Source organism: Paraburkholderia rhynchosiae (assembly GCF_002879865.1).
In the GTDB taxonomy this organism is placed as follows: Bacteria; Pseudomonadota; Gammaproteobacteria; order Burkholderiales; family Burkholderiaceae; genus Paraburkholderia; species Paraburkholderia rhynchosiae.
The window spans coordinates 342,598-399,488 of the sequence record NZ_PNXY01000004.1 but is presented as its reverse complement, the minus strand read 5'-3'; the positions used below and the strand labels follow the sequence as shown (position 1 = coordinate 399,488).

General features: G+C 62.0%; 50 protein-coding genes and 2 pseudogenes (1 of these 52 running past the window's edge). 26 read left to right on the top strand and 26 right to left on the bottom strand.

Annotated features, from left to right (window positions below):
• Positions 1-212: 212 nt before the first annotated feature.
• Positions 213-611, bottom strand: a complete 399-nt coding sequence (copM, locus tag C0Z16_RS08340) for a CopM family metallochaperone (RefSeq protein WP_102631686.1) — start codon at positions 609-611, stop codon at positions 213-215.
• Between the two features lie 44 nt (positions 612-655).
• Positions 656-853 carry a heavy-metal-associated domain-containing protein gene (locus tag C0Z16_RS08335; RefSeq protein WP_102631685.1) on the bottom strand — a complete coding sequence of 66 codons (198 nt, stop codon included), beginning with the start codon at positions 851-853 and terminating at the stop codon, positions 656-658.
• A 245-nt stretch (positions 854-1,098) separates the two neighbouring features.
• Here C0Z16_RS08335 and C0Z16_RS08330 point away from each other — a divergent pair, with 245 nt between their 5' ends.
• From C0Z16_RS08330 to C0Z16_RS08320, 3 genes are all read left to right on the top strand, one after another.
• The gene (locus C0Z16_RS08330) at positions 1,099-2,676 is read left to right on the top strand and encodes a tetratricopeptide repeat protein (RefSeq protein WP_102631684.1); all 1,578 of its coding nucleotides are present in this window, start codon (positions 1,099-1,101) and stop codon (positions 2,674-2,676) included.
• A 134-nt stretch (positions 2,677-2,810) separates the two neighbouring features.
• Positions 2,811-3,770: an O-fucosyltransferase family protein gene (locus C0Z16_RS08325; RefSeq protein ID WP_102631683.1), complete on the top strand. Its 960-nt coding sequence runs from the start codon at positions 2,811-2,813 to the stop codon at positions 3,768-3,770.
• 120 nt (positions 3,771-3,890) lie between these two features.
• Positions 3,891-4,898 carry a zinc-dependent alcohol dehydrogenase family protein gene (locus C0Z16_RS08320; RefSeq protein ID WP_102631682.1) on the top strand — a complete coding sequence of 336 codons (1,008 nt, stop codon included), beginning with the start codon at positions 3,891-3,893 and terminating at the stop codon, positions 4,896-4,898.
• A 37-nt stretch (positions 4,899-4,935) separates the two neighbouring features.
• On the opposite strand, the gene C0Z16_RS08315 is transcribed toward C0Z16_RS08320, so the two are convergent.
• Entirely contained in the window at positions 4,936-5,559 is a 624-nt protein-coding gene (locus tag C0Z16_RS08315) for an ABC transporter ATP-binding protein (RefSeq protein WP_102631681.1), read from the bottom strand.
• Positions 5,560-6,082: 523 nt separating this feature from the next.
• On the opposite strand from C0Z16_RS08315, the gene C0Z16_RS08310 reads away from it, so the two are divergent.
• Positions 6,083-7,987: an AAA family ATPase gene (locus C0Z16_RS08310; RefSeq protein ID WP_102631680.1), complete on the top strand. Its 1,905-nt coding sequence runs from the start codon at positions 6,083-6,085 to the stop codon at positions 7,985-7,987.
• A gap of 34 nt (positions 7,988-8,021) precedes the next feature.
• Here the strand turns inward: C0Z16_RS08310 and C0Z16_RS08305 are convergent, their stop codons facing one another.
• Together C0Z16_RS08305 and C0Z16_RS08300 are read right to left on the bottom strand one after the other, a co-directional pair.
• Entirely contained in the window at positions 8,022-8,279 is a 258-nt protein-coding gene (locus C0Z16_RS08305; protein WP_102631710.1) for a hypothetical protein, read from the bottom strand.
• 28 nt (positions 8,280-8,307) lie between these two features.
• Positions 8,308-9,543, bottom strand: a complete 1,236-nt coding sequence (locus C0Z16_RS08300) for an acyltransferase family protein (protein WP_102631709.1) — start codon at positions 9,541-9,543, stop codon at positions 8,308-8,310.
• Between the two features lie 538 nt (positions 9,544-10,081).
• Here C0Z16_RS08300 and C0Z16_RS08295 point away from each other — a divergent pair.
• Together C0Z16_RS08295 and C0Z16_RS08290 are read left to right on the top strand one after the other, a co-directional pair.
• Positions 10,082-11,188 (top strand): OpgC domain-containing protein, encoded by a 1,107-nt coding sequence (locus C0Z16_RS08295; protein ID WP_102631679.1) that lies wholly within the window; start codon positions 10,082-10,084, stop codon positions 11,186-11,188.
• On the top strand, positions 11,185-12,870 hold the full coding sequence (locus C0Z16_RS08290; protein WP_102631678.1) for a tannase/feruloyl esterase family alpha/beta hydrolase: 1,686 nt from the start codon (positions 11,185-11,187) through the stop codon (positions 12,868-12,870). The genes C0Z16_RS08295 and C0Z16_RS08290 overlap by 4 nt, the downstream gene beginning before the upstream one ends.
• A 167-nt stretch (positions 12,871-13,037) precedes the next feature.
• Here the strand turns inward: C0Z16_RS08290 and C0Z16_RS08285 are convergent, their stop codons facing one another.
• Positions 13,038-13,433: a hypothetical protein gene (locus tag C0Z16_RS08285; RefSeq protein ID WP_102631677.1), complete on the bottom strand. Its 396-nt coding sequence runs from the start codon at positions 13,431-13,433 to the stop codon at positions 13,038-13,040.
• A gap of 414 nt (positions 13,434-13,847) precedes the next feature.
• Here C0Z16_RS08285 and C0Z16_RS08280 point away from each other — a divergent pair, with 414 nt between their 5' ends.
• Both C0Z16_RS08280 and C0Z16_RS08275 read left to right on the top strand, forming a co-directional pair.
• Positions 13,848-14,774 (top strand): ABC transporter ATP-binding protein, encoded by a 927-nt coding sequence (locus C0Z16_RS08280; RefSeq protein ID WP_102631708.1) that lies wholly within the window; start codon positions 13,848-13,850, stop codon positions 14,772-14,774.
• Positions 14,771-15,532, top strand: a complete 762-nt coding sequence (locus tag C0Z16_RS08275) for an ABC transporter permease (protein WP_027800918.1) — start codon at positions 14,771-14,773, stop codon at positions 15,530-15,532. The genes C0Z16_RS08280 and C0Z16_RS08275 overlap by 4 nt, the downstream gene beginning before the upstream one ends.
• Before the next feature lie 75 nt (positions 15,533-15,607).
• Here the strand turns inward: C0Z16_RS08275 and C0Z16_RS08270 are convergent, their stop codons facing one another.
• Positions 15,608-16,606: a helix-turn-helix transcriptional regulator gene (locus C0Z16_RS08270; protein ID WP_102631676.1), complete on the bottom strand. Its 999-nt coding sequence runs from the start codon at positions 16,604-16,606 to the stop codon at positions 15,608-15,610.
• A gap of 176 nt (positions 16,607-16,782) precedes the next feature.
• Between C0Z16_RS08270 and C0Z16_RS08265 the strand changes: the two genes are divergently transcribed.
• The 3 genes from C0Z16_RS08265 (at position 16,783) to C0Z16_RS08255 (ending at position 21,920) form a co-directional block, all read left to right on the top strand.
• Positions 16,783-17,706, top strand: coding sequence for a helix-turn-helix domain-containing protein (locus C0Z16_RS08265; RefSeq protein ID WP_175130657.1), 924 nt, complete (start codon positions 16,783-16,785; stop codon positions 17,704-17,706).
• A 489-nt stretch (positions 17,707-18,195) separates the two neighbouring features.
• Positions 18,196-18,621 (top strand): DUF3830 family protein, encoded by a 426-nt coding sequence (locus C0Z16_RS08260; RefSeq protein WP_102631675.1) that lies wholly within the window; start codon positions 18,196-18,198, stop codon positions 18,619-18,621.
• A gap of 422 nt (positions 18,622-19,043) precedes the next feature.
• Positions 19,044-21,920, top strand: a complete 2,877-nt coding sequence (locus tag C0Z16_RS08255) for a YadA-like family protein (protein ID WP_102631674.1) — start codon at positions 19,044-19,046, stop codon at positions 21,918-21,920.
• A 96-nt stretch (positions 21,921-22,016) separates the two neighbouring features.
• Here C0Z16_RS08255 and C0Z16_RS08250 read toward each other — a convergent pair whose 3' ends face one another.
• The 3 genes from C0Z16_RS08250 to shiA all read right to left on the bottom strand — a co-directional run bounded on the left by C0Z16_RS08250 (position 22,017) and on the right by shiA (position 25,257).
• Positions 22,017-22,145, bottom strand: coding sequence for an MFS transporter small subunit (locus C0Z16_RS08250; protein WP_102631673.1), 129 nt, complete (start codon positions 22,143-22,145; stop codon positions 22,017-22,019).
• A 10-nt stretch (positions 22,146-22,155) separates the two neighbouring features.
• The gene (locus C0Z16_RS08245; protein ID WP_102631672.1) at positions 22,156-23,559 is read right to left on the bottom strand and encodes an L-lactate MFS transporter; all 1,404 of its coding nucleotides are present in this window, start codon (positions 23,557-23,559) and stop codon (positions 22,156-22,158) included.
• 381 nt (positions 23,560-23,940) lie between these two features.
• Positions 23,941-25,257 carry a shikimate transporter gene (shiA, locus tag C0Z16_RS08240; RefSeq protein WP_102631671.1) on the bottom strand — a complete coding sequence of 439 codons (1,317 nt, stop codon included), beginning with the start codon at positions 25,255-25,257 and terminating at the stop codon, positions 23,941-23,943.
• Between the two features lie 365 nt (positions 25,258-25,622).
• Here shiA and C0Z16_RS08235 point away from each other — a divergent pair, with 365 nt between their 5' ends.
• The 7 genes from C0Z16_RS08235 to C0Z16_RS08205 all read left to right on the top strand — a co-directional run bounded on the left by C0Z16_RS08235 (position 25,623) and on the right by C0Z16_RS08205 (position 34,136).
• A complete protein-coding gene (locus C0Z16_RS08235; protein ID WP_102631670.1) occupies positions 25,623-25,841 on the top strand; it encodes a hypothetical protein in 219 nt (72 codons plus the stop codon).
• Positions 25,819-26,538: a GntR family transcriptional regulator gene (locus C0Z16_RS08230; protein WP_102631669.1), complete on the top strand. Its 720-nt coding sequence runs from the start codon at positions 25,819-25,821 to the stop codon at positions 26,536-26,538. The genes C0Z16_RS08235 and C0Z16_RS08230 overlap by 23 nt, the downstream gene beginning before the upstream one ends.
• A 548-nt stretch (positions 26,539-27,086) precedes the next feature.
• Entirely contained in the window at positions 27,087-28,850 is a 1,764-nt protein-coding gene (locus C0Z16_RS08225; protein ID WP_102631668.1) for a thiamine pyrophosphate-binding protein, read from the top strand.
• A gap of 24 nt (positions 28,851-28,874) precedes the next feature.
• On the top strand, positions 28,875-30,122 hold the full coding sequence (gene frc, locus C0Z16_RS08220) for a formyl-CoA transferase (RefSeq protein ID WP_102631667.1): 1,248 nt from the start codon (positions 28,875-28,877) through the stop codon (positions 30,120-30,122).
• A gap of 101 nt (positions 30,123-30,223) precedes the next feature.
• Positions 30,224-32,419, top strand: coding sequence for an acetate--CoA ligase family protein (locus C0Z16_RS08215; protein WP_102631666.1), 2,196 nt, complete (start codon positions 30,224-30,226; stop codon positions 32,417-32,419).
• A gap of 112 nt (positions 32,420-32,531) precedes the next feature.
• The gene (locus tag C0Z16_RS08210; protein WP_102631665.1) at positions 32,532-33,335 is read left to right on the top strand and encodes a fumarylacetoacetate hydrolase family protein; all 804 of its coding nucleotides are present in this window, start codon (positions 32,532-32,534) and stop codon (positions 33,333-33,335) included.
• A 78-nt stretch (positions 33,336-33,413) separates the two neighbouring features.
• Entirely contained in the window at positions 33,414-34,136 is a 723-nt protein-coding gene (locus C0Z16_RS08205) for an NAD(P)(+) transhydrogenase (Re/Si-specific) subunit beta (protein ID WP_102631664.1), read from the top strand.
• A gap of 77 nt (positions 34,137-34,213) precedes the next feature.
• Here the strand turns inward: C0Z16_RS08205 and C0Z16_RS08200 are convergent, their stop codons facing one another.
• On the bottom strand, positions 34,214-34,519 hold the full coding sequence (locus C0Z16_RS08200; protein ID WP_102631663.1) for an HAD family hydrolase: 306 nt from the start codon (positions 34,517-34,519) through the stop codon (positions 34,214-34,216).
• A gap of 96 nt (positions 34,520-34,615) precedes the next feature.
• On the bottom strand, positions 34,616-35,563 hold the full coding sequence (locus tag C0Z16_RS08195; RefSeq protein WP_102631662.1) for a LysR family transcriptional regulator: 948 nt from the start codon (positions 35,561-35,563) through the stop codon (positions 34,616-34,618).
• 366 nt (positions 35,564-35,929) lie between these two features.
• Here C0Z16_RS08195 and oxlT point away from each other — a divergent pair, with 366 nt between their 5' ends.
• From oxlT to C0Z16_RS08180, 3 genes are all read left to right on the top strand, one after another.
• Positions 35,930-37,276, top strand: coding sequence for an oxalate/formate MFS antiporter (gene oxlT, locus C0Z16_RS08190; RefSeq protein WP_102631661.1), 1,347 nt, complete (start codon positions 35,930-35,932; stop codon positions 37,274-37,276).
• 29 nt (positions 37,277-37,305) lie between these two features.
• A complete protein-coding gene (locus tag C0Z16_RS08185) occupies positions 37,306-38,310 on the top strand; it encodes a LysR family transcriptional regulator (protein WP_102631660.1) in 1,005 nt (334 codons plus the stop codon).
• 90 nt (positions 38,311-38,400) lie between these two features.
• Positions 38,401-39,852, top strand: a complete 1,452-nt coding sequence (locus tag C0Z16_RS08180; protein WP_102631659.1) for an aldehyde dehydrogenase family protein — start codon at positions 38,401-38,403, stop codon at positions 39,850-39,852.
• A gap of 106 nt (positions 39,853-39,958) precedes the next feature.
• Here the strand turns inward: C0Z16_RS08180 and C0Z16_RS08175 are convergent, their stop codons facing one another.
• The 5 genes and pseudogenes from C0Z16_RS08175 to C0Z16_RS38685 form a co-directional block, all read right to left on the bottom strand.
• Positions 39,959-40,936 (bottom strand): 2-dehydropantoate 2-reductase, encoded by a 978-nt coding sequence (locus C0Z16_RS08175; protein WP_102631658.1) that lies wholly within the window; start codon positions 40,934-40,936, stop codon positions 39,959-39,961.
• A gap of 176 nt (positions 40,937-41,112) precedes the next feature.
• Positions 41,113-41,733 carry a LysE family translocator gene (locus tag C0Z16_RS08170; RefSeq protein WP_102631657.1) on the bottom strand — a complete coding sequence of 207 codons (621 nt, stop codon included), beginning with the start codon at positions 41,731-41,733 and terminating at the stop codon, positions 41,113-41,115.
• Positions 41,734-41,895: 162 nt separating this feature from the next.
• Positions 41,896-42,435, bottom strand: coding sequence for a hypothetical protein (locus C0Z16_RS08165; RefSeq protein WP_102631656.1), 540 nt, complete (start codon positions 42,433-42,435; stop codon positions 41,896-41,898).
• A 257-nt stretch (positions 42,436-42,692) separates the two neighbouring features.
• Positions 42,693-43,274 carry an IMPACT family protein gene (locus C0Z16_RS08160; RefSeq protein ID WP_102631655.1) on the bottom strand — a complete coding sequence of 194 codons (582 nt, stop codon included), beginning with the start codon at positions 43,272-43,274 and terminating at the stop codon, positions 42,693-42,695.
• A gap of 137 nt (positions 43,275-43,411) precedes the next feature.
• Positions 43,412-43,567, bottom strand: a pseudogene (locus tag C0Z16_RS38685) (epoxide hydrolase); the annotation flags it as partial.
• 479 nt (positions 43,568-44,046) lie between these two features.
• Here C0Z16_RS38685 and C0Z16_RS08150 point away from each other — a divergent pair.
• Positions 44,047-44,673, top strand: coding sequence for a LysE family translocator (locus C0Z16_RS08150; RefSeq protein WP_102631654.1), 627 nt, complete (start codon positions 44,047-44,049; stop codon positions 44,671-44,673).
• A 19-nt stretch (positions 44,674-44,692) separates the two neighbouring features.
• On the opposite strand, the gene C0Z16_RS08145 is transcribed toward C0Z16_RS08150, so the two are convergent.
• Entirely contained in the window at positions 44,693-44,944 is a 252-nt protein-coding gene (locus C0Z16_RS08145) for a hypothetical protein (protein ID WP_244201200.1), read from the bottom strand.
• A gap of 101 nt (positions 44,945-45,045) precedes the next feature.
• Here C0Z16_RS08145 and C0Z16_RS08140 point away from each other — a divergent pair, with 101 nt between their 5' ends.
• The gene (locus tag C0Z16_RS08140) at positions 45,046-45,678 is read left to right on the top strand and encodes a 2-hydroxychromene-2-carboxylate isomerase (protein WP_102631653.1); all 633 of its coding nucleotides are present in this window, start codon (positions 45,046-45,048) and stop codon (positions 45,676-45,678) included.
• Here the strand turns inward: C0Z16_RS08140 and C0Z16_RS08135 are convergent.
• From C0Z16_RS08135 to C0Z16_RS08125, 3 genes are all read right to left on the bottom strand, one after another.
• The gene (locus tag C0Z16_RS08135; protein ID WP_102631652.1) at positions 45,660-45,917 is read right to left on the bottom strand and encodes a DUF2866 domain-containing protein; all 258 of its coding nucleotides are present in this window, start codon (positions 45,915-45,917) and stop codon (positions 45,660-45,662) included. The two genes, C0Z16_RS08140 and C0Z16_RS08135, sit on opposite strands and share 19 nt — an antisense overlap.
• 198 nt (positions 45,918-46,115) lie before the next feature.
• Positions 46,116-47,888: a peptidoglycan D,D-transpeptidase FtsI family protein gene (locus tag C0Z16_RS08130; RefSeq protein ID WP_102631651.1), complete on the bottom strand. Its 1,773-nt coding sequence runs from the start codon at positions 47,886-47,888 to the stop codon at positions 46,116-46,118.
• Between the two features lie 271 nt (positions 47,889-48,159).
• Positions 48,160-49,701, bottom strand: a complete 1,542-nt coding sequence (locus C0Z16_RS08125) for a methyl-accepting chemotaxis protein (protein WP_102631650.1) — start codon at positions 49,699-49,701, stop codon at positions 48,160-48,162.
• Positions 49,702-50,266: 565 nt separating this feature from the next.
• Between C0Z16_RS08125 and aepX the strand changes: the two genes are divergently transcribed.
• Genes aepX through C0Z16_RS08110 form a run of 3 tightly spaced genes read left to right on the top strand, consistent with a single transcriptional unit; the run spans position 50,267 to position 54,275 of the window.
• Positions 50,267-52,006, top strand: a complete 1,740-nt coding sequence (gene aepX, locus C0Z16_RS08120; protein WP_102631649.1) for a phosphoenolpyruvate mutase — start codon at positions 50,267-50,269, stop codon at positions 52,004-52,006.
• Complete coding sequence (gene aepY / locus C0Z16_RS08115) at positions 52,003-53,175, top strand: phosphonopyruvate decarboxylase (protein ID WP_102631648.1); 1,173 nt, start codon at positions 52,003-52,005, stop codon at positions 53,173-53,175. The genes aepX and aepY overlap by 4 nt, the downstream gene beginning before the upstream one ends.
• A gap of 32 nt (positions 53,176-53,207) precedes the next feature.
• Positions 53,208-54,275, top strand: coding sequence for a 2-aminoethylphosphonate aminotransferase (locus C0Z16_RS08110; protein WP_102631647.1), 1,068 nt, complete (start codon positions 53,208-53,210; stop codon positions 54,273-54,275).
• Positions 54,276-54,315: 40 nt separating this feature from the next.
• On the opposite strand, the gene C0Z16_RS38125 is transcribed toward C0Z16_RS08110, so the two are convergent.
• The 5 genes and pseudogenes from C0Z16_RS38125 to C0Z16_RS08090 form a co-directional block, all read right to left on the bottom strand.
• Positions 54,316-54,468: a hypothetical protein gene (locus tag C0Z16_RS38125; protein WP_164701897.1), complete on the bottom strand. Its 153-nt coding sequence runs from the start codon at positions 54,466-54,468 to the stop codon at positions 54,316-54,318.
• A gap of 89 nt (positions 54,469-54,557) precedes the next feature.
• A complete protein-coding gene (locus C0Z16_RS08105; RefSeq protein WP_102631646.1) occupies positions 54,558-55,262 on the bottom strand; it encodes a PIG-L deacetylase family protein in 705 nt (234 codons plus the stop codon).
• A gap of 218 nt (positions 55,263-55,480) precedes the next feature.
• Positions 55,481-55,692 (bottom strand): annotated as a pseudogene (locus tag C0Z16_RS39545) (uracil-DNA glycosylase); the annotation flags it as partial.
• Between the two features lie 166 nt (positions 55,693-55,858).
• Positions 55,859-56,446, bottom strand: coding sequence for a nucleotidyltransferase family protein (locus C0Z16_RS08095; protein ID WP_102631645.1), 588 nt, complete (start codon positions 56,444-56,446; stop codon positions 55,859-55,861).
• Between the two features lie 87 nt (positions 56,447-56,533).
• Positions 56,534-56,891, bottom strand: the 3' portion of a protein-coding gene (locus C0Z16_RS08090; RefSeq protein WP_102631644.1) for a xanthine dehydrogenase family protein molybdopterin-binding subunit. 1,865 nt of this gene lie beyond the right edge of the window; only the last 358 of its 2,223 coding nucleotides appear in the window; its start codon lies beyond the right edge, outside the window; the stop codon is at positions 56,534-56,536.

Here is a 56,891-nt window from a genome sequence, read left to right as displayed (position 1 = left end):
GGAGCGGCAGGCATGGACGAAGCGTCGAGTGACGACATGGAAGCCGGTCCGGGACCGGGCGTCACTCAACACTAGTCGCACGCGTCATCGAGTAGTCAGCTAGCGAAGGCCGCAGTTTCCCGTTTGTCAGCTGTTTGTCATGCCGTTCATCAGTCATTTCAAGCGGGCGAACTGCGGCCACGCCACGCCACCAGTCGTGGTCCGCCCGCGCGTCACTTGGCCCCGTGCTTCGCCTGCCAGCGCTGCATGAAGCCGATTTCGTCGTGCTGCGCCTTGATGATGTTTTTGGCGAGGCGCTTCAACTCGGGGTCCTTGCCGTACTTGAGTTCGACCTGCGCCATGTCGATTGCGCCCTGGTGATGCGGGATCATATGCGCGACGAAGTCCTTGTCCGCATCGCCGGTGTAGGTCGGCGCGCTCATGTTTTTCATCATTTTGTCGTCTGCGGCTTTGAATGCCTGCGTCGAGTCGCCCGAGCCCGCATCGGCTGAAGCGGACATGTCCATGCCGGGCATGGACGCCGTGTGCTGCGCGTGAACCGGCGTGGCCCCGACGGCAAATGCCACGCCGCTGAATACGCAAAGTGCACGAAAGACGCGAAGATTCTTCATAGTCAATTCCCGTTAAAAAGTTGTTTTAAGTGACGTCCAGGCCATCAGTTTCTCACCGACGGATGGAAGCCCGCCGCCTCGATCGCCTCGATCAACCGCGTCGGCGGCAGCGTCGACGCTATTTTCACGATCTTGATGGACACATCGATGTCGAGCGTCGCAACGGGATCGAGACCGGCGACCGCGCGAGCGATTGCATTGGCGCATCCACCGCAAGTCATATCCGGAACGACTAATTCCATTTGCTATCTCCTGAGACAAATCTCAAGTGAATCCTGGACCTTCCCACGGCGGTAAGGTCAAGTCTGTACGCGAGTGTTTTTACTTTTACTGCTGACGTCAATGTGCGTCCGCGATTCGGAACGGTCCTACATAAGTGCCCGCGCACGCCATTGATAATCGACGCGCAATAACGCGCGGGACGGCATGCTCAGCCTGCGCCGACCCAAACCCCACGGTTCATCAACGCAGAGTCATTCCCGCGATCATGCAAAGCCAATCCCCGGTGTCATCCCAGGCCATTTCGCTCTGGTTCAACGAGGCGGAAGAGGCACGCCTGGCAGGGCGCTTCGACACGGCCCAGGCGCTCCTCGATCGAATCATTGTCCATGATTCGGCTCACGCGGGCGCGCTGTACTCGCGCGGGTTGGTGGCGCTCGCGTCGGGCCAACTGCCACTGGCGCAACGCTGGATTGAGCGAGCCATCGAAGTTCAACCGCAGCCGCCGTTCTTCGACATGCTGTGCTTCATCCAGGTCAAGCTGCGCACGTTTGCCAGCGTTGTGCAGACTGCCAGGGCGGGGCTCGTGCATCAGCCTGATTCGCTTGCGCTTCACTATTACTTTGGCGTAGCGCTGCAATTGCAAGGGCGCGCCGACGAGGCGGCGGCCGTTTATCGCCGGTTGATCGAACTCAAGCCGGATTATGCGCAGGCGCACGCGAACCTGGGAGTCGTCGTGAAAGGCCTGGGCTCGTTGAGCGAAGCCGAGCAGCATCTCAGGCAAGCCATGGCGCTCGACCCGTCGAATCGCGGCGCGCGCGCGAGTCTCAGTCAGGTTCTGCTGGCAGCGGGCTGCTATGAAGAAGCGTGGCCGTACTTTGAAGACCGCTGGGCCAATTTCGTCGATGCGAACGGGCAGCCGGCATCGGAGCGGCCGCAACTAGCATTGCCGCAATGGAAGGGCGAGCGTCCGGACGTGGTGGGCGGCGCGCATGGCGTGCCCGAACGCGGCGCGCGTCTGCTGGTTCTGCCAGAGCAGGGCCACGGCGACAGTCTGCAATTCGTCCGTTATCTGCCACTCGCGCTCGAACGTTTTGCCCAGGTGGGCTATATCTGCCCGCCGCCGTTGCGGCGTCTTTATGAAGAGTCGTTGTGCGCGCACTGGCCAGGTCTCGTCATGCTTGAGGATGTCATGCCGAATGTCAAAGAGTGGGACTGGCAATGCCCATTGATGTCGCTGCCCATGGCATTCGGTACGCGGCTCGACAACATTCCCGCGGCGACATATCTGAGCGCGGACCCGCAGCGCGCTCTCGAGTGGCGCGCGAAACTCGACGCGTTGTGTCAACGAGACTTGCCGCGCGTCGGCGTCGTGTGGGCCGGCGGCCATTCCGGGACGACCGAAGACCGCGCGCGCAGTCTGACATCGGCGCAACTCGCGCCATTGTTCTCGTCGTCGCACGTTCGCTGGATCAGCTTGCAAAAGACCGACGACCTTGCGAAGCGCCCGAGCGCCGCGACAAAAGCGTATCTCATCGACTGGATGGACCACGTGTCGGACTTCGCGGACACTGCCGCGATCATCGACAATCTCGACCTCGTGGTTTCGGTCGATACGTCGGTCGCGCACCTTGCAGCGGCCATGGGCAAGCCGGTCTGGTTGCTCAATCGTTTCGCCGGTTGCTGGCGGTGGCTGCACAATCGCGACGACAGTCCGTGGTATCGGAGCGTGCGCATTTTCGGGCAATCGCAACGAGGCAATTGGGACGAAGTGATCGAGCGCGTCGCGGCCGAACTGAAGCAGCGCTATGAGCCGGGCAGAACTTACCGTTCGTTTGTGCGCTAGCTAACTCAACATCAAGCCGCACTTACTGACTGCCAAATTTGGGGTGCTAAGATCGGGCGTTGTCGCGTTGTCTCGTTTCCATCACCTGGTAGGCGCGTGCCGTTTGACAAATCACCGATCAACAGGGGCGGGGCATGTTGAGAAAGGTCGTCGACAGGGCAAAGCAGATTCGCCGAAGCGAGCGATTCAAGTATTCCGTCGCCACGCCTCGCCGCATCTCGCTGCACGCGAAGCAGCGCCTCAATCGGGGCATCTTCGCCATCGAAATCAAGGAGAACTCGGGTTTCTTCTCCGTCATGCAGATGGTGTTGTTCATCCTCATGTTTTGCGAAGAGAAATGCCTGACGCCGCGCATTAGCGCTCGTGGGGGACTGTATGGCGATGCCGATGGAAAGGTCGACTGGTTCTCCGCGTTTTTTGAACCGGTGCACGCTTCGGCTGCGTTGCCGCTCACGCGCAAGCTCAGGACATCGACGGTTCGTGACCTGGTGCAGTTGGGCTTTCGGCAACGTTACGAGCACCGGCTGGAACTCGCCAGCGCGAGCGAACTCTTCTTCGCGCACTATCGGCCGGCGCAGCATATCGTCCACGAAGTCGATGCGATCTGCGAGAAGCTTCATATCGGCACGTCCACACTTGGCGCGCATTTCCGGGGCACGGACAAGGCGCTCGAAGCCATTCCTGTTGCATGGAAAGACTTTTGCCGTCACGTCGAAACGACGCTAGCTGAGAATCCGCACCTGACCGATGTCTTTATCTCAAGCGACGAAAAGGCGTTTGTGGATTACTTCGCCGCGTGGCCGTTCAGCAAGCCGGTGAGCGTCGCGCCTGCGCGGTTGCTCGCGAACGGCGCAACGCCGGTTCATTTCAGCGGCTTTCCAGGGCTCGAGATCGGTCGTGAAGCGCTGGTGTCCAGTCTGCTGTTGTCCCGTTGCGGCTATCTCGTGAAGACGCCGTCTTACCTGTCCGCGTGGTCGCGCATCTTCAACCCGGCGCTGCCCGTGAAGCTCGTCGCGCCGCCGCGACCGGACGCGTTCTGGTTTCCCGACAGCCGCTTGTGGCTCGAACAGCAGGCGCAAGCCCAGGCGGCTTGAATGCCGCGCCAAGCAGCACGCGCCGCTGGGTGACTCGCCGACATGCGCAACCCGCTTGCGATATTCTCTTGTGACCCGATGCGCGCCGAGCGCCCGAGCACATCACAGAGGAGTCGAGACATGAAAGCCGTCAAGATAGGAACGCCTGCCACCGTCGACAGTCTTCAGGTGGTCGATATCGACGATCCCGGCCAGCCCGCGGCGGGTCACATCCGGGTTCGTATCCACGCGAGTTCGTTGAACTTTCACGACTATGGCGTTGTAAGCGGCGTGTTACCCGCCGATGCTGGGCGCATTCCGATGGCGGACGGCGCGGGCGTCGTCGAAGCGGTCGGCGAAGGCGTCACCGAATTCAAGGCCGGCGATAACGTGGTGTCGTGTTTCTTCCCGTCCTGGGAAAACGGCCCGCCGGCAATCGGCGACTTCAAAACCACCCCCGGCGACGGCGTGGACGGCTATGCACGCGAAGTCGTCGTGCTGCCGAGCCACTACTTCACGCATGCGCCGAGCGGCTACAGCCACGCCGAGGCCGCGACGCTGACCACGGCGGGACTCACGGCATGGCGCGCGCTGGTGGTGGACGGGCAGTTAAAGGCGGGCGCCACGGTGCTCGTGCTCGGCACGGGCGGCGTGTCGATTTTTGGCTTGCAGCTTGCCAAAGCAATGGGCGCTTCGGTGATCGCCACGTCTTCATCGGATGCAAAGCTCGAGAAGCTGCGCGCATTCGGTGCCGACCATACGATCAACTATCGCGACAATCCGGAGTGGGGCAAACAGGTCCGGTCGCTGACCGGAGGGCGGGGCGTCGACCATGTGATCGAAGTCGGCGGTCCGGGCACGTTGCCGCAGTCAATCACCGCTTGCCGGATCGGCGGCCACATCGCGCTGATCGGCGTGCTGACCGGACGCGCAGGCCCCGTGCCGACGGCGGCGCTGATGGCGCGGCAGCAGCGGCTGCAAGGCTTGATCGTCGGCAGCCGCCAGGATCAGCGCGATATGATCCGCGCGCTCGAAGTGACCGGTATCAAACCGGTGATCGACAGCACGTTCGAACTCGCGAGGCTCGGCGACGCGTTCAGGCATGAAGCGTCGGGCGCTCATTTCGGAAAGATCTGCGTGTCGATCTGAATATGCGTGGTTGAATGCTCGCGCAGTGCGATCGACGTCAGCCGCGCTGCGCGAGGTCGGCGAACCTGATGCGTGTGGCCGCGCAGGCGTCGGTGAATGCCTCGTCGTAGCTCGAGAAAAACACGGTGCGCGTTTGCGCGAGCGCCCTGAACAGGTCGACCAGCACGGCGCGCGCGGCGGCGTCGAGTCCGCCGACGGGTTCATCCGCGATCAGCACCTTCGTTTCCCCAAGCACCGCCGAGGTCAGAAAAAACTTCTTGCGCGTGCCGAACGACATCTGTTCAAAGCGCTTTCCCAGATGCGGCGTGAGGCCAAAACGATCCGCGAGGACCAGGGTCGTGTCGCTGACCACGTCGTTTCTGGCCGAAGCCACGCGCTGCAAATACTCGCGACCGGTTGAATCGGGCGACGGTATACAGTCCTCCGGCACGTAGGTCATCAGCGATTTCGCGGCGGCGGGCGCGGTGCGCAACGAATGTCCGCCGATCCACACTTCCCCCGCATCGGCCTCCAACGCGCCGGCCAGAATGCCGAGCAAGGTGGATTTGCCGCTGCCGGACTCGTCGTTGAGCGCTACGCAGCCTGAGGCAGAGTCGTGATGCAGTCCCTGGAAGACGACGCGGTCGCTAAAGCGTTTGCTGAGGTTCTCGAATCGAAGCATGAGTCGTGATGTCTGGTATGGACGCGGGGCGCGGCCCCATTGAGAGGGCAGCCGCCGGAAATGAGACGGATGGCGAAGCGTATCAAAAAACAGCTATGACTCACCGGACGCCCTCCCGCCGCAGCTAAATCCCGCACACCGCAGGCGAGCCAAACAAAGCCTCGGCGAACTGCCTGATTAAATAGGGCTGGGGTAAATGATAGGTCTACAGAATACGCGGCCTTTTTTACACTGATAAACTGTGCCCGGAGCAGTTTTCTACCGCACGTCACGCGCAGCTCGCGCCCTAAAATCCCGCTGCATCACATCGCGGGATAAGCGGTAGAAACAGGCCTTTTCTGCGATTTGAAAGAAGCAGCCGCACGGCATACTCGCTCGTAAGCGACTGGTAAAAAAGGGACGCATGGTTGGGTGTCCTTTCTTCCGGCAGACATGGCGTCGCAATAGCCGATTCCTCCCAACCGCCCACCCTCTGATTCGATATGTATTGGGGCTCGCTTGAGCCCGTTTTTGGAAGTGACTCATGAAGCCGGGAAAGAATTCGCTTGGGAAAACACGGACACGCAAAATCGCCATTGCGGCCGGAGCAGCGCTCATCGCGTTGATGCTCGCGTTCAGCTTCTGGCATTACCAGCAGCGCACCGCGCAGGTCGCGCCCGCACTGACCGGCGTCGCCAATCAGATGCGTCATGACACCTCCGCATGGACTCGCGAGGAAAAAGATGCGTCGCAGATGCTGCGCGATATTCACGACGCGAACGTCGCCGCAATCGGCGTGAGCCCGAACGCGATTCTCGTGTCGAAGCGCGACGGTTCCAAATACTTCGTGACCGACCACAACGCGACGTTCTCGCATGCGCTGCTGCTCGGCGAAACGAAGTCCGGCGAGGCGGCTTCATATCAACTCGTGTGGCTGCCGGACGCCGACATCCGCACGGGCGGCTCTCACTGGATTCAGGTGTTCGACCAGACGCGCGACGTCATCAGCCTGCTGCTGCCGCTGTTGCTGATCGGCGGGATGGTGTGGTTCATGCGCCGGGAGATGCGCGGCGGCGCGTCGCTGCTCGGCAAGGCGCCCACGCTGCGTTTCGATGACGTGATAGGCGCCGGTGAAGCGAAGGCCGCGCTCGCGGACATTCGCGGCTACCTGTCGAACCCGAAGCAATTTACGTCGATGGGCGTGCGCGCGCCGTGCGGCATTCTGATGGTGGGCGGCCCCGGCGTCGGAAAAACGCGGCTTGCGCAAGCGCTGGCCGGAGAATGCGGCGCGAGCTTCATCTCCATCACCGGCAGCTATTTCAGCGCGAAGTACTACGGCGTCGGCATCCAGAAGGTCAAGCATCTGTTCGAGCTGGCGCGCAAGAACGCGCCCACGGTGATTTTCATCGACGAAGCCGACGGCCTTGCGAAGCGTACCGACACGGGCGGCGGTCCCGTCGAAGCCGAGAGCAACCGCATCATCAATCAGTTGCTCGCGGAGATGGATGGCTTCGCTTCGAACGAAGGCGTGATCATCGTCGCGGCCACGAATCATCCGGACAATCTCGACGAGGCATTGCGCCGCCCCGGCCGCTTCGATCGCACCGTGCAGGTTCGCTTGCCCGATCGCGAGGAGCGCGCGAAGATTTTCCGTTTCTATGCGCAGAGGCTGAAGTCGAAAGCCGCCGACATCGACTACGATCAGCTCGCGCGCCTGACCACGGGCCTGTCTCCCGCGACCGTCGCGATGGTCGTGAATCAGGCGGGGCTCGTCGCGCGCAAAGCCGGCGACACCGAGATCGCGGCCAAGCACTTCATCGAGGCGATCAAGATTGCGCGTATCGGCGACGTCAGCGGCGCGGAGCGCGCGCTGAGCGAGGACGAACGCACGCGCATCGCGGTGCACGAAGCGGGGCATGGTCTGGTTGCCGCGTTGCTCGGCACCGGGGTGCTCGAAGAAGTCACCATTCTCCCGCGCGGCGGCGCATTGGGCGTCGCGCTGATTACGAAGGCGCAGGACAAGCATCTGTATCGCGAGTCGGAGATTCGCAACGAGATCAAGGTGCTGCTCGGCGGCCGCAATGCAGAAGTTCTGGCGTTCTCCGAAGCATCGAGCGGCGCCGCTTCGGATTTGCAGGAAGCGTCGCGCATCAGCCTCGACATGGTGTCGAAGTTTGGCTTTAACAGCGACGGCAATCTTTTCAGCCTCGCTGCATTGCCCTCGCAATACGCCGGTCTGCAGATGAAGAGCGCAATCGAGCACGCAAACGTGTTGCTCAAGGAATTGAACGAGCAGTGCTATAGCCTGCTGCATGCGTATGAGCCGGTGCTGCGCGCCATCGCAGATGAACTGCTCGAACACGAAACCGTGCCGGGCGAAACGGTCTACCGCCTGATCAAGGAACACAAGAGCACGCTGAAGATCGTGCACGAGCCCGAGGCGGCCTGATGCGCGTCGATAACCACAACAAGGACGCAGCGATTTACGCCAACTCGGCGGGGCCGAATGGCGGAATGCCAGGAGGCCTTGTGATTCCGCCGAGAGGCTCACGTTTGGCCTTGTCCTCGTCTTCATCGGCGGGCGGGGTTTCGCCTTTTTCTGGCAGGGGCTGATCCAACCCTGGCTCAACTGGCGTTGGAATGGCATCGCCAATCGGTTTCGAGATCTCGGTGGGCGGACCGCCGGGGTCTTTCGTCTGGTCCTGGTCGTGCTCGTTCGGGGGATTCGGCTGATTGGCCACGGCGCATCTCCAGTTGATGACAGTCACATCATTCCTGAGCAATGTGTGTGCCACGTTCGTGTGCTCGGGCGGCATCGGAAGCGGTGCCTTCATCTGTCAATGCGTGTTCGCTGCGCTCGCCTTGTCGCGTCGTCACTGTGACCCCCGCGGTTCGCGCCAATACTGAATGCGCGTTGTCCGCGTGCGCACGCCGCGTCTTCAACCGAAGAATCGGCTCTTCGACGATCCGCCACGACAGCAGTGCGAGCCCGAGCGAAATCGCAAACGACGCCGCAATCCCCGCCGCATGCGCCCACACTGGCACAACTCCGCCGAACAGCGCTTGCGCGCGATGATTGCGCGTGAGGTCCGGAATCAGATTGTGATAAAGGTAAAAGCCATAGCTGATGCGCCCCAGATTCGCAAGCCAGCGCGCCTCGAGTAGCCCCATCACGACCGCATTGCGACAGCATGCGATCGAACAGACGAGCGCGGCAATGCATACGCCATAAACGCCGCTGACCGCGGTGAAGAGCAGCGGATTGTCCAGATCGCTCCACGCCGGCTCCGTCGCGCAAAAGCCCACGAGACAAAGGCTCAAGACAAACAGCGTCACGCTATGTCCGAGCCAGGCCCGAAGACGGCTTGTTTTGCCGGCGACCATCAAGCCGCCTATCCCGCCGAGCGCCAATAGCCAGAAATTGCTCAGCGGGTGCGTATAGATGGTGATCTCCTGCCAATGCGCGGCGCGCATCGCCAGCAGCGAAACCAGTCCCGTCACGACGATCACCGCGCACACCGCGAGATGCCGTCGCGCCGCGAGCAGCAACAGCAGCGGCGCGAACACGAGATAAAACTGTTCCTCAATGGCGAGACTCCACAAATGCGAGTAGCGTCCCGGCCAGTAATGCAGCACCGAACCGATCCAGAAGTTCGACAGATAAGCGAAATGAAACGGCATGCCGCTCGCGAGTTCCGGGCTCGCCATGCCGAATCGCATCAGCACGCACATCGCTGCCAGCATCAGGTAGTAGATCGGAAAAATGCGCAGCGTCCGGCGAAACAGAAAGCGCTTGAGTTCGGCGCCGAAACGGCTGCCGTTTTGCTCGATGCGCTGCCGTTGCGTCGAAAGAATGCCGATGATCAAAAAGCCGCTCAGCGCAAAGAAGATCCACACGCCGAGATGACCTATTTCGCCAATGTCGCCAAACAGCCGGTGTTGAAGAAACACCATCAGGACTGCAATGGCGCGCAGTCCGTCGAAGCCGGCAATCCTGTTGTTCATGTGAGTGTCTTCCAATGCGAAGGCGGTGCGCAGTGCGCGGCCGTTCAGGTCGGTAATGGAAGGACCGGCGCGTGAATGACACCGCTCAATGACGCCAATGAGCAGCGGCAAAAGGAAGGGCGTCGCAATGACGCTCGACGCGCCAGCCGAACGCGGGTCGGCGGCAAGCGTGTCCGGTCCACATGAGTGGCCGCCGTCCGGAGAGGCCATCGCGCGAGATGCGCGAACTCCGACGGTCATGCATGAAATCATCGTACGATGAAAAAAAGCGAAAAAAATCGCATGCCGCGATGAGCGGATTATTTTCTACGGCAATTACCGGCCGCATTTGCGCTACACGCGTTACAGCCGCAAAACTTGCCGCAAATCGAATGCGCGTGGAATCACTCTTACCGCATGCCGACAGCCGGATTTCAGATTGCCAGTGAGCTGCCCGAAATGACAGGCTCCTTGTCAGCGCCCATCACGCAACTGCGCAGCGTTCGTTCCAACGTTATATCGTGACGTGTTGCTGGATAACTCTCCTGCGAGAACACGAATGGAAATTCGCCGCGGACGCTCCGTCGAAGTGGACTTCTTTCGCGGGGTCGTGCTGATCGTGATCGTGCTGGATCACATGCCCGGCAGCACGCTGTCGCATCTGATGCTGCACGCGTACGCGCTGTGCGATTCCGCCGAAGTGTTCGTGTTCCTGGGCGGCTACGCGTCGGCGGCGGCGTACACGGCGGTCCTTGCGGGCCGCGGCGAGCACGCCGCCAATCTGCGCTTCGTGTGGCGCTGCTGGGAAATCTACCGCGCGTATCTGTTGACTGCGGTGCTCACGCTGCTCTCCGGCGCCGTCCTCGCATTCCTGCATCTGAATCACGCGATGGTCGAGCTGACTGGCTGGTCGCCTTTCGCCGCGCAGCCGCTACATCAGGCATTCGAAATCGCGGTGTTGCGGCGGCAACCGTATCTGTCGAGCGTGTTGCCGATGTACGTGTTTTACGCGCTATGCGTGCCCTTCGTTGTGCCGCTGGCAAGGCGCTCGCGTGTGACGGCGCTGGCGCTCAGCGTCGCGGTATGGTGGCTGGCCAGGCCGCTAGCCGTGCTATTCAGCATTGACGATATGGCCGACTGGGCTTTTAATCCGTTTGCATGGCAGCTGATGTTCGTACTCGGGATCGTGTGCCGGCTCGAGCCGATCAGCGAGCGCTTTCATGCGGGCGATGCAGCTCGCTGGTTCACGCGAGCCGCTATTGCCGCAGTGCTTGCGTTTGCCGTCGTCAAACTTTTCGTGCTGACGCAGCCTTTGCCCGGCGTCCTTAAACAGAATCTTTCCGTGGATCGCGTGATCAACTTCATCGTCATTGCCTGGCTCGCCGCGCGACTCGTGCGCACGGGTAGCGTCGCGCGGCTCGCGCAGCGCTTACCCGCCGTGGTGACGGTCGGCCGCACCGGGCTCGTGTGTTTTGTGGGCGGCACGCTCGTGTCGTTGATCGTCGATACGGCCACGCCGCATGCGTTTCAGGGCTTGCCCGGCGTGCTGATAGGGCTGGCCGGCGATCTCGTCGCCGTCGGCGCGCTGTTGATGATCGCGCGCGGCTGGAACGGCTGGAAAGGACAGCAGCCGCGCACGGCTGCGAGCGGCGCGCGTTGCGGATGAGCGCGCGTTGGCGCCGTTGGCCGTTTGCGCGAAGGTTGCGCGTGGCCGCGGCAGCAGTTGCGCTCAACATTGCCAGCATATTGCTCGGGCCAGGCGCCCATACGGCGCTCGCCGCGCAGAAGGAGGCGCCGCTCGCGATGCGTTGCGCCGAATTCGCGGGCGCCGTGTTGCCGCCCGAACTCATTGCATTGCCGACTGCGGGCGCGCAGATCGAAAGCGCGTCGATGGTCTCCGCGACCGCGCCCGGCAATCAGCAAGGCGGCGAATATTGCCGCATCACGGGCCGCATCAAGGCGCTCAAGGCGAGCACGCCGGATATCCGTTTCGATGTGAATCTGCCGCGCCACTGGAACGGCCGCGCGCTGCAAATCGGCGGCGGGGGTTATAACGGCGTCGTGGTGAGCGGCACCGGCGTGATGCCGTTCTCGCCGGATCGCGCACCGCTCGCACAAGGCTATGCGACCTTCGGCGACGACTCGGGTCATGTGGGCGATTCATCGCTCGCGGTGTTCGGTCTCGTCGACGAGGCCGTGACGAATTTCGGCTATGCGCATCTGAAGAAGACGCATGACGCCGCGCTCGCATTGATCGCGCGCGCTTATGGCCGGCCGCCGCAGCGCATGTATTTCGCGGGTGGCTCGACGGGCGGGCGCGAAGGCTACACGGTCGCGCAGCGCTTTCCCGACGACTACGACGGCGTCATCGCCAACTCTCCCGCGCTCAATTTTTCAGGGGTGCGCATGATCGGCGTGAAGCTCGGCCAGGCGGAATATGCCACGCCAGGCGGCTTCATTCCACCGTTGCTGCTCGAACAGGTTTATCAACGAACGCTCGCGGTATGCGACCGGCTGGATGGCGCGGCGGACGGCATCGTGAGCGATGTCGCTGCGTGCCGCGAGCACGAAGCCGAAATCGTCGCGTCCTTGCGTTGTGCGGGACGCAAGCCGTCGCGCGATGACTGCCTCGTCGAGCCACAACTCGCGACCTTGATGGTTATGCGCGACGGTTTATCGCTGCCCTACAAGCTGGCTTGGGACGTCAGCGGTTATCGCGGCTACAACGTCTTTCAGGGCACGCATCTGACGGGCTCGCTCGGATTGGGGCATCAAGCGGAACGCCTCGCTGTGCCGAGGTTTTTCGCCAACGGTTATCTGTTCGCGCAAGGCGACGGCTACATGCGCTATTTCGTGGCGCGTGACGCGGACTTCGATTCGCTCAGGTTCGATCCGCAACATCCGGGCAAATATCGCACGCAACTCATCGCGCTTTCGCAGACCATCGGCGCGATGAATACGGACCTCGCGCGTTACATCGCGCGTGGCGGCAAGCTCATCACACTGCAAGGTCTCGCCGACGAAGTCATCAGCCCCAATCAGACCATTGCCTACCATCAGGCGCTGGTCGATCGCTTTGGCGTCGACGAGGTCAATGGTTTCATGCGCCTGTATATGGTGCCGGGTTTTCAACATGGCAGCGGCGCGTTCATTCCTTCGGTGGATCTGCTCGGCGCGCTCGATAAGTGGGTGACGCGCGGGGCGTCGCCGGAAACGTTGATCGCCACCGACATCGCCGCGGCGACCAATGGACGCTCGCGCCCACTCTGCCGCTATCCGCTTTTTCCGCGCTACATGGGCAAGGGCAACGTCAATCTCGCCAGCAGCTTCGTGTGCGCCGAGCCGTGACGGCAGCGCGCAACATCTTTACCTTGGAGTCGTTGCAAAATCCTCCATCGACGTTGCCAGCCCCATCGCGGCTGAAAAACAAGAGGACGGCGATGCCGCGAATCGACACCGCCGTCACTGTGAAACTGCTCGAGCCGGCACGATTGACCGGCCGAAATCAACGGTGATTATTGGCCGTTTTGCATCGTGCCGTTAGTACCGCTGCGCGTGCCGTTGCTCATGTCGCCAGTATCCGAGCCGCCGCTGTTCGACCGTTTGGTCGTCGCGCTATTCGGCGAGGCGCCGGTGCCCGTACCCATGCCGCCGCCCGTGCCGGTCACGCCCGGTGCGCCGTAGCCGGAATCGTTCGGATGCTTCATCGTGCCGGGGCCGACGCCGGGCGTTGCAGTTCCGCCCGCGCCGCCGGTCGTGCCGCCGCCCGCGCCGACGCCGTTACTGCCGCCCGAGCCACCCGCACCCGCAGCAGCGCCACCGCCCGCACCGCCGGCCGCTTGCGCAAAGGCCCCGCCCGAGAGTGCCATTACGAGCGCTGAAGCAAAAATCGTCCTGGTAAAGCGTTTCATGGTTCACCTCCATAGAGCTGGTTAATGTCACGCGAGCGCCTCGCACTCACTTGAGCAGATTGCCGCAAGCACTGTGCCTTGCGTGCCGGCGCGGACGCGCATGGGCGCGCAAGCACGGCGAGAATCGAGCATCGCGCGTTCCCGGGACCACGCACGGTTTAGCGCCTCTGCGGCTCGTTAAGAAGGACAGACGCGCGGTGGCAGGGGCGTCACATCAATACGGAACCCGAAGTGTCTTGCACTGCAGCGAACGGCGCCGACGGTTCGCGCCTGATCAACCGGCGCCGCACGAGTTACAGACGGCTTGATCTTCTTCCGCTGCACGCTTTCGCAGTTTCAATTACATTGCGGGTGCGGTCGCGCTTATGCGTCCTCCCATCCACTTTCATAACGGTGTCTGCCATCGTCAAATCCATGCAGCCAATCGTCTCAGTTACGAATCTGTCAAAAACCTATGCCAGCGGTTTTCATGCGCTAAAAAACATCAACCTAGCGATCGACCGCGGAGAAATCTTCGCGCTGCTTGGCCCGAACGGGGCGGGCAAAACGACGCTCATCAGCATCATCTGCGGCATTGTCAATGCAAGCGAAGGCAGCGTGATGGTCGATGGCCGCGACATCGCGGCGGACTATCGCGGCGCGCGCTCGCTGATCGGCCTCGTGCCGCAGGAACTCACCACCGACTCGTTCGAAACCGTCTGGGCGACCGTTTCGTTCAGCCGCGGCCTGTTCGGCAAGCCGAAGAATCCGGCGCATATCGAGAAGGTGCTGCGCGATCTGTCGCTGTGGGAAAAACGCGATAGCAAGATCATCACGCTGTCCGGCGGCATGAAGCGCCGCGTGCTAATCGCCAAGGCGCTGTCGCACGAACCGCGCGTGCTGTTCCTCGACGAACCCACGGCGGGTGTCGACGTCGAATTGCGCCGCGATATGTGGAAGCTCGTGCGCTCGCTGGCAGCGAGCGGCGTGACGATCATTCTCACCACGCATTACATCGACGAAGCCGAGGAAATGGCAGACCGCATCGGCGTGATCAACGCGGGCGAGATCATGCTCGTGGAAGAGAAGACGGAACTGATGCGCAAGCTCGGCAAGAAGCAGTTGACGCTCCAGCTGGAGAGCCCGCTCGCGACACTGCCTCCGTCGCTCGCCGGATATGGCCTCGATGTCGCGAAGGGCGGCAACGAGCTGATCTACACGTATGAAGGCGACGGCGGCCGCACCGACATCATCGCGCTGCTCAAGGCGCTCGACGACGCCTGCATCCGTTTCAAGGACCTGCACACCACGCAGAGTTCGCTTGAAGACATCTTCGTGAGTCTGCTTCGAGGTAACCAATGAATCTCTACGCCATTCGCGCGATCTACAAGTTCGAGATGGCGCGCACGTGGCGCACGCTGATGCAAAGCATCATCGCGCCCGTGATTTCGACGTCGCTCTACTTTGTCGTGTTCGGCGCGGCCATCGGCTCGCGCATCAAGGAAGTGGACGGTATCAGCTACGGCGCGTTCATCGTGCCGGGTCTGATCATGTTGTCGCTGCTGTCGCAAAGCATTTCGAACGCGTCGTTCGGCATTTATTTTCCGCGCTTCACCGGCACGATCTATGAGTTGTTATCCGCGCCGGTTTCGTATCTGGAGATCGTCGTGAGCTACGTGGGCGCGGCGGCCACCAAGTCGATTCTGCTCGGGCTCATCATTCTCGCGACGGCGGGCCTGTTCGTGCCGTTGCAAGTGCAGCATCCGTTCTGGATGATCCTGTTCCTCGTGCTGACCGCTGTTACGTTCAGTCTGCTGGGGTTCATCATCGGCATCTGGGCGGATAGCTTCGAGAAGCTGCAACTCGTGCCGTTGCTGATCATCACGCCGCTGACGTTTCTCGGCGGGAGCTTCTACGCGGTCAACATGTTGCCGCCGTTCTGGAAGGTCGTGACGCTCTTCAACCCGATTGTTTATCTGGTCAGCGGATTCCGCTGGAGCTTCTACGGCCTCGCGGACGTAAATGTGGAGGTGAGCCTCGGTATGACGGCTCTATTCCTGGCGGTGTTTCTTGCGATCGTCGCGTGGATCTTCAAGACCGGCTACCGGTTGAAGAGTTAAGCGCAAAGCTGTACATAAAAAATGCCGTGGCGGCGTGTGCCGCCACGGCATTTTCGTGGCTTGCTTTTAGTTCGTCTACGACACGTAGGCCTTTGCAACGTTGATCAACTGCACGCGGTTGCGCACGTTGAACAACTGCCGCAGACGGCGCAAGTGGTAGTCGACGTTATGCGGCGACAACCCGAGGAAATACGCGATTTCCTTGTCGCGCTGGCCCTGAACCACCGCCTTCAGCACCGCATGCTGCAACTCGCTCAACGTCACGCGCTGCTGCTGCGCGGGCGTCATGCCGATCACGCTTTTCGCGTGCGTCCAGATGAACTCATGAATCGTGTGCGCGAACATCAGCGTCTCGGCCACGATCGATTCGGTCATCCAGCGCGGATTGCCGATCTCCGAATTGAAGCACAGGCTCGCGCTCAGCTCCGGCTCGGGCAACGGCATCTGCGTAAGAATGCCGCTCTTGCGGCCCGTCCCCTCCAGCATGTCGATGAGGCTGCCGAGCCGCTCGCTGCGCATCTGCGCACGCGGCAGGTCGGCGCGCATGTCGACCGTGTTCCAAAGGAACGGCATGCCGGTCGGCGACGCCAGCGCCACGCGCGGATCGAGCTCGAAATAACGCTCGCGGAAGTAGCGCGTGAGCCAGCTCTGCGACTCGTAGCTCGTCAGCACGAACATCGTCTTACGGTGCGCGGACGTGCGCGTGGCTGTGTAGCTGAACGAGTCGAAGCCCAACTGCTTGATGCGTTGCCGCACGAACTCGATGCGGTCCTGCGCACTGCCAAAACGCACTAGCGGACTGATGACCGGCGCACGCCGCGCGGTCGGTGTGGGCGTGCCGATCTCTTCCTCGGTGAAGAGCGTGAGGAAGCCTGCGGGTGCCGCGCTAGTTGCCGCGCGGCTCGATACCATCGACGCTTCAGCCGCGTGGGCTGACTTCGCGACCGGCCGCATGCCGGCCGGGTAGGCCGGTTGTGCGGTGACCGCTGGGTTGTATGCTGCCGACGCATGGCCGGCTTCGCCTTGCGGCGAACCGGTCAGCCAATGCGGCAGCGTATCGCATTCGTGTTCCATGAAACGGTAGCTCCGGCGTTCGAAACGCGTGAAAGACGACAACCTGAATGATTAGCTATTTCCAAAAATTACGGTAGCCGGTTCCTTGCTATCATTTTCGAGATCTTGCGCTGACAGCCAACCGGCATCGCGGGTATGACAGGGTTCTCTCTTTTGCATACGGCACCTCCTCGGGAATGGACGTGATGACACGAATTCCAAAGCTGACAACGACGCTTGCCTACGACCGCTACCTCGCGGGCCAGAAACTGGTGTCGAGCGTGGATCGCCCGTGGCGGCACCTGGTATTGCGCTCCTACCTCGAACCGGACGAGCAGGAACTGCTGGAAGCGCCCGGCCTGCGGGACCTCACGCTGATGACGCTGGCGAGCGGCGCGGAGCATCTGGAGCGCAATCTGAACGGGCGCTGGGAAAGCGCCGAACTTCGGGTGGGCGACGTCTGGTACGTGCCGCCCGCGCCGATTTCCTGGCGCTGGCGTTCGATCAGCGATGAGCCGCTGTCGACCGTCCATTTGCATATTGAGCGCAGCCTGATCGACAGCGTCGCCGATCAGATGGAACTCAGCGGCGGCTCGCGCGAACTGTCGCTCGGCGACGCGATGCAGTTCCACGATCCGCTGGTTGCCGCGATGCTCGGTGCATTGCATCGTGCCGCCAGCGATCCGGCCGACTCGCGCCTATATGTCGATGCGCTGGTTCACGCGCTTGCCGCGCATCTTCTTCAACATTATTCGCATGGCCGGCAAGCGGGGACTGGGCTGCCGGCGCAACCCGAACGGCTGGTGCCGCGCCGCATCCGGCGTGTGACCGACTACATTCGCGCGAACCTGGGTGCGGATCTGGCGATCAGCGAACTAGCCGCGCAGGCCGGTCTAAGCAGCTTCCACTTTGCCCGCGTGTTCCGCCGCGAAACCGGCGAAACGCCGCATCAATATGTGACGCGTTTGCGGCTTGCGCAAGCGGCGACACTGCTGCGCTCAACCGATCAGACCGTGCTGCAAATTGCAATTGCGGTTGGTTTCGAGAATGCCAGTCATTTCTCCGTGCAGTTCAAGCGTGACTACGGCGTGACGCCGCTTGCTTACCGGCTGCGCGGCTGACCTGCGGACTGCGCAGTGGCTACTGGCCGGCTCATCAGCAGGCGGGTTCCGGCAACAGCCGGTGATCGACGACGCCCACTGCGCTCGCCGGTGCGAGCGGCGCGGTCTATATTGCGTGGCGGCGCTGCGCCTCTCGTTCGCGCTTTGGTTGGCGACCGGCCGGATTGCGTCAGGCAAGAAGAAGTGACGAGGCCGGCAAGCCATCTGTTGGAATCACGCACCTTTCGAAGTGTGCTGTGCATTGCGCGGCTTGCAAACTACGAACTTTCGTGGCGTCGAAGAGGCCAGAGCTGGCACGCGCATGCCGCTCCGGCTTGCACAAGCTGGGATTGCCCGTGCCCCTTGGCGGTCCAACTGGCCTGACCGGCGTCTTCACAACTGTATCTGTTGAAGCCTTGCACGGAACGACAGAATGACCGGCCCACGGCTCAGGCCCCAGCCGCGTCCGACCGACCCTCCTCATTCAACCGTCATACCGGATACCTAGCGATGACCCGACTTCGAATCACCTCCTGCGGCCACGTCTTTATCGCCGAAACGAACCCCGACGCGCCGCAAACGGTGGCGGCGTTTCTGAAGCTGTTGCCGTACCGCCAGAAAATCATTCATGTGCGATGGAGCGGCGAAGGCTGCTGGGTGCCGCTCGGCGAGTCCAAGCTCGAGAACGACGGTGCGGCGGTTGGCTTCGAAAATCACACGAGCCATCCGTCGGTCGGCGATATTCTGTTTTATCCGGGCGGCTACAGCGAAACCGAGATTCTAATCGCCTATGGTTCGTGCTGCTTCGCGAGCAAGATGGGGCAACTTGCGGGCAACCATTTCCTGACCATCGTCGAAGGCAAGGAGAAGTTGCGCGAACTCGGCGTTAAAGTGCTGTGGGAAGGTGCGCAAGACGTGCTGTTTGAAAAGATCTGAGCGCCGCTGCGATTCATTCCTGCATTTGCGCGTGTCCGGCACGCGCCTCTCGACTTTTGTGATTCCCCGATAACGAGCCAGCACCCGCTGGCTCGCATTTTCTCAGCGTCGGTTCTCGGCCACTTTAAGCATTCGACTTAAAGCCGCTTAATCATCGGCATTCCCGGTTAAGACATTTGGCAGTTTTCGTCTGAAAGGCTATATGACTTTTAGCTAGTTAAGGCTAAAAAAATTCGCTTTTAGGATTAATCGTATTCGCGAATCGTGCGGCGTCATTGCACACTTGGCGCTTCAGCTTTGTTTGCCAACTTAAAGCGTGATGCGTGCCAAACCTGAAGTCCGAAGTCCGTTGATTCGACATCAATACTTAGGATGGCATAAGAAAAATCTTGGCGATCGATAATCTAGAAAGACTGGGAGGAATGTTGAACAAGACCTATAAGACGGTGTGGAACAGAGCCAGGCGTACGCATGTTGCGGTATCCGAAGTGGCGAAAGGCTGTGGCGCGCAATGCGCCTCCGTACGCCGGGCGCTGGCTGCTGCCGGCGTGGGTCTGCTCGGCGCTCTGGCATTTTCGCAACCGGCCGGCGCGCAGGAGTGCGCGCCGCAGGACTGCGTAAGTGTCGCCGACGCGCTGCGCTATGACAGCGGAGCGCACGATATCGCGACGCTCGGTAATCCCGGCACACGCGTCAGGGTGACGAACATTGCCGACGCCGCGCTGAATGCCGGAAGTTCCGACGCCGTAACAGGCGGGCAGCTCCACGCGACGAATGACGCGGTTTCGCAGAATTCGGCGGACATCTCCAGCCTGGCCAGCAACATCGACAAAGGCCTGACGGGACTGCTTCAGCAAGACCTGGGTTCCCGCACACTCACCGTCGGCCAGGGCACGGACGGCCGGTACGTGGACTTCACCGGCGTGGACGGCTCGCGCGAGCTGCTTGGTATCGCGGCGGGTACGAGCGCGCAGTCGGCAGTCAATCTCGGGCAACTCAAGCAGGTCGTGTCGGCGCTCGGCGGTGGCGCGTCGGTCAGCGCTAGCGGCTCGACCGTTGGCCCGCGGTACTCCGTGCAGTCCGGCACGCAAACCACGGTAGGCGGCGCGCTGACTTCGCTCGACACCGGCATAACGACGCTGCAGTCGCAGATTGTTTCGGGCGGCATCGGCCTCGTCAGGCAAGACCTCGGAACGCGCGATATTCTGCTTGCGCCGTCGTCGACGGGCATTCGCCTCAACGTGGCCGGCTTGAACGGCAATCGTACGGTCACGGGGCTATTGCGCGGTGCGATCGGCGCGTCGAGCACCGATGCCGTGAACGGTGCGCAACTCTACGGCACCACGGCGAGTGCGGTGACGGCGTTGGGCGGCGGATCGGCGGTCAATCCGGATGGCACGGTCAAGGGGCCGGTCTACAACATCGGCGGAAAGACCTACGGCGATGTGGGATCGGCCCTCGCGGCGGCCGTCACGACGAGCGTGGCAACGAGTACTGCGACAAGTGCGGCGACGGGTGCGACGGCGATTGCCGCGGCCACTGCCGATTCGGTCCAATACGATTCACCCGCGCATGACACGGTGACCATGGGCACCGCTGAGGCGCCGGTTCGCGTGACCAACGTGCGCGCAGGCTATCTGGCGGGCGACAGCACGGACGCCGTGAACGGCGCCCAACTCTTCGCGGCCAATCAGGCGGTCGCGCAGAACAGCGACAACATCGCGAACGTCGATCGCCGGGTCAGCAACAACACGACGAATATCGCGAACCTCGACCAGCGCGTGACCGTCAATACGACGAAGATCGCGAGCCTCGACACGCGCACTACGACGCTCGAAGGCAACGTGACGAACGTTGCGAACCAGATCACGAACGGCCAGCTCGGGCTCGTCCAGCAGGATCCCGGCTCGCGCATTATCAGCGTGGGGCAGAACACGGACGGCGCTCGCGTCGATTTCACGGGCACCGGCGGCGCGCGCCAGTTGACCGGCGTCGCGGCGGGCCTCACGGACACGTCCGCAATCAATTTCGCCCAGTTCAGGCCGATAGTCGCCGGGCTCGGGGGTGGCGCGCAAATCAATATCGATGGTTCGCTGACCGGGCCGTCCTATCACGTGCAGGGCGGCACGCAGAATAATGTCGGCGATGCACTCGACTCGCTCGACACTGGGCTGACCACGTTGCAGCAGAACGTGGAGAAGGGCGGCATCGGCCTCGTGACGCAAGACCCGGCTTCGCGGGTCATCAAGATCGGCGCGACTACCGATGGCCGGGCGGTCAGCGTGGCGGGCACGCTGGGCAACCGCGTCATTACCGGCGTGGCGCGCGGCTCGCTGAACGCGACCAGCACCGAAGCGGTCAACGGTTCGCAATTGTTTGCGCAGGCGGCGAGTACGGCCGTGGCGCTAGGCGGCGGCTCGACCGTGAACGCGGACGGCTCGATCAGCGCGCCTTCGTACAAGGTCGGCGGTCAGGTGGTGAACACTGTCGGTGGCGCGATTAGCAATCTGGACGGCCGCGTCACACAGAACAGCAGCGATATTGCCGGTCTGCAGACCACGGTTGGCCGAATCAACGGCACGGTGGCGAACGCGCTTCAGTACGACAGCTCGGCGCACGACAAGGTGACGCTCGGCGGTACGGCGCCGAATGCAGCGAATGCGGCCAATGCGCCGGGTGTGCAGTTGACCAACCTGAAAAACGGCGAAGTCTCGGCGACCAGCAGCGATGCGGTGACTGGCGCGCAACTGTGGCAAACCAACCAGCAGATCAGCAGCATCGACCAGACCGTCAGGAACTATGCGAACAACGGCAATGGCTACACCGCCGTCAACAGTTCCGCAAGTGCGCCGCAAGCGACCGGCAACGGTTCGGTGGCCCTAGGCGGCGGCGCGAAAGCGTCGGCGGCGAATACGGTCGCGCTCGGCGAAGGATCGGTGGCGGATCAGCCGAATACGGTCTCCGTTGGCTCGTCAGGCAACGAGCGCCGCATTGCGAACGTTGCTGCGGGGCAGGCGCCGGGCGACGCCGTCAACCTGCAACAGTTCCAGGGCGGCATCGGCAACCTCGCGCGGCGCGCGTATGCGGGAGCCGCGTCGGCGATGGCAATGAATATGGTCCCCGAAGTCGACGCGACGAAGAATCTCGCAATCGGCGTCGGCACGGCGGGCTACATGGGGTATCAGGCGGTGGCGGTCGGCCTGTCGGCGCGCGTCGCACAAAACTTCAAGGTGAAGCTGAGCGCGGGCATCAGTTCGGTCACGACATCGGTCGGTGCCGGTGCCGCATATCAATGGTAGCGGGGTGAAGCGACGCTGTCGCTGTGAAACCACGCGGCGAGATTTGCCCGTGGCGGGCACCCCACCGTTCGAACGGCGGGGTGCAAATGCGCTTCTTTACTGGAACAGCTTCATGGCCTGCGAGAGTGTATTGAACACACCCCATGCCAGAGGGACCATCACATACAGCCAGAAGACGGCGAGTTTGACCTTGTTGGTCGGATGCACGGGTTGAACAGTCGACATGCGAGTCTCCTTATGCGCCTTTGGCGACTTGTGCGTCGGTCATGTGATGCCTGTCGTCCACACGCTTGACCAACAGATTGCAGATGAAGCCGATCACCAGCAGCACGGCCATGATATGAACCGTCATCGTGTAAGCGTCGGCTTTTGCCACGCCGTGCGCGACTTCATAAGCACGGATGTAGTTGACCAGCACCGGACCCGCAACGCCGGCTGCGGCCCAAGCCGTCAGCAAGCGGCCGTGAATGCCGCCGACGAACGCGGTGCCGAACATGTCCGCGAGATAAGCCGGCACGGTCGCGAAGCCGCCGCCGTACATCGTCAGGATGATGCAGTAGGCGAGCACGAACAGAGCCATCTGACCGGACGCGGCGAAGCTCGGCACGAGGAAGTACAGCACGGCGCCGAGCGCGAAGAAGATGAAGTAGGTGTTCTTGCGGCCGATCCAGTCCGAAGCCGATGCCCACAGGAAGCGGCCACCCATGTTGAACAGCGACAGCAGACCGACGAAGCCGGCAGCGGCGGCCGCCGTCACGGTGCCCTTGAAGCTTTCCTGGATCATCACCGAAGCCTGGCCGAGAATGCCGATGCCGGCCGTCACGTTCAGGAACAGCACGAGCCAGATCAGATAGAACTGCGGCGTCTTCAAGGCCTGGTCGATGTGCACGTGGTTGCGCGTGATCATCTTCTGCTGACCGGTTTCCGGCGGCGTCCAGCCGGCCGGTTTCCAGTCGGCGGGCGGCACGCGAATGGCCAGCGCGCCGATCGACATTGAGATGAAGTACACAATGCCGAGCACGATGAACGTCTCAGCCACGCCGATGCTCGTCGCGCTGCGGAAGTGGTTCATCAGCGCGACCGACAACGGCGCGGCAATCATCGCGCCGCCGCCGAAGCCCATGATCGCCATGCCGGTCGCCATGCCGCGGCGGTCCGGAAACCAGCGGATCAGCGTCGACACCGGCGACACATACCCGAGGCCGAGCCCGATGCCGCCGATCACGCCGTAGCCGAGATACAGCAGGACGATCTGGTGCATGTACACGCCCAGCGCCGAAATCAGGAAGCCGCCGCCGAAGCAGCATGCCGCCGTGAACATCGTGCGGCGCGGGCCGACGTGTTCCAGCCACTTGCCGGCGAATGCCGCCGACAGACCGAGGAACACGATCGCCAGCGAGAAAATCCAGCCGAGGGAGGTGAGCGACCAGTCATCGGGAGCGGATTGCGTGATGCCGATGACCTTGGTCAGCGGGCCGTTGAATACGGAGAATGCATACGCCTGGCCGATACAGAGATGAACGGCGAGTGCTGCGGGTGGAACCATCCAGCGCGAAAACCCCGGCTTCGCAATGGTGGCTTCTTTGGAGAAAAATCCTGCAGAGCCTGAATTGTGCTGCTGCTCGGTAATACTGCTCATGGTCGGTCTCCCGGGAAGCGAAGTCTTTGTTATCGGCGCATCAGACCGAATGCTTTAGAGGTACGGCGTAAAAATTGCTGCGCCATGCGGGGTTCATATATGCGACGGTGTTTCATATGAACAGGCGCAAATCCGGATTGAGATTTGCTTGCTGGAACGATAGGGCGGAGAAACCGGGTTGGCAATATGAGATAGAAATGCATAAGGCATTGCCCGAAGAAATGCGACCGTAATCTGGCTGATCGCGGCACCAAAGCCCAAATCGCGGGTGCCGAGCGTCGGAAAGTAACGGGCGCCGCGCATCAAACTCGACCCACAAAGCAAAAAAGGCCGGCGGTGGCAACTTCGCCACGCCGGCCTTTCTCGTCCGCGATCAATCGTTCAGACGGTGCGCCCCGTCTTCATCTTTGCCGCCACGAGCACGGAGATCAGACAACCGATCGCGAGATAGGCCGCCACCGGATGCCACGAACCGCCCGCAAAGCTAACGAGCGCGACCGCGATAAACGGCGTGAAGCCGCCGCCGACCACGCTCGCCACCTGATAGCCGACACCCGCGCCGCTATAGCGATATTCGGTGCCGAAGAGTTCAGTGAACATGGGCTGCTGCACGCTCACTACCATGTCATGCGCGATGTTCGCGAGCATGACGGCGAAGACGACGATCCACAGGGTCGAGCGTGCTTCGAGTGCGAGGAAAAACGGCACGGCGCTGAACATGCCGACGAGCGCGCCGACGATATACACGCGGCGGCGGCCGAAACGGTCAGCGAGCAAGGCAAACAGGGGGATCGTCACGCAGCTCACCGCGCCGACCAGCAAACCGATTGTGAGGAAGAATTCCCGCGGCATGTGCAGGTTCGCGGTCGAATAGTTGAGTGCGAACGCGGTCACGATATACATCGTGAATAACTCGGCAAGACGCAGCGCGATGATCAACAGGAAGGCCTTCGGATGACGCAGCAGCGCTTCCACGATTGGCAGCCGCACGCTGCGCTCGCCATGCGTGCCGACTTTTTCGACGAACTCCTGCGACTCTTCCATGCTCGAGCGAATCCACATCGCGATCAGCACCAGCACCACGCTGAACAGGAACGGCAGGCGCCAGCCCCAGCTCATGAACGACGCGTTGTCCATCGAACGGCTGATGAGCGCGACGAGACCGGTCGCCAGCACGAGACCCACGCCGTAGCCGACCTGAACGCCGCTGCTGTAGAACGCCTTTTTCTTCTCCGGCGCGCTTTCGACCGCCATCAACGCTGCGCCGCCCCACTCGCCGCCGACCGCAAAGCCCTGGATCGCCCGCAGCGTGACCAGCAGCACGGGTGCCCACCAGCCGATGGCCGGGAATGCGGGGAGCAGACCGATGGCGGCGGTGGACAGGCCCATCATCATCACTGTCAGGACCAGCATGCGTTTGCGGCCGAGCCGGTCGCCGAAGTGGCCGAATACGAAGCCGCCGAGCGGCCGGAACAGGAAGCCGACGCCGAACGTCGCAAAGGCGGCGAGCGTGCCCATCGCCGGGCTCACTTTCGGGAAAAACTCGGCGTTGAAGACCAGTGCTGCGACAATCCCGTACAGCAGGAAGTCGTACCAGTCGACGACGGCGCCGACGAAGCTGCCCAACGCCGCTTTGCGTGCCCGGCTGCGCGCCGTGCGATTATCGGCCGCTGCGGCCGTCGAGATGGTAGTGCTCATGTCGGATGTCTCCTTGGGATTCTCGGTCTACTGCGTAACCGGCTCGGCGGCTGCGGCTCGGGCCGGCGCGGCTGATTGGTTGCAGGATGTGCCGAAGATTATTGACGCAGCCCGAATCGCACAATCCGCAGTGGGCGCAAACTGCGCGATAGCCGAACGCGGCTGCGCGGATATCGCGCGTTTTCCGCGTATACACGGAGTGCAGCGAGTTTAATGGGAACGAGCGGGCGAGACCGGGCAACGCGTGCTACCGTAAGGACATGTGTTTAACAAGAGTGGCTGATATACTACATACTGGATATTGATTTTTGCGGCAATGCAGCATATGATTGAGTCATTCGTTCACTCAATCTTTGGAGCTACAAATGGAACTTGTTCCTCTTTCGCTGCTGGCTGTCGCTGTTGTGGGCTTGGGCTCTGCCGCCACCGTTCTTCTGACCCGCTGGATTGCCCAGCCGGTCGCGCAACTCGCAGCGCAACACGGCCGCTTCATCGGCCTTGATGAGCAACGCGGCGAAACGGCGGCGCCTTATCGTGTGTATGTTCGACAAGAGGCGATGAATGTCGTCGGAACTTCAAACTGAAGCAGTGGCAACACCGTTGACGTTGTCATTGCAGCCTATCGGCGCAAGCGTGAGCTTGCGCGATCAGGCTTATGCGATGCTGCGCCAGGCTATCGCGGACGCGGACATCTACCAGACGCGGGAGGACATCCGTCTGGACGAACGCGTGCTGAGCGAGACGCTCGGCGTGAGCCGCACGCCGGTACGCGAGGCGATGACGCTGCTGGAACAGGAAGGCTTTCTGCGTATGGTGCCGCGGCGCGGCATTTACATCGTGCGCAAGAGCAAGCGCGAGATTGTCGAGATGATCCACATGTGGGCCGCGCTCGAAAGCATGGCTGCACGCCTTGCGACGCAGCGCGCCACGGACGAGGAAATCGCTCGCCTGCGGCACATGTTCGACAACTTCCGCGACGCGACCCCGGCGGAGCACATCGCCGAGTATTCCGACGCGAATATCGCGTTTCATCAGGCGATCGTCGAGTTGTCGAAGTCGCAGATCATTCTCGACACCATCAAGAATATTTTTATCCATGTGCGCGCTATCCGGCGCATGACCATCTCGCAGAGCGACCGCGCTTCGCGCTCGATCGTCGACCATCTGCGCATCATCGAGGCGCTAGAGACGCGCGACACGGAACTGGCCGAGCGTCTCACGCGCCAGCATTCGCTCGACCTGGCGGCGTTCGTGGAAGCGAACTGCGACTTTCTCGATTGATGGCTGAATAGACGCTGGCCGCTATCGATGGCGGCAAGGCAGGGCAATCAAGGCCGGGCAATCAAGGCAGACAAAAGGCCCGCGGTGTTCACACACCGCGGGCCTTTTCGTTTCGGCCGGCTTGGTAGGGATTTACCGCGCTTGACGTCGCCTGGCGTGTGGTATGTGATATATCAACGTCGCCCAGACGAAGGCAGTACGCTAAGTGTTTTCCCTCGGAAGGAGGACCAAGGCTAACGGTACAAAACCCGCCGCGCCATTCCCAGCAAGGTTTCGCCGCAAAAGCGCAAGCATCACCGCGACCGAAACGTCGGCCTTGCGTGAAACTGATATATCACATACTGTATGTGACAAGGCCGGCAAACATGTTCTGAAGAGGAAGAATCTCGAAGCGAGCGAGTCCATAGATAACCGTTTTGCAAACCACCAGGCAGCACCCTTCCATGGGACCGGAGTAAGCGCCAAGGCGCCAACGCCGATCGACATACAACACGTATGGACTGGAGCTAGCGCTAAAGCACTAACTCCCATCGACACAGGAGACGACCATGTCTGCAGTTGTTTCATCCCCGAATCCAGCCACGAGCAACACCACGGCCGAAGATACGCTCAAACAGAAGACGCGCAACGCCGGTGTCGTCTCGGGCGGCCATCTGGTCGCGAAGGCGCTGAAAAACGAAGGGGTCGATACGATCTTCACGCTGTGCGGCGGCCACATCATCGACATTTACGATGGTTGTGTGGACGAAGGGATTCGCATCATCGACGTGCGCCATGAGCAGGTCGCGGCGCACGCGGCAGACGGCTATGCGCGCCAGACCGGCAAGCTCGGCTGCGTGGTCACGACAGCGGGCCCCGGCTGCACGAACGCGGTGACGGGCATCGCGACGGCGTTCCGTTCGGAGAGTCCGGTCCTGCATATCGGCGGACAGGGCGCGCTGACGCAGCACAAGATGGGGTCGCTGCAGGACTTGCCGCACGTCGACATCATGTCGCCGATCACGAAGTTTGCCGCTAGCGTGTCGAGCACCGAGCGCGTCGCGGACATGATCTCGATGGCCGCTCGGGAGTGCTTCAATGGCGCGCCGGGTCCTGCTTACCTGGAAATTCCGCGTGACGTGCTGGACCGCGAAGTGGATCTGACGCGTGCGGTCGTGCCGCAGCCGGGCCGATATCGCGCGTCGACGAAATCGATTGGCGACCCGCGCGACATCGAGAAACTCGCGGACATCCTTGTCAATTCCGAGCGCCCCGCGATTCTGTACGGGCAGCAGGTGTGGACCGCGCGCGGTCACGAGGAAGCCATCGCGTTGCTGCGCGGCCTCGACATTCCCGGCTATTTCAATGGCGCTAGCCGGGGCCTGCTGCCGCCGGGCGATCCGCATCACTTCGACCGCACGCGCTCGCAGGCGTTTGCCAATGCGGACGTGCTGATCGTGGTCGGCACGCCGTTCGATTTCCGCATGGGCTATGGCAAGCGCATCAGCAAGGAACTGACGCTGGTGCAAATCGATATGGACTACCGGACGGTCGGCAAGAATCGCGACATCGATCTGGGTCTCGTCGGCGACCCGGGTGCGATCCTCGCGGCTGTCTTGCAAGCGGCGAGCGGTCGCCTGAAGGACGATAAGCGCCAGGCCCGCCGCAAATGGATGGCGCAGCTGCAGGACGCCGAAGCGACCGCAACTGAAAAGCTCATGCCGCTCTTCAAGTCGAACAGCACGCCGATCCATCCGTATCGCGTCGCCTATGAGCTCAACGAGTTTCTCGCCGACGACACGATCTATATCGGCGACGGCGGCGACGTCGTGACGATCTCCGCGCAAGCCGTTCGTCCGCGCCGTCCCGGCCAATGGATGGACCCAGGCGCACTCGGCTCGCTCGGTGTTGGCACAGGCTTCGCGCTCGCGGCCAAGATCGCGCATCCGCAGAAAGAAGTGCTGTGTTACTACGGCGACGGCTCGTTCGGTATGACCGCGTTCGACATGGAAACGGCCAACCGCTTTGGCGCTCCCTATCTCGCGGTGATCGGCAACAACTCGGCGATGAACCAGATCCGCTATGGCCAGCTCGCCAAATACGGCGATGAGCGCGGCAATGTGGGCAATCTGCTGAGCGATGTGCCGTTCAGCAAGTTTGCCGAAATGCTCGGCGGCCACGGTGAGGAAGTGCGCGATCCGGCGCAGATCGCAGGCGCATTGCAGCGGGCGCGAGAAGCGATTCATCGCACCGGCCGCTCGGCAGTCGTCAACATCTGGGTCGACCCGCGCGAATACGCGCCGGGAACGAAGAACCAGACCATGTACAAGTAATACGGACACCTCAGGAGACAAGACATGGGCAAAGCACTCGACGGCGTGCGCATTCTCGATTTCACGCATGTGCAATCGGGCCCGACCTGCACGCAATTGCTGGCGTGGTTCGGCGCGGACGTGATCAAGGTGGAGCGGGCCGGCGCCGGCGACATCACGCGCGAACAACTGCGCGATATTCCGGACGTGGACAGCTTGTACTTCACGATGCTCAATCACAACAAGCGCTCGGTCACGATCGATACGAAGAACCCGGAAGGCAAGCAGGTTCTCGAAGCGCTGATCCAGAAGTGCGACGTGCTGGTCGAGAACTTCGCGCCGGGCGCGCTCGATCGCATGGGCTTCACGTGGGAGCGCATTCAGGAACTGAATCCGCGCATGATCGTCGCGTCGGTGAAGGGCTTCGGCCCTGGTCCGTATGAGGACTGCAAGGTCTATGAGAACGTCGCGCAATGCGCGGGCGGCGCGGCTTCCACCACGGGTTTCGACGACGGCCCGCCCGTCGTGACCGGCGCGCAGATCGGCGATAGCGGCACGGGTTTGCATCTCGCGCTCGGCATCGTCACCGCGCTTTATCAGCGTACGCAAACCGGCCGCGGCCAGCGCGTGCTCGCCGCGATGCAGGACGGCGTGCTCAATCTGTGTCGCGTTAAGCTGCGCGACCAGCAACGGCTCGAACGCACCGGTGTGATGAAGGAGTATCCGCAATATCCGAACGGCAAGTTCGGCGAAGCGGTGCCGCGCGCGGGCAATGCGTCGGGCGGCGGTCAGCCGGGCTGGATCTTGAAGTGCAAAGGCTGGGAGACCGATCCGAACGCATACATCTACTTCATCACGCAGGCGCCGGTGTGGGCGAAGATCTGCAACGTGATCGGCAAGGAAGAGTGGGCTACCGATCCCGACTACGCGACGCCTGCTGCGCGCCTGCCGCGTTTGAAGGATATCTTCGCGGAGATCGAACGGTGGACCATGACCAAGAATAAGTTCGAGGCCATGCAGATCCTCAACAAGTACGACATTCCATGCGGGCCGATTCTGTCGATGAAGGAGATCGCCGAGGAGCCCTCGCTGCGTAAGACCGGCACGATCGTCGAAGTCGACCATCCGATGCGCGGAAAATATCTGACAGTTGGCAATCCTATCAAATTGTCGGACAGCCCTACCGAAGTGAAGCGCTCGCCGCTGCTTGGCGAACATACCGACGAAGTCATGGCGGAACTGGGCTATTCGCCCGAGCAGATCAGCGCATTGCGCACCGCCGGCGCCATCTAGACGCATAGAAAAACCGTAGTGCAAGGCCGCCCGCCGCTCGCCATCCAGGTGAGCGCGGTGCCGGGCGGCGCCTTTCGAACCCGCATTGGAGACGGCAGGACATGGCATACGAAGACACGCTCTCACTGAAGGAACGCGGCACCGCTCATACGCCCGACGACCACGCGCCGGTCGCCAACAAGGACGTCGTGCGGCACATTCTCGATCACGCCAAAGCGGAAGGCCGCACGTCGCTGACTGCGCCTGAAGGCAAACTGGTATGCGACGTCTACGGTATTTCGGTGCCGAAAGAAGCGCTGGCGACGACCGCGGCCGAAGCCGCGCAATTCGCTACCGAGATCGGCTTTCCGATCGTACTGAAGATCGTTTCGCCGGAAATTCTGCACAAGACCGAAGCGGGCGGCGTGCTCGTCGGCGTCAAAAGTGCCGCTGATGTGGTGCAGGGTTTCACCACGATCATGGAGAACGCGAAGCGCTATAACGCGCAGGCCAACTTGCTGGGCGTGCAGGTGCAGCAGATGATCGGCGGCGGCCAGGAAGTGATTGTCGGCGCGGTGACCGACCCGTCGTTCGGCAAGCTGGTGGCGTTTGGCCTCGGTGGCGTGCTCGTCGAAGTGCTCAAGGACATTACGTTCCGCCTCGCGCCGGCTTCACGTGACGACGCCCGCTCGATGCTCGACGGCATCGCCGCTGCCGAGATGCTCAAAGGCGTGCGCGGCGGCGAGGCTGTCGATCGCGAGGCGCTAGCCGGGTTGATCGAAAGCGTCTCGCGGCTCGTGTCCGACTTCCCTGAAATCTCGGAGCTCGATCTGAACCCGGTGTTTGCGAGCAAGCGCGGCGCGATTGCCGCCGACGTGCGCATCGTGCTCGACTTCGCGCCGCCGGTCGAACGCTATCGGCCGAGTCAGGAAGACATCGTGCGGCAGATGAACCGCATCATGAAGCCGGACCGCGTCGCCGTGATCGGCGCTTCTGCGGAAGACGGCAAGATCGGCAATTCGGTCATGAAGAACCTGATCAACGGCGGCTATCAGGGCGAGATCTATCCGATCCACCCGAAGGCCGACGAGATCATGGGACGCAAGGCCTATAAGAGTGTGCTGGACGTGCCCGGCGATATCGACGTCGCCGTGTTTGCGATCCCGGCGAAGTTCGTCGCCGGCGCATTGACCGAAGTCGGCAAGAAAGGCATCCCCGGCGCGGTGCTGATTCCTTCCGGCTTTGCGGAAACCGGCAATGTGGAAGGCCAGCAGGAAATCGTCGCGATTGCGCGTGAATACGATATCCGGTTGATGGGTCCGAACATCTACGGCTTTTATTACACGCCGAAGAACCTGTGTGCGACGTTTTGCACACCGTACGATGTGCAGGGCAAGGCTGCGCTGTCGTCGCAATCCGGCGGTATCGGCATGGCGATCATCGGCTTTTCGCGTTCGGCGAAGATGGGCGTCTCGGCAATCGTGGGCCTCGGCAACAAGTCCGACATCGACGAAGACGATCTGCTGACCTTCTTCGAGCAGGATGAGAACACGGACATCATCGCGCAGCATTGCGAGGATCTGAAAGACGGTCGCGCGTTCGCAGAGACGGCGGCGCGCGTGTCGAAGAAAAAGCCGGTCGTGGTGTTGAAGGCGGGCCGCACGAGTCTCGGTGCGCGCGCCGCCAGCTCGCACACGGGCGCGCTCGCGGGCAACGACCGCATTTACGAAGATGTGTTCAAGCAATGCGGCGTGATCCGCGCGCGCTCACTGCGCGATCTCCTTGAATTCGCGCGCGGCATTCCGAAACTGCCCACGCCGAAGGGCGAGAACGTAGTGATCATCACGGGCGCGGGCGGTTCGGGCGTGTTGCTGTCGGACGCTTGCGTGGACAACCGCCTGTCGCTCATGACGATGCCCGCCGATCTCGACGCCGCATTCCGCAAGTTCATTCCTCCGTTCGGCGCCGCGGGCAATCCCGTCGACATCACGGGCGGCGAGCCGCCGTCGACGTATCAGAACACGATACGTCTCGGCCTCGAAGACCCGCGCATCCACGCGATCATTCTCGGCTACTGGCACACGATCATCACGCCGCCGATGGTGTTCGCGCGACTCGTGGTCGAAGTGAAGGAAGAGATGAAGGCGCGTGGCATCGAGAAGCCGATTGTCGCTTCGCTCGCGGGCGACGTTCAGGTGGAAGAGGCCGCTGAGTATCTGTACGCACATGGTGTTCCGGCGTACGCCTATTCGACGGAGATTCCCGTTGCGGTGCTCGGCGCGAAGTATCAGTGGGCGCGCGGCGCCGGGTTGATCTGACCTGACGCGTAAAACGTAAGGCGGCACGGTTTTCATCGCGACGAGCATTGCAACAACAATAGCGATTGCGACGAACGAAGAAGATCGTGCCGAAGCGCTCAAGGAGCGGCGTATGGATACGTGGATGCGTTTCATGTCGAACGACGGCGGTGTGGTGTTCGGCCGCGTCGAAGGTGCCTACCTGCACGAGTACGAAAGTCTGGATCAGCCGGTGCCGACCGGCGCTGTGTTGTCGGCGCGGGCGCTGACACCGCTCGCGCCTTGTGCGCCCGGCAAGATCGTCGCGCTCTGGAACAACTATCACGCGCTTGCCGCGAAGCTGGACAAGCCGGTGCCCACGCATCCGCTCTTTCTGCTGAAACCGGCCGGCTCGGTGATTGGCTCCGGTGAGCCGATCCAGCGGCCGGCAAGTTACACAGGGAAGATCGTCTATGAAGGCGAACTGGGCATTGTGATCGGGCGACGCTGCCGCGATGCAGATGTCGAAGAGGCTGCACAGGCGATCTTCGGTTACACGCTCGTCAACGACGTGACAGCGGCCGATCTGTTGAACGAGAATCCGCATTTTCCGCAATGGTGTCGCGCGAAGGGATTCGATACGTTCTGCTGTATCGGGCCGGCGATCGTCTCCGGTTTCGATTGGCAAAGCGCGCATCTCGTGACGATGCTCGACGACGTCGAGCGGCAAAACTATCCGCTCTCCGACATGGTGTTTTCGCCGGCGCAGCAGGTGAGCCTCATCTCGCAGGATCTCACGCTCGAACCCGGCGATGTGATTGCCTGCGGTACCTCGGTGGGCGTCGGGTCGATCAAGGATGGCGCGACGGTGTCGATCACCATCGACGGAATCGGCACGCTGCGCAATACGTTGAATGCCGCGCAGGCGGCTGCCTCCGAACGCCGAGATCTGGCGTGACGGCGGGACTTGTTTGAACGATGGATCGATCCGCGGGCCACAAGCTCGCGGGATTGCTTCACAACACGGAGGGCACGCGTGTCGCAAGCGTCTGACAGTACCGTGTGGCTGCGAACGCTCGTCTCGCTGACGGTGGCGATGGCGGGCGTCATTGCGGGCGGCGCACGGCTCGCGCAACGTCGCAATGTCACGCGAGGTCCCGGGCTGGTTGCGTTGCTGGCGAGCGGCATGGGCTTATCCATCGTGTCCATTGGCGTCGGCTGTTATCTGTCGGCGCTATCGTCACTATCGGCGGCTAATCGGGCAAGCCTGGCGACTCTCGAACGAGTCGAACTCTATACGGCCGTGTTCATCGGCGCGTTGATCTTCGCGACATCGGCGGTTGCGTTCTGCAAACTGCGTGGCGTCTTGCCCGTTCGCGCGGTGGTCCCTCCGGGGCACGACATCGTCACTCTGGCCGCGCTGCTGTTATGTGTTTGGCTCGGCTATGGCTTCGTGACCGAACAGACACAACCGTTCGGACTTGCCGCGTTACTGGCAATGAGTGCACTGGCTTCTTCGATGGGCGTCCATGTGATGCTCAGCCGCGAGTGTTCAAAGGGACACGCGCATGCCGGCGGCATCCCAATGAACCGGCGAAATAAGATCGAAGCAGAAGGTGTGAGAGACGCGGGCAAGGTGCGCGCGGCAGCATACCGCCATCGTCGACGCTGGCATAACAGCCGCAACGGGCAACGACTCACTCAAGCATGTGCGGTACGCCGCCTGTCCAACCGATCCGCGCTAACTCGAGCACGATGAAGTCGACCACGATGACCGCACAAACCTATCGGACAGCCAAAGCAACGAAAGGCGGGAGCATCGTCCCGCCCACGTGCTCACTCGCCGGCAGCGGCGAACTCGCTGTAGTACTGCGCTTTCTTTTGAAGGATCAGTTGTGCGAGAAAGTCGGCGTCGTAGGCGGTATGAAGATGCGCATGGAACCGCTCGATGTAAGCGGTGATGCGAGCCGCCTCGCTATTGAATTCCTTGAGAACGTCGAGCGTCGCATGATCCCAACGAAAGCGCAGGCCGAGATCGCTGAACGCGGCGTTATAGGCGCTCAGATGCGGATCGTCGGGATGGTCGGCGGTAGCGCGGGCTGTGCGCGCGCTAGCATGAGTCGCAACCGAAGCGTGGTTCATGATCGGCCTCCTGGGCTGACAAGTGATGGAACTCGCTTGCAGCATAGAAGCCCTGATCAATTTGCAATAGTTAAAGTTTTATTGGATTTCCATAGCCTATTGCTTATAGACGCTCAATTCCTTCACACGAGTGATCTTCTCGATGAGGCTCGCGCCTTCTTCCATCAGGAAGCGCTTGAAGGCCACGGCGACCGGTGGCAGGCGCTTGTTCTTCCGATGAACGACGTACCAGTTGAGCATGACCGGAAAGCTCTCGACATCGAGCACGACGAGATGACCCAATTGCAATTCGAGGCTGATCGTATGCGCGGACAGAAACGCGATGCCCATGCCGGCGATGACCGCCTGCTTGATCGTCTCGGTACTCTTGATCTCCATCGCGATCTTCAGGTTCGACAGGCGGCCGGCGAAGCCTTCTTCCATCGAATTCCACGTGTCGGAGCCGCGCTCCCGCACGATGAACGCCTCGTTGGCCAACTGGCTCATCCTGATGTTGCGCTTGTGCGCCAGCGGATGCGTGGGCGCGGCCACGATCACGTACGGGTGAGGCGCGAACGGCTCGTTGGTGGCATCCATTTCGTGGGGCGGTCGCACCATCACCGCGAGGTCCGTCTGGTTAGTCGCGAGCTGATGCAACAGTTCCTCGCGATTGTGCACGGCGAGGTTCAGCACGACGCCCGCGTAGCGCCGCGTGAATTCGGCCAGCAGCCGCGGAAAGAAGTAGTCGCCGGCGCTGATCACCGCGACGTTCAGCTTGCCGCCCGAGACGCCCTTGAGCTGGCTCATCGCTTCGTCGACTTCGTGAAACTGCTGAATGATCGCGCGGCTGTAGTGCAGCATCTCGGTGCCGGCCGGCGTCAGGTAGATCTTTTTTCCGAGCTGCTCGAAGAGCGGCAGCCCCGCGTGTTCTTCCAGTTGACGAACCTGGGTGGAGACCGCGGGCTGCGTGAGATGCAATTCCTCTGCGGCGCGCGAAAAACTCAGGTGGCGCGCCACGGTTTCGAAGACCTTCAATTGCCGCAGCGTGGCATTGCGCATCGTCATGGCCGATGTATAAGCAAACGTGAATCAATATAATAACAAACTTTAATTATTAGTAATTCAGCAATGACCCTAGCATGAGTTTGTAGAAGAAAGCGCAGACTGCCGCCGCGACACTCGGGTTAACGCTTGGATTGCAGGCGTGGCGGACCAGAACGCGGAATGACCAAAAAGAACAAAGTCAATTAGTCCGAATAAAGAAACTTCCGGAAAGGCGATGAATAAACGTCTGTTTTACGGAAGCGATTTAAAGACGCAGATATTAAATATTCCCGAATTGCAAGGCTTTTCGGGTCATAACGATAAGGTGGGACGAATACAGTACGGCGCGTTGGCCGGCTGCACTAAATAATTGCGGAGACAAGGCTCATGGACGATATCACTCAGCAGACCGCGGCCCCAGTATTCTGGGCGAGCCGTTGGTGGCAGCTCGTCATCGGCATGGTATGCATGGCGTTGGTGGCGAATCTGCAGTACGCGTGGACGTTGTTTGTCGCGCCGATGGACGCGCGGCATCACTGGGGCCAGGCCTCGATTCAACTGGCGTTCGCGATTTTCATTCTCACTGAAACGTGGCTCGTTCCATTGGAGGGCTGGCTCGTCGACAAGTTCGGGCCACGGCCCGTGGTGGCGGGAGGCGCAGTGTGCGCCGGCCTCGCATGGGTGATGAATTCGTATGCGACGACCTTGCCGATGCTCTACGTCTCCGCGGTGATTGCGGGGATCGGCGCGGGCGGCGTGTACGGCACGTGCGTCGGCAATGCGTTGAAGTGGTTCCCGGATCGGCGCGGTCTTGCGGCGGGCCTCACGGCCGCAGGCTTCGGTGCGGGCGCGGCAGTCACGGTGATCCCAATCGCGAACATGATCACGCGCTCGGGCTACGAGCACACGTTCCTCTTTTTCGGCATTCTGCAGGGCGTGTGCATTCTTGCACTCGCGATGCTGCTGAAGAAGCCGATTCTGCGGCAGCATACGCCGGCGAAGAAGAAGTTCGCGGTGTCGAAGGTCGACTACACGCCTGGCCAGATGATCAAGACGCCGGTGTTCTGGCTGATCTACATTTCGTTCGTGGCAGTGGCGGCCGGCGGCCTGATGGCAACCGCGCAGATCGGCCCGATCGCGAAAGACTGGGGCCTTGCACGCATTCCGATGACGATCTTCGGCGTGACGTTGCCGCTGCTGACGGCTACGCTTTCGATCGACAACGTCTGCAACGGCTTCACGCGTCCGCTGTGCGGTTTCATCTCCGACAAGATCGGCCGTGAGAACACGATGTTCGTAATCTTCACGGGCGAGGGGCTCTCCTTGCTTGGCATGATGCAGTACGGCACGAACCCGTATGCGTTCATGACGTTCGCTGCGTTGATCTTCCTCTTCTGGGGCGAAATCTTCTCGATCTTCCCGGCGATTTGCGCGGACACCTTCGGCAGCAAATATGCGGCGGCCAATGCGGGCACGTTGTACACCGCGAAGGGCACGGCTTCGTTGCTGGTGCCGATTGCTTCGGTGCTGTCGGCAACGGGCGGATGGAGTCTCGTGTTCACCGTTTCCGCTGTGATCACGATCGCCGCCGGCGTCTCCGCGAAGTTCATCCTTGCGCCGATGCGTTCGCGCTGGATCCACTCGCATGACGAACCGCAACAAAGCGTGCTCGCGGTCGCGGGTAACGGCAAGGCCTCGCGGCTGAGCCACTGGCCCGAACAGACTGGGGAATAGGCTGAGTCGTCCACCCTGGCCGCGACGTCATGAACGTTTCATTGCAGCAACTCAAGGTCTTTATCGCCGTCGCGCGTGAACGGAGCTTTACGCGCGCGGCGCGCGATTTCGACCTGACGCAATCGGCAGTCAGCCGTTGCGTGCGCGAACTCGAAGATGCGGTCGAACTGAAGCTGTTTGACCGCACGACGCGCCAGGTTCAACTGACGCATGCGGGCGCCAGTCTCGAGCGAAGAATCGGCCGCCTGCTCGACGAAATCGAACTGACGCTGCGCGAAGAACGGGCCGCTTACGACGGGCACCGAGGCGTCGTGGTGCTGGCGAGCAATCCGGTGTTGTCGTCGAGTTGGGTCGCACAGGGACTCGCGCGTTGCTCCGCGGCGTTCCCCGAGTTGTCGGTCACCATCGAGGATCAACCTCAAAGCAGCGTGCTCGCGAGCGTCGAACACGGCGAGGTAGATTTCGGCGTAGTCTCGCTAGCTGAACCTCTCGTCAATGATCAGTTGCACGCGCAAGTGGTTTTCACAACGCCGCTGCATGCGGTCATGCCGCCAAGCCACCCGCTGGCCCGCCACGCGAGCATCGCGTGGGACGCGTTGCATGAGTGGGCGCTCGTCACGCTGAACGCTGATGCAGGCGTGCGTGCGGCGCTCGAACTCGCCTTCAATACGAACGGATTGAAGCGGCGCCCGGTGCAGGAGTTCGGACATGTGGCCGCGGTGCTGCGCATGGTCGAACTGGGGCTCGGGGTCGGTATTCTGCCCGTCGACGCCCATTGGCCCGCCGTGGGCGAGTCGCTGGTGAGCCGGCCGCTTGCGCCGGAAATGACTTTGACGACGCTGCTCGTGCATCGCCGCAACCGCTCGCTCAGGCCGAATGCCGCGGCCGCGTGGGCACAATTTGCGGCGCATGCGCATGCGCAATCCAAAGACGCAGATTCGGACGCAGCCGATGAAACCACTGCGAATGCCGCCTCGCAAGATCCTTCATGGCCCGCAGCCGCGCGCAGCGGCGCGGCGCTTCACGAGCCGTAGCGCCGCATCGCCCTTGCTTCAGCAGTGGCCTTCACCCCAAGGCCGGCTTGCCAATCAGCCCACGCAACATTTCACGCAAGGAGTTTCATGATGGATGCTGACACCGACCTCAGACGCCATGATTTGCTGATCGACGGTAAGCGGTTGCCGCCGGGCACTGGCGAATATTCCGTCGATATCAATCCGGCCACCGAAGAGCCGATCGCGCGCGTTGCCCAGGGCAGCGCCGCCGACGTCGACACGGCCGTGCACGCGGCGCGTGCCGCGTTGAAAGTGTGGAATGGCATCAAGGCGGCCGAGCGAGGCCGCATCCTTGCTCGTCTCGCCGGCCTGATGCGTACGAATCTCGAAGAACTGGCCGCGCTCGAAAGCCTCGACGCCGGCAAGCCGATTGCCGCCGTGATGCGCCAGGACATTCCGGCCGCGATCGATACGCTCGAATACTACGCAGGCTGGTGCGACAAGATCAACGGCCAGGTGGTGCCGGTTCGGCCAGACGCCTTGACCTACACATTGCGCGAGCCGGTCGGCGTGGTGGCGGCCATCGTGCCGTGGAATTTCCCACTGATGATCGGCATGTGGAAAATCGCGCCGGCGCTCGCGTGCGGTTGCACGCTGATCGTCAAGCCAGCGGAGATCACGCCGCTCAGCGCATTGCGCATCGGTGAGCTAGCACTCGAAGCGGGGGTGCCGCCGGGAGTCCTGAATATCGTCACCGGCAAGGGACGGGTAGTCGGCGACGCGCTCGTCGCGCATCCGGGCGTGGATAAGGTGACGTTCACCGGATCGCCGTCGGTGGGGCGCGGCATTCTGCAAGGCGCAGCCGGGAATTTCAAGCGCGTCACGCTCGAGCTCGGCGGCAAGTCGGCCAATCTGATCTTCCCCGATGCGAATCTCGACAATGCGGTGCGAGCCGCGGCGTCGGGCATCTTCTTCAACACGGGCCAGGTATGTTCGGCGGGCTCGCGCATTCTCGCGCATCGCGATGTCTACGACGAAGTGGTGGAGCGCCTCGCCGCGCGTGCAAAAGCGATCAAGGTCGGCGATCCGTCGCTGCGCGAAACGTCGATGGGGCCGCTCATCTCCGCCGCGCAAATGAAGACCGTGCTCGGTTACGTCGAAGCTGGGCGGTCCGAAGGCGCGTCGCTTGTGGCGGGCGGCGCGCGTGTCGGCGAACGGGGCTTCTTTGTCGAGCCGACGGTGTTTGCCAATGTCGAACACGAAATGCGCATCTCGCAGGAGGAAATCTTCGGACCGGTGGCGAGCGTGATTCGTTTCAACGACGAAGCCGACGCGCTACGTATTGCCAACGGCACGTTATATAGCCTCGCGGCGGGCGTGTGGAGCGCGGACATCGGGCGCGTGCATCGCGTGGCGCGGGACCTGAAAGCCGGAACCGTCTGGATCAACACCTACGGCTATACCGACGTGCGCCTGCCTTGGGGGGGCTCCGGCGATTCCGGTTTCGGCCGCGAACACGGCGACGCCGCGATTGAAAACTTCACGGAGCCGAAGGCGGTGTGGCTCGCAATCGACCAGTAGGAATAGCAGAAGCACCTAGCAGTAGGGACGCAACAAAAAGGATCGAACGCCACACGGCGTTCGATCCTTGTTTAACCACAGTTCCAGTAGAAAAACGCTATGCCGTTCAAGCCTCCTGCAACGCCATGCGCTCGCGCAGTTTGACGAGCGCGAGCACCACGTCGATAGTCGGCGTGGGCTCGTTGACCAGACGCCCCATTTCCTGCACGACGGTCAGAAGCGGATCAATTTCCATCGGCCGCCGGTTCTCCAGATCCACAAGCGTCGACGTCTTGTGCGCGCCGACCGCACCCGCGCCGTCGATACGCTTTTCCACATCGACCCGGAAGTGCACGCCGAACTGATCGGCGATACGTTTGGCTTCGAGCATCATCGTGCGCGATACCGCGCGTGTGCCGGGGTCGCTGGTCAGTACGTCGAGCGTTGCGTGCGTCAACGCGCTGATCGGGTTGAAACACAGATTGCCCCACAGCTTGAGCCAGATTTCGTCACGGATGTTGTCGCGGATCGGCGCCTCGAAACCCGCCGCCTGCATGATGTCGTGCAATTGCTGGATGCGCGGCGTGCGTTCGCCGCTCGGCTCGCCAATCGGGAATTTCTTGCCGTACACATGCTTGATGAGGCCTGGCTCGACGATCTCGGCGGCCGGATAGAGCACGCATCCAATCGCGCGTTCGGGGCCGAGCTTCGTCCATTGACAGCCGTCCGGATCGACGCTCGCGAGGCGCGTGCCGGCGAACTTGCCGCCGTGCTGATAGAAGTACCAATACGGAATGCCGTTGACGCCCGTCACAATCGCCGTGTGCTTCCCCAGCAGCGGCTGCATGGCGTCGACCACGCCGGGCAGCGAGTGCGCTTTCAATGTGATGATCACGAAGTCCTGCACGCCGAGCTCACGCGGGTCGGACGTGCAGCGAACGGGCGCGCTGACCGTCTCCCCGTCGATGATCAAACGCGCGCCGTGCTCGCGCATCGCCGCGAGATGCGCACCGCGCGCGATGAAACTCACATCGGCTCCCGCGCGTGCAAGTTGCACGCCCATCAAACCGCCAATCGCTCCCGCTCCGAAGATGCAGATCTTCATGATGCCGCTCCTGTGACTATGAGAAGTCGCTTGCCCATGCCGCCTCTCGTCGTGCAGGCGACGGGTCACTAATTGAGCATAGGGGCGCGGAGCCGATACAGATAGTTAAAGTTTCTCGGCGGATGCATTCAGGATCGGTTATGGAAGTTCGCGGCTTGATGTGCTGCCGCGTTTCATCAGGCGCGCCTGACCAGCAGGAAACTTACGCCGATGGCCGCAAGAAACCCGCCGCAGCAGCGATTGAACCATCGCCGGACCCGCGCGCGCGTGAGCCACTTTCCGAGGTGCATGCCGGCCCACGAGTACAACGCAATCGCCACGCATTCGAGCACGAGAAAGCTCGCGCCGAGCACCGCGAACTGCGGCAGCATCGGCTTGGCGATATCGACGAATTGCGGCAAAAACGCGGTGAAAACGAGGATGGCTTTGGGGTTGCCGGCGGCCACGAGGAATTCTTGCCGCGCGATTCTCGCTAGCGATGCCGGCTGCTCCTGTGCGGTGTCGATAGCGGGCGCGTCGCTGCGCCAAAGCTGAATGGCGAGCCAGACGAGGTAAGCGGCGCCGGCCAGTTTGATCGCGAGAAAGAACCACTCCGACGCATGCAGCACGACCGCGAGACCGGTGGCCGCGAGCGCGATCATGGCTGCAAACGCGACGAGCCGCCCGGTGCCGCCGACAAACGCGGTCATGAAACCATGCCGCGCGGCCACGTTGATCGACAGCAGATTGTTTGGCCCCGGCGCGAGATTGATGGCGAAGCAGGCGGGAAGAAAGAACAGCCAGGCAGTGGTGGACATAGAGCCTCACACGATGAACGCGGGTCGGCGCGAGTTCCGCGCGGAACAGTCAAGCTGCGGAGCGAAACAGGCGCACGCACTGCTTCCAATTGTAGCGAAACCGGCGGCGTGCGCGTCGGGGCACCGTTGCAGGCACCCTGCAGACGCCCTTGCAGACGCCCCTTAATTCACTGCGTTGATAAACCCCGGATCGCCGACCAACGCGTCGACGCTGAGCTTCACCGTGTCTTCAATCGCAATGGCGTTGTTGGTGAATTTCGGCGATTTCTGTTTGACTGTCTTGGTGGTGGAGAACACGACCTTTTGCGTGGCGGCGTCGATGACCACGTAGCGCATCTTCAGTGTCCACAGGGCCGGCGAGCGGACGTCGTCCACGGTAAATTTCTCGATGCTGCCGCTCAACACTTTGTTGCCCCCGCCGAGATGAAAGCCGACGACCTTCAGGCGATCCGCAATGCTCTCGCGCACCGCCTCATTGATATTGTCTTTCAGGATGACGCCAGTCATCGCCGTGTTTTCGATGCGGTTCGGCGACATGGCTCCGCTGATAGCCGGCATGTAGGCAAAGTCGCGGGCAGGCGCGACGCTGAGCCATCCGGTCGGGTGCGCCAGGGCGCGAGGCGCGCTGTTCAGGCCGAACCACGACCACGAGCAGGCGGAGAGCATCAAGGGCAGCGCAATCAGACCGCAGCCCTTGAGCACGGCGTACCTCAAAGGTGTTGGCATGCAGGCGTTCAGGCGCGGTACACACGAACCGTGTCGCGCAGATTCTGGCGCTGTGCTGGAACAAGCGGCGGTCGAGGTCAGAAAAGTGGCCCTTTAAGTGGTGATACGTGCCGTCGGAGAACAGCATGGTAACAGCGGCCACGAATAAGCCATCTTCTAAATAAGACACCGGCTTCTATTCTCCCGATCCTCGTGCGAGGCGCGGCTTTCATGAAGCCGACGTATTGCAGCCGTCAGACGAAGCCGGCTTTGCCCTGTGTCATATCGACCAACGCACTACGCGCGCCGTCGACCGCATTGACCGGCAAGCGGATCGTCATCTTCACCAGCATTGCGTGCGCGGTATCCGCGAGTGCGTAGCCTTCCGCTTCGATCCATCGGCGCACCTTCGCTTCGTCGGCATATCCGACTTCAACCGTCAGCGAAGTCAGGGCAATCCGTTCGACTCGCGGTGCGCCCAGCAGCGCCGATGCAATCGCGTCGGTGTACGCACGCACGAGGCCGCCTGCGCCGAGCTTCACGCCGCCGTAATAGCGGACGACGGCGGCGAGCACGCCGTCGAGATCGTGATGCCGCAGCACTTCGAGAATAGGCCGGCCTGCAGTGCCGGACGGCTCGCCGTCATCGGACATCCCGGACTGGCCGCCTGCCAGGAGCGCCCAGCATACGTGCGTCGCCGTGGGATGTTCTTCGCGCAGACGGCGCAGTTCGTCCATCGCGGCGTCGCGATCCTCGACGGGTATGGCATACGCAATGAACCGGCTCTTGCGGATCTCGAGTTCGTGAATGTGCCGCGTCGACAGCGTGTAAGTCACCTGGGAATTCCGGTCAATAGCGATGAATGAGGAGATTCGTGAGCCCGTTGTCTGGGGCTCAGGACTCGAATCATAGCTACTTTGGCACCGGATCCGGTAGTGAGCGGGTGACCTTGCGGCCTGGTCCAATGCGCGAATTATGTGCGCAGCGGCCTCAAACCCGCGCGAACTTCTTGCGCGAACAATTGCGGCTCTTCCCACGCTGCAAAATGGGCGCCTTTATCGGGCCGGTTGTAATAGATCAGATTGTGATATGCACGTTCGGTCCAGCTGCGCGGCGCCTGATAGTTTTCGCAATTCCGGGTGGGACGGTTGCGGGAAAATTGACGTGAATGCCCAGCAATTCCGGCGGCGCCTGCCAAAACGGCGACGGGCTGGCGATTCGGAAGCGATGGTACCGGGCATACGAGATCCGATTGGCGATGACGCCAGGTTGTCGAAGGAGTGAACGTATTGAAGCGCGTGAATGTATCGCGTCTGTGTCCAGTAGCGGTCGTATATGCAAGCGCGTGTATCGACGCGCTCGCCGGATACAGTGCTATACAAAGAAGCGCCTGAGCGCTGTCGCGGTGCGTGCAGTACACTGGGCGAACCGATCGCCTTGAAAACAGCCGGACGCAAAAAACAACTTGCATGGGACAGAGTCGATGCTTTGCTTGCGTTGGAGCAAGTGCTAAAGCACTGACTCTGATCGACAGCTTTGCATGGGGCCGGAGTAAGGCGCTGAAGCGCCAACTCCGGGCCGACAGCTTTGCATGGGACAGGAGACAATATGCTTGAGTTATCTACGTTAGGGACCTTCGTCGCCGTCGTTCTCGGGCTCTTTCTGATCCCCGGGCCGGCTGTGCTGCTGGTTTTGACGCGCACCGTCCACGGCGGACGCAAGGCGGGCATCTTCACCGGCCTCGGCATTGCGGTCGGCGATTTCATTCATACGCTCGGCGCGGCAGTCGGCCTCTCGGCATTGCTGATGACATCGGCGCTCGCGTTTAATGCGGTGAAATGGGTCGGCGCGGCTTACCTCGTTTATCTCGGCATTCGGGCGTTGCGAGAGAAACAGACGAACACGCAGATGCCTGCGATGGCGTCCGTGTCTGCATCGAAAGCGTTCTTTCAGGCAATTCCCGCCGAAGTGCTGAACCCGAAGACCGCGCTCTTTTTTCTCGCGTTTCTTCCGCAGTTCGTTCACCCCGAACATGGCTCGACGTTCCTGCAATTCACAACATTGGGGCTGATCTTTGTCGGCATGAGCGCGCTTTACACGACGCTGATCGTGCTGACGATTCGTCCGCTGGGCAAACTCGTGAGTCGCTTGACGTGGCTTCGCCGCTGGCAGAACAAGATTATCGGTGTGCTGTTTATCTCGCTCGGCCTGCGTGTGGCCACGCAAACGCGCTGACCGGACGCTGCCTTTTGGGCTAGATGTTGCGGCGCTGTCTTCTCAAGCGGCCTTCGCGTGCGTATTCCATCTGCTCCTGAGTACGCACCGCGAGTCTTTCCTGCTCCGCGCGGCTGATTTGCCGTGTATCGTCGATTTCGCCGACGCGCAGCACTTCCTGCGCGATCCTGATACGCAGCGTCATGCGCGGTTCGCCGCGTTCGACCAGCGTGCGGTCCGTGGCACGCGCCTGTTGCACGCCGCAATCGATCAGATTGCGCAGTTCCAGCAACGTGAGTCGCTGGCGTTATATCCCGACTTCTTACAGACACAGAGGTCTCATCGTAGGCAACGCTTTCTCGCGTAACCGTTGGACATTGCAAGAGAGAAGAGATGAACCACACCGTAGAAACACCGATCACACCGGCGCGCGACATCGAGTTCTGGTTCGACTTCGGCAGCAACTACAGCTATCTCAGCGTCATGCGCATCGAGGCTCAGGCCGAGGCGCGAGGGGTGCGTATTCGTTGGCGGCCGTTTCTGCTCGGACCTGTTTTTCGCGCGCTCGGTTTTGATAATTCTCCATTCGTGCTGCAAAAAGAGAAGGGGGCATACGTGTGGAAGGACATGGAGCGCCAGTGCCGCAAATACGGCATTGCGTTGACACGTCCGAGCGTTTTTCCGCGCGCCGCGTTACTGGCGATGCGCGTCGCGCTGCTCGGCGCGGAGCGTGAATGGATCGGCGCATATTGCCGCGAGATCATGCAACAGAACTTCGTTCATGATCGCGATATCGGTTCGATGGAAGTAGTGAGCGAAGCGCTCGCGAAGCTCGGCTTGCCCGCACAACAGATCATCGCCGATGCACAACGCGACGCGAATAAACTGCGTCTGCGCGAGCAGACAGAAGCCGCTGCGGCGAAAGGCATTTTTGGTGCGCCGACATTCTTTGTCGGCGACGAGATGTTTTGGGGCAACGACCGGCTTGAAGACGCGTTGGACTTTTGCTATTCGTCGCCGTGCTGACAGAAGCGCCGGCCAGGCACATGCGATACGACGGCCTGTGCGATTTCAAGCGGTGTGCTCTCGGCGGGTACGACGCGGCGGCTCGGTTCGGGTGTGTGCTTCATGGTCCATTCGACGAGCCGGTACGAGCGTCCCCAAGGCGGTTGCAGCGGGTCCGAGACCTTGCATGAGTGAATCTGCCGGACCCATTCGTTGTCAGGCATGGCGCGCAGATGCTCGAATACCGTGTTCTCAACCATGGTTTGAACTCCTTCTTTGCAGGCATGCAGCCCGTCTTTTTAGCGCGTCGGCAACATCCCTGAAAAAAACGCCGCCGATGATCTGGCGGCTCAACAGGGGATGTTGAGCAGTATGGTTACAGCAAAGAATTAAGCCAGACTTAAGATCGTGCAAAAGGCGTGCGCGGTGCGCGTACCATCAAGATCCGCTCGCTTGCTTCAGGCATCCGGTGGCACGCCAAGCAATTGCAGTGCGCCGCCGGTCACTCCGCTAAACACCGGTCCCGCGACGGTGCCGCCATAGAACGCCTTGCCGGCCGGGTCGTCGATCATCACGGCAACGACCAGCCGCGGGTCGCTCATGGGCGCCATGCCGACGAACAGCGCGCGGTAATGGTTCTTCGCGTAGGTCGCGCCGACCTGCTTGCGTGCCGTGCCGGTCTTGCCGCCGACGCGATAACCTTCCACTGTCGCGGCGCGTCCTGTGCCGCCATCGCCGGTCGCCATTTCTAGCATCGAACGAATCGCGCGCGCAGTGGTCGGCGTGGTGACCGTGTGGCGCGTGTTCGAAGCTGGCGCCGCGGCATCGACACTCGCATTCCCATTCCCATTCGCGTTCGCACCTGCACCTGCACCTGCACCTGCACGCAACAAACGCACGTGATGCATCGTGCCGTCGCCAGCATAGGCGGTGTAGATCTGCGCGATCTGCAGCAGCGACGCAGAGAGCCCGTAGCCATACGCCATGGTCGCCTGCTCGATCGGGCGCCAACGCTTATACGGGCGCACCTTGCCCGATGCCACGCCTGGAAAGGTCAGCTCGGGCCGCAAGCCGAGTCCGTAGTCCTGATACTTGGCCCAGATTTTCTCGGCGGGCAGGTTGAGTGCGAGCTTGGCGAGTGCGATATTGCTCGACTTCTGCACCGCCTCGGCAACGGTCATCGCGCCATGATTCGACGTGTCGTGGATCACCGCCGGACCGATCTTGTACCAGCCCGGCGCCGTGTCGATGATGCTTTGCGGCCGCACCTTGCCTTCGTCGATGGAAAGCGCGACGACCACTGGCTTGATCGTCGAACCGGGCTCGAACGTGTCGACCACCGCGCGATTGCGCAATTGCCGGCCCGTTAGACGCGCGCGGTCGTTCGGATCGAAGCTCGGATAATTGGCGAGCGCGAGAATCTCGCCATTGCGCGCGTCGAGCACAACCACGCTGCCGGCTTCCGCGTGATGCTTCGCGATCGCTTCCTTCAACTGTCCATACGCGAGCTGCTGAATGCGCCGGTCGATTGTTAAATGGATCGTCTCGCCGTTTTGCGCGGGCACGAGCGGCCGCGTCTCCGACACGACCCGGCCGAGCCGGTCGCGGATCACTTCGCGATGCCCCGGCACGCCGAGCAGTTGCTCGTTGACGGCGAGCTCGACGCCTTCCTGGCCGTTGTCCTCGATATCCGTGAAGCCGACCACGTGAGCCGCCGACTCGCCCTCAGGATAAAAACGCTTGGAATCCGCGATCTGCGTGATGCCCGCGAGTCCGAGCTTCGACAGATGACCCGCTGTCTCCGCGTCCACCTGGCGCTTGAGCAGAACAAACGTTTTGTCGCCGTTAAGACGCCGGCGCAGTTCCGCGAGCGGCAGGTCGAGCAGCTTCGAGAGCGGCGGCAGCGCGGCTTCGTCGAGCAGTTTCGGCGATGCCCAGATCTCGTAGGTCGCGAGACTTACGGCAAGCATCGAGCCGTTGCGGTCGACAATCCGCCCGCGTGTTGCATCGAGCTCGATCGTGCGTTGATAACGTTTTTGCCCCTGGTCGACGTAGAAGTCGCGGTTCACGACCTGCACCCAGAACGCGCGGCCGACCAGCGCCGCAAACGCGCCGAACACCAGCACGACGATGAATTTCGAGCGCCACATCGGCAGGCGCGCAACCAGCAACTGGTTCTTCGCGACCGGCGCGTACGAGTCGCGCGGCTGGGACTTTTTGTTCTGGATCATGGGTGCGGATAAACAGCGGATAAACAGCGGATTAACTTGCGTCGCTCGAAAGCGGCACAGCTCATTGTAATGAGAACGTAATCTGTATGCGAGATTCCTGCAAGCGAACTCGCGCGACGGACGAAAAAAAGCCGCGCGGATTTCAAGAATCCGTGCGGCCGCTTTTACGTCCCGTCGCGTTCGATCGATGCCTCCGGTTTCGAGGCGGCGTGTTGTTAAAGAGGCGTTCTCCGCTGTCGGGTGCCTTGTTTTTATGCGTATGCCTTCATCTTCAGGCCGGCAACGCGAAGCTCGAAATGGCTTCTCGCAACGCGCCCACCTGGTCCTTCAGCGAATGCGCGGCGGCGGCGGCTTGCTCGACCAGCGCCGCATTCTGCTGCGTGACCTGATCCATTTCTCCGACCGCGCGATTCACCTGTTCGATGCCCGCGCTTTGTTCGCGCGACGCATTGCTGATTTCCTCGAGAATCTCATTCACGCGACGCACCGATTGCACGATCTCGCCCATTGTGGAACCCGCGTTGGAGACGAGGGACGCGCCCGCTTCGACCGTGCTTGTCGACGTCTCGATCAGTGCCTTGATCTCTTTCGCGGCCGTAGCCGAGCGTTGCGCGAGGCTGCGCACTTCGGCGGCGACCACTGCGAAGCCGCGTCCCTGTTCGCCTGCGCGGGCCGCTTCGACCGCCGCGTTCAACGCCAGAATGTTGGTCTGGAACGCGATGCCGTCGATCACGCCGATGATGTCGCCGATCTGCCGCGAGCTCGTGGTGATCTCGCCCATCGTGCGGACCACGTCGTCAACGACGCGGCTGCCGCGCGTCGCGACATCCGCCGCCTGACCCGCAAGCTGCGCGGCTTGCTGCGCGCTGTCCGCGTTCTGCTTCACGTTGACTGTCATCTGATCCATGCTCGACGCCGTTTGAACCAGCGCGGCCGCCTGTTCCTCGGTGCGCTGTGACAGATCCGTGTTGCCGGCGGCGATTTCGCTCGCGCCGATGTTGATGTTCTCGGTGCCGACACGCACGCGCGAAACCGTGTCGACGAGACCGGCCTGCATGGTTTGCAACGCATGCAGCAGGCTGCCGGCGTCGTTCTCCTTGACCGGCACATGCGCGGCGAGATTGCCGCGCGCCATCAGTTGCGCATGTTCGACGGCCACTTCGAGATCGCCGCCGAGCGAGCGGCGGATGCTGCGCAACACGAGCAGCATGATGCCCGTGGCGGTCGCGCCGAGCGCGACGGTGATGACGAGCCAGCGCAGCAGGCTCGCGTAGAACGCGCGCTGCACGTCGTCCATGTACATGCCGGTGACGAGGTACCAGTCCCACGGCGTGAAGTGCATCGAATAACTGGTCTTTGCCACGGGTTTGTCGCTGCCGGGCTTGGACCACAGATAGTCGACGAAGCCGCCGCCTTCATGATTGCCCGCGTTGACGATGTCCACGAACAGATGATTGCCCGCCGGGTCGGTGAATTGCGCGAGGTTTTTGCCGATCAGTTCCTTCTTGAACGGATGCATCAACATGATGGGCTGCGAATCGTTGATCGAGATGTAGCCGTCCTTGCCGTAGCGCATTGACGCGAGTGTGTCGAGCGCCTGTTTCTTCGCTTCGTCTTCCGTGATGGTGTGCTGCTGCGCCAGCGTGTAGTAGCGTCCGACGACGTGGTTTGCCTGGTCGATCAGCGACGCGAGTTGGTCGCGGCGATCGGACATCATCGACGCACGGTTTTGCCATGCGCCGAAGCCGCCGATCAGGATCAGGCCGACCCACAGGACGGCGATCATTGAGGCCAGTTTTTTGTTCAGAGTCATAGCAGGGGTGCTTCGCAAAGTGGTCGGTGAATCGGATTGGCGTTTCGCTTGTCGCTGACTGTGTTTACGGCCGGATTGTGTTGTCTCCTGAGGCAGGGGAAACCCGCTGTTTGAGTGCCTTTAAGCCAATTTCGTCTGATCAATAGAGGGTCGTGTGTGTGCCGTCCTTATTTTAAAAAAGCGGTGAACGCGAATGTGTGCTTATTCCAGTCTTGGCGGAAATATGTTTAATTGGCGATTTTTAATTAATAGAAAAACGCACCGGAGAAAATCGCCGGAATTAACACAAGGCAGTCGGTTTTCGAGGCCGACCGGTCAGAAGCCTTGCGCCCCACCCAACGCCGGCTTGGCTTTGCATCAACATTCCACAAAACGCCACTCAACTCCTAAGCGCTCCTCTTCTGCGTCTCTGCAAAAAACGACACATTTTTCCACTTAACGGCAAGGCCGGAAAACGGTAGTCGTCTAAATGACCAATAAATGAAAATTCCGCTATAGTCGCCATTTTCCAGTGGCCAGTCGGGCAAAAAGAGTACCAATAAGCCCGCTACAAGGAGTACAGAAAATGAATGCCCGCGAACCCGCCTTCGTCTCCGCTTCCCGTAGCGCACGTCTGCGCCAGATGCTTGTCAGCAACGAACTCGAATTCATGATGGAGGCGCATAACGGCCTGTCCGCGCGCATCGTCCGCGAAGCCGGTTTCAAAGCGATCTGGGGTTCGGGACTCGCGATCTCCGCGCAATTCGGCGTGCGCGACAACAACGAAGCAAGCTGGACGCAAGTGGTCGACAACCTGGAATTCATGGCCGACGCGAGTGATCTGCCGATTCTTCTGGACGGCGACACCGGCTACGGCAATTTCAACAACGTGCGCCGCCTCGTGCGCAAGCTCGAACAGCGCGGGATTGCCGGCGTATGTATCGAGGACAAGCAGTTTCCAAAGACCAACAGTTTCATCAACGGCGAAGCGCAACCGCTCGCCAACATCGACGAATTTTGCGGCAAGATCAAGGCCGGCAAGGACTCGCAGTCGGACGAGAATTTTTCGATCGTCGCGCGCGTGGAAGCGCTGATCGCCGGCTGGGGCATGGACGAGGCGCTGCGCCGCGCGGAAGCCTACCGGCGAGCCGGCGCGGACGCGATCCTGATTCATAGCAAGCTCTCGCGCCCCGACGAAATTCTCGAGTTCGCGCGCGAGTGGGCCGGGCGCGGGCCGCTCGTCATCGTGCCGACCAAGTACTACAGCACGCCGACCGAAGTGTTCCGCGAAGCCGGAATCAGCACGGTGATCTGGGCGAACCATCTGATTCGCGCTGCCACCTCGGCAATGCAGGCCGTCGCGCGGGAGATTCATTCGAGCGAAACGCTTGTCAACGTTGAAGACCGCGTCGCCACCGTCAACGAAATTTTCCGTTTGCAGGACGCCGACGAATATTCGGAAGCCGAAGACCGTTATCTGTCGAGTGGCCGCTCGGCGGGTTCCGCTGTCGTGCTCGCGGCGAGCCGCGGCAAGGGCCTTGAAGCCGTCACGGAAGACCGGCCGAAAGTCATGCTGCCGATCGCGGGCAAGCCGCTGTTGCGCTGGCTCGTCGACGCGTTCAAGAAGCAGGGCGTCAACGACATCACGGTGGTCGGCGGTTATCGCGCCGATGCAATCGATACGGCCGGCATCAAGCTCGTCGTCAACGAGAAGCACGCGCAAACGGGCGAACTCGCATCGCTCGCGTGCGCGCTCGACGGCGCCACGCTCGACAAGCTCGCGGGCGACACGCTGATCTCGTACGGTGATCTGCTGTTCCGCAGCTATATCCTGCGCGATCTGGTGGAAAGCGAAGCGGCGTTCAGCGTGGTGGTGGATTCGTCGCTGACCGACGCGGAAAACGCCAGCGTGCGCGACTTCGCGTGGTGTTCGGCGGGCGACGACCGCGGCCTGTTCGGCAACAAGGTCGTGCTGCGTCATGTGTCGAGCGGGAAGGACGCGTCGTCGTCGATCGCTGCACAAACGCCGCATGGGCGCTGGGTCGGTCTGCTGAATGTGCGCGGTGAAGGACGCGAGCGTCTGCAAGCGGTCATGCGCCAGTTGCAGGCGCGCCCGGATTTCGCATCGCTCGACATGCCCGCGTTGCTTAACGCGCTGGTCGAAGCCGGCGAATCGATCGAGGTGCAATACGTGCATGGCCACTGGCGCGGTGTCAACGATCTCGAAGACTTCCGCCGCGCGGGCGACTTCGCGCATGGCCAGACGCCGCTCGCGGCGTCGGTGGGCAATCCGGCCGCGGACGCGGCGAACGGAGCCGCGCAATGATCGAGGCCGCCCAGTTTGTCGAGGCGGCGCGCGAACGCGGCTTCGACTGGTATGCCGGTGTGCCGTGTTCGTATCTGACGCCGTTCATCAACTACGTGTTGCAGGACGAGTCGCTGCACTACGTGTCGGCGGCCAATGAAGGCGACGCGGTCGCGCTGATCGCGGGCGTCACGCTCGGCGCGCGTGGTGCGAGCAAAGGCCGTCGCGGCATCACGATGATGCAGAACTCCGGGCTCGGCAATGCGGTGAGCCCGCTCACGTCGCTCACGTGGACCTTCCGATTGCCGCAATTGCTGATCGTCACGTGGCGCGGCCAGCCCGGTGTTGCCGACGAACCGCAGCATGCGTTGATGGGCCCCGTCACGCCCGCGATGCTCGACACGATGGAAATTCCGTGGGAAACGTTCCCCACGGAAGCCGACGCGATCGGCCCCGCGTTGGATCGCGCCATCGCGCATATGGACGAAACGGGCCGCCCGTACGCGCTCGTCATGCAAAAGGGCAGCGTCGCGCCGTACGAGTTGAAGGCGAGTGACGCTGGCGCCCAACGTGTGCCGGTGGCGGCGCGCTCGCAATTCGGTAACGTCGCGGCGAGCGAACTCGCGTCGCGTCACGAGGCGTTGAAGAAAGTGATCGCGCACACGCCGGTGGAATCGACGGTGGTGCTCGCGTCGACCGGTTTTTGCGGACGCGAGCTGTATGCAATCGACGATCGTCCGAACCAGTTGTATATGGTCGGCTCGATGGGCTGCGTGACGCCGTTCGCGCTCGGTCTCGCGCTCGCGCGTCCCGACCTGCATATCGTCGCGCTCGATGGCGACGGCGCCGCACTGATGCGCATGGGCGCCTTTGCGACGCTCGGCGCATACGGTCCGTCCAATCTCACGCACGTGCTGCTCGACAACGGCGCGCACGATTCGACGGGTGGACAGGCGACGGTGTCGCCGCAAGTCTCGTTTGCAGGCGTGGCCGCCGCGTGCGGTTATGCGTCGGCGGTCGAAAGCGACGACCCGGCCGTGCTCGATGAACTCTTCGAAGCACTGCCGTTCGACGGCCCGCGCTTCGCACGCCTCGTCATTCGCCGCGGCACGCCCGATGGTTTGCCGCGTCCCACCCTCACGCCGCCCGATGTGAAGACGCGTCTGATGCGCCATATCGGCGCCGCGTGAAGTCAACGTGAAGCCAAAGTAAAGGAGCGCCCATGCTGCTGCTCAATCCCGGTCCGGTGACGCTCACCGAACGTGTCCGCAACAGCCTGTTGCAGACGGACCTGTGCCATCGCGAGAGCGAGTTTTTCGATTTGCAGGAAGAGGCGCGAACGCGGCTCGTCGATCTGTACGGCCTCGACGCGAGCGAATGGCAAGCGGTGCTGATGACGGGCTCCGGCACGGCGGCCGTCGAAAGCATGACTGCCGCGCTGGTGCCGCAAAACGGCAAGCTGCTGGTGGTCGAAAACGGCGTGTACGGCGAGCGCATTTCGCAGATCGCCGTGCAATACGGCATCGCGCATGAATCGATGAAACACGACTGGATGCAGGCGCCGGACCTCGCGAAAGTCGCCGAACGTCTCGACGCAGATAAGGCGTTCACGCATGTCGCCGTGATCCATCACGAAACGACCACGGGGCGGCTCAACGACCTCGCGGCGCTCGGCGCGCTATGCCGCGCGCGCGGCTTGCGTTTGCTGGTCGACGGCGTGAGCAGCTTCGGCGCCGAAGCGATCGATTTCGCCGACACGAGTCTGGACGCGGTGGCCGCGACGGCGAACAAATGTCTGCATGGCGTGCCGGGCGCGTCGTTCGTGATCGTGCGTCGCGCCGCGCTCGCGCAGGCGGCCAGCCGAACGTACTACCTGGATCTCGGGCGGCTCGGGCGGTTGCAGGATCGGCGCAACACGCCGTTTACGCCGTCGGTTCACGCCTACTACGCGCTCGTCGAAGCGCTGCGCGAAATCGCCGACGAAGGCGGCTGGCGCGCGCGTCATGCGCGCTACGCGGCGCTGGCGGAACGGGCGCGCGCGGGCCTGGCCGAGCGCGGCATCGGCAGTGTGTTGCGGGCGGAGGAATCGTCGGTGGTGTTGCGCGCGTACCGCTTGCCGAACGGCGTCGCGTATCCCCAATTGCACGACGCGCTGAAGGCGCGCGGTTTCGTCATCTATGCAGGGCAGGGCGGGCTGTCAGCCGAACTGTTTCGCATCTCGACGATGGGCAACATCCACACCGCCGACATCGACCGTCTGTTGCAGGGCTTTACCGAACTGACGAACTGATTCATCCGGGCACGGCGCGCCGCGCCGGCTGCCCAACGGCTCACACGGGGTCTTTGTCGGGCGGTCCTTCGGGACGCTGCGGTTCTTCGGTGTGATGACCGGGCGACGGCGGCGTCAGCGGATCGCCTTCCGGATCGCGGGTCGGATCGGCGTTTGGATCGGGAATCGGGCTCGTATGCATGTCGTAGCTCATTGCATCACCTGTGGTTGAGAACTGTGCGGTAGGGAGACGGTGCATGCCGTTCTCTTCAAGCGTAGGCGTTTCTCACGCTCGTCGTCCTCTTACTTCTTCACGCGACGGCCCACGCTGAGTTGCCAGTAGCGCTCGGTGGCGAAGACGTCGTCGTAATTGCCCGCGCCGAATGCGCGCAACTGGCTCTGGTACGCAAGAACCGCTTCGCGTTTGAGCTGTGCGCGGCGCTGCAGGTCGATCGTATGGCCGGCGCTCGGAGTAGCCGGTGTGGCCACGATGCCGCGTTGCGCGAGATCGGCGAGCCGCGCCTGCACGACGCCCGGCGTGCGCCGGTGAATCGCTTCCTCGTAGCCGAACCAGGCGAGATGGGACAGGCGCGGCAAGATCTCGCAACAGGCTTCGAACACGCGCACATGATCGTCGTGATACAGGCCGAGCGGCATCAGCAATGTGTTCGCCGTGCTCCGATAAATCGTTTCTTCCAGCGCCGCGGCCATTTTGCTGATCGACGGCGAGTCGGAGTACTGACTGTCGCGAAACGGCATGCGCAGCGGAATCGCGTCGAGCAATTCAAGCGCGCGGTTGTCTTCGAGCGTGCGCTCGTGGACGGCCTCATACGCGTTATCGAAGCCCGATTTTTCGTCCCATTCGGTATGCATTTTATGTTCGGGCGGCGCGGCGAACACCGTGCATACCGCGGCGTCGGGATGCGCGGCAAGCAATGCGCCGCAACTGAAGACGGCGTCGTCGAAATGCGGTGAGACGATGAACAGGCGCGGACTGGTTTCGCTCATGGAAGTCGTGTGGTTTCGAACGCTCGGGCCGCAGGGGCGGCGTAACGTCTCGTGACAATCGCGGCGTCACATCAGCTTAGGCGGAATTGCAGCGAGTTGCGCGGTTGATTCGCAGTTGGGTTGCCGCCAATTTGCCGCCAATTTGCCGCCGGATTGCAGTTGGGCATTGGGTTACGCTGGATGCGCAAGCCCTATGCCTGCATGCTTCGGATGAGCCATCACGCTCGCTCACAAGCGTCCGCCAACTCGGCCGCCCGTCTGAACGCTGCCACGATGCTTGCAACGATGTCCTCGCGCAAACAGGCGTCGGCGGCTCCGACAGATTGACGTGCACGCCGGTCAGCGCCTTCAATCCCGTCGCGCCCAACGTGACGACGACGCGCGGCGCGATGTGCGCGAGTTCTTTTTCGAGCCAGTACTGACAGGCTTCACCTCGCGACGGAATCCGCAGCGGCGCGGCCTCGAACGGCCACACCGTTTGCCGCCCCAGTGCGATCGCAGCCCGAGGTTTGCGCCACAGCGGGAATGTGCTCACTTGTTTGGTCGGGCTCGGCACCACTGCCACCGCCAGGGTAACCGCAAACGCGACGCCGCCCCTAAACCTCCCGCAAATCCTCCGGCGTATCGACGTCCCGCAAAATACCAGCGTCGTCGACGTCCAGCCGCATCATGCGTTGAGACGTCAGCAACGAGCGCGCGCCGCTGTCGCCGTCGAGCGCAAGCAGTGCATCGCGGTGCTCCGCGCCGAAGCCAACCGGATGACCGCGCTGCCCCTCGTAAAACGGCGCGACGATCGAAGCGCCGCCATCCAGCGCGCGGGCCACGGCTTCAATCGTCGTGAGATGAATGCGCGGCATGTCGGCCAGCGCGACGATCCAGCCCCCGGCATCCTCGCTCGCCTGAATGCCCGCTGCGAGGCTCGCGCCCATGCCGCGCTCGGCGGCGGGCGCGAATACCACGTCGCAGCCGGCATCGTTCAAAAGACGCGCGAGCGCTTCGGCGCCCGGCCGCACCACGGCCAGTACCTGCGGCACGACCCGCAGCAGCCGGTGCGCCGCTTCCTGAGCGACAGGTGTGCGCTCTGGCAGGTGCGCGAGCAGCTTGTTTTGCAGGCCGTGCGGATCGAAGCGCGAACCGACGCCAGCGGCGAGCAATATGCCAGTGGCGAGCGAGGCGTAAGCCATGGACAGGCACCGGTAGAGAGAATGAGACCGATTGTGCGATGCAACGCATCGCGAGGCAAGCGGCCGGATATTGGTTCAAACCTGCGCTCAAACCCGCGTCGTCCCCATCACCTTGTCGAGCGTCACCGGGAGATCGCGCACCCGCACGCCGGTAGCGTGATATACCGCGTTGGCGATCGCCGCGGGCACGCCCGTAATGCCGATCTCGCCAATACCGCGCACGCCGAGCGAATTGATATGCGGGTCTGGCCGGTCGATAAACGTAATGTCGAGCGAGCCGATGTCCGCATTCACCGGCACGTGGTATTCGGCGAGATTCGCGTTGGTGAAGCGCCCATAGCGCGTGTCGAGCGACGACTCTTCCTGCAACGCCGCGCCGACGCCCCACACAATGCCGCCAAGCATCTGGCTGCGCGCCGTCTTCTCGTTGAGCACGCGCCCCACG

Excerpts from the sequence above, each read along its gene's own strand:
- C0Z16_RS08295 (WP_102631679.1), top strand. The coding sequence starts at position 10,082 with ATGGAAATTCGCCGCGGACGCTCCGTCGAAGTGGACTTCTTTCGCGGG.
- C0Z16_RS08215 (WP_102631666.1), top strand. The coding sequence starts at position 30,224 with ATGGCATACGAAGACACGCTCTCACTGAAGGAACGCGGCACCGCTCAT.
- C0Z16_RS08130 (WP_102631651.1), bottom strand. The coding sequence starts at position 47,888 with ATGATCCAGAACAAAAAGTCCCAGCCGCGCGACTCGTACGCGCCGGTC.
- C0Z16_RS08330 (WP_102631684.1), top strand. The coding sequence starts at position 1,099 with ATGCAAAGCCAATCCCCGGTGTCATCCCAGGCCATTTCGCTCTGGTTC.
- shiA (WP_102631671.1), bottom strand. The coding sequence starts at position 25,257 with ATGAGCACTACCATCTCGACGGCCGCAGCGGCCGATAATCGCACGGCG.
- C0Z16_RS08300 (WP_102631709.1), bottom strand. The coding sequence starts at position 9,543 with ATGAACAACAGGATTGCCGGCTTCGACGGACTGCGCGCCATTGCAGTC.
- C0Z16_RS08285 (WP_102631677.1), bottom strand. The coding sequence starts at position 13,433 with ATGAAACGCTTTACCAGGACGATTTTTGCTTCAGCGCTCGTAATGGCA.
- C0Z16_RS08105 (WP_102631646.1), bottom strand. The coding sequence starts at position 55,262 with ATGAGCGAAACCAGTCCGCGCCTGTTCATCGTCTCACCGCATTTCGAC.
- C0Z16_RS08245 (WP_102631672.1), bottom strand. The coding sequence starts at position 23,559 with ATGAGCAGTATTACCGAGCAGCAGCACAATTCAGGCTCTGCAGGATTT.
- C0Z16_RS08110 (WP_102631647.1), top strand. The coding sequence starts at position 53,208 with ATGCTGCTGCTCAATCCCGGTCCGGTGACGCTCACCGAACGTGTCCGC.
- frc (WP_102631667.1), top strand. The coding sequence starts at position 28,875 with ATGGGCAAAGCACTCGACGGCGTGCGCATTCTCGATTTCACGCATGTG.
- C0Z16_RS08195 (WP_102631662.1), bottom strand. The coding sequence starts at position 35,563 with ATGACGATGCGCAATGCCACGCTGCGGCAATTGAAGGTCTTCGAAACC.
- C0Z16_RS08315 (WP_102631681.1), bottom strand. The coding sequence starts at position 5,559 with ATGCTTCGATTCGAGAACCTCAGCAAACGCTTTAGCGACCGCGTCGTC.
- C0Z16_RS08200 (WP_102631663.1), bottom strand. The coding sequence starts at position 34,519 with ATGAACCACGCTTCGGTTGCGACTCATGCTAGCGCGCGCACAGCCCGC.
- C0Z16_RS08175 (WP_102631658.1), bottom strand. The coding sequence starts at position 40,936 with ATGAAGATCTGCATCTTCGGAGCGGGAGCGATTGGCGGTTTGATGGGC.
- C0Z16_RS08260 (WP_102631675.1), top strand. The coding sequence starts at position 18,196 with ATGACCCGACTTCGAATCACCTCCTGCGGCCACGTCTTTATCGCCGAA.
- C0Z16_RS08095 (WP_102631645.1), bottom strand. The coding sequence starts at position 56,446 with ATGGCTTACGCCTCGCTCGCCACTGGCATATTGCTCGCCGCTGGCGTC.
- oxlT (WP_102631661.1), top strand. The coding sequence starts at position 35,930 with ATGGACGATATCACTCAGCAGACCGCGGCCCCAGTATTCTGGGCGAGC.
- C0Z16_RS08255 (WP_102631674.1), top strand. The coding sequence starts at position 19,044 with ATGTTGAACAAGACCTATAAGACGGTGTGGAACAGAGCCAGGCGTACG.
- C0Z16_RS08325 (WP_102631683.1), top strand. The coding sequence starts at position 2,811 with ATGTTGAGAAAGGTCGTCGACAGGGCAAAGCAGATTCGCCGAAGCGAG.
- C0Z16_RS08320 (WP_102631682.1), top strand. The coding sequence starts at position 3,891 with ATGAAAGCCGTCAAGATAGGAACGCCTGCCACCGTCGACAGTCTTCAG.
- copM (WP_102631686.1), bottom strand. The coding sequence starts at position 611 with ATGAAGAATCTTCGCGTCTTTCGTGCACTTTGCGTATTCAGCGGCGTG.
- C0Z16_RS08125 (WP_102631650.1), bottom strand. The coding sequence starts at position 49,701 with ATGACTCTGAACAAAAAACTGGCCTCAATGATCGCCGTCCTGTGGGTC.
- C0Z16_RS08280 (WP_102631708.1), top strand. The coding sequence starts at position 13,848 with ATGCAGCCAATCGTCTCAGTTACGAATCTGTCAAAAACCTATGCCAGC.
- aepY (WP_102631648.1), top strand. The coding sequence starts at position 52,003 with ATGATCGAGGCCGCCCAGTTTGTCGAGGCGGCGCGCGAACGCGGCTTC.
- C0Z16_RS08225 (WP_102631668.1), top strand. The coding sequence starts at position 27,087 with ATGTCTGCAGTTGTTTCATCCCCGAATCCAGCCACGAGCAACACCACG.
- C0Z16_RS08150 (WP_102631654.1), top strand. The coding sequence starts at position 44,047 with ATGCTTGAGTTATCTACGTTAGGGACCTTCGTCGCCGTCGTTCTCGGG.
- C0Z16_RS08265 (WP_175130657.1), top strand. The coding sequence starts at position 16,783 with ATGGACGTGATGACACGAATTCCAAAGCTGACAACGACGCTTGCCTAC.
- C0Z16_RS08275 (WP_027800918.1), top strand. The coding sequence starts at position 14,771 with ATGAATCTCTACGCCATTCGCGCGATCTACAAGTTCGAGATGGCGCGC.
- C0Z16_RS08135 (WP_102631652.1), bottom strand. The coding sequence starts at position 45,917 with ATGGTTGAGAACACGGTATTCGAGCATCTGCGCGCCATGCCTGACAAC.
- C0Z16_RS08230 (WP_102631669.1), top strand. The coding sequence starts at position 25,819 with ATGTCGTCGGAACTTCAAACTGAAGCAGTGGCAACACCGTTGACGTTG.
- aepX (WP_102631649.1), top strand. The coding sequence starts at position 50,267 with ATGAATGCCCGCGAACCCGCCTTCGTCTCCGCTTCCCGTAGCGCACGT.
- C0Z16_RS08270 (WP_102631676.1), bottom strand. The coding sequence starts at position 16,606 with ATGGAACACGAATGCGATACGCTGCCGCATTGGCTGACCGGTTCGCCG.
- C0Z16_RS08185 (WP_102631660.1), top strand. The coding sequence starts at position 37,306 with ATGAACGTTTCATTGCAGCAACTCAAGGTCTTTATCGCCGTCGCGCGT.
- C0Z16_RS38125 (WP_164701897.1), bottom strand. The coding sequence starts at position 54,468 with ATGAGCTACGACATGCATACGAGCCCGATTCCCGATCCAAACGCCGAT.
- C0Z16_RS08250 (WP_102631673.1), bottom strand. The coding sequence starts at position 22,145 with ATGTCGACTGTTCAACCCGTGCATCCGACCAACAAGGTCAAACTCGCC.
- C0Z16_RS08335 (WP_102631685.1), bottom strand. The coding sequence starts at position 853 with ATGGAATTAGTCGTTCCGGATATGACTTGCGGTGGATGCGCCAATGCA.
- C0Z16_RS08170 (WP_102631657.1), bottom strand. The coding sequence starts at position 41,733 with ATGTCCACCACTGCCTGGCTGTTCTTTCTTCCCGCCTGCTTCGCCATC.
- C0Z16_RS08235 (WP_102631670.1), top strand. The coding sequence starts at position 25,623 with ATGGAACTTGTTCCTCTTTCGCTGCTGGCTGTCGCTGTTGTGGGCTTG.
- C0Z16_RS08210 (WP_102631665.1), top strand. The coding sequence starts at position 32,532 with ATGGATACGTGGATGCGTTTCATGTCGAACGACGGCGGTGTGGTGTTC.
- C0Z16_RS08290 (WP_102631678.1), top strand. The coding sequence starts at position 11,185 with ATGAGCGCGCGTTGGCGCCGTTGGCCGTTTGCGCGAAGGTTGCGCGTG.
- C0Z16_RS08140 (WP_102631653.1), top strand. The coding sequence starts at position 45,046 with ATGAACCACACCGTAGAAACACCGATCACACCGGCGCGCGACATCGAG.
- C0Z16_RS08310 (WP_102631680.1), top strand. The coding sequence starts at position 6,083 with ATGAAGCCGGGAAAGAATTCGCTTGGGAAAACACGGACACGCAAAATC.
- C0Z16_RS08180 (WP_102631659.1), top strand. The coding sequence starts at position 38,401 with ATGGATGCTGACACCGACCTCAGACGCCATGATTTGCTGATCGACGGT.